Raw genomic sequence first — 46,228 nt, 5'->3', positions numbered from 1 at the left:
GCTTTTCGACGTTCGCAGCGGCGGAAAGTCGTTGCGGATATCCGGGTGACAGAGCTGCACGACGCGCTCGGGGCGCACGATGCCCCGCAACTCGTGCCGACCGAGATCGGTCAGCCACGCATCGCTTGGGAGCGCATCGATGACAAGGTCCTCGGTGGTACCCGACAGCACCGTCTGGCCGCCGTGTGCGAGATCGCGCAGCCGCGCCGTTCGGTTCACCGTCGGGCCGATGTAATTGGACTCGTCGCGCAACTGCACCTCACCGGTGTGCACGCCGATGCGAAACCGCAACGGAGCCAACGGCGCCCGCTGCAAATCCAGAGCACACGCAACCGCCTGACTCGCCCGGGCGAACGCGATCACGAAGCTGTCACCCTCGCCCTGCTCCACCGGCCGCACCCCACCGTGGGCGGCGAGCAACCCGTCGAGCGTGCGGTCCAGTAGTGCGACGGCGGCAGCCGTTTCCTCCGGCTGCGTCTCCCACAACCTCGTCGAACCCTCGACATCGGCGAGCAGCATGGTCACCGTTCCGGTCGGCAGGCCGCTCACACCCAAATCACCCCAGTTCACCGGCGGTGTGTCCACGCGTGGATGCGCTTCGGTCATGCTAACCAGCCTCGACCGGCCGGCACCAGAAAACATCAGGGAAATCCCGTATGCGGGCCTGATCTGGTGGCAATCGGCGCGTTGACTCTGCGCTCAGGGCGCGGTCTTCAGGGTCTTCATCGCCATAGCTGCAGAGTCAAACCGCCGTTCGCAATTTGCGTGTTCTCCCCGATGGTCTTCATCTCCCGTGGACAGACGCTGGGTGGCATGACAACCACCATTGACCGAAACCGCCCCAGCGTCTTCGAGGCCGACTTACCAACGATCAGCTACGAAAACGCCCAACACCCCGACGAGGCGCACGCGATCATCCGCGAGGCCCGCGCGCGGGCACCGATCGCGATGGGGCCGTATGGGCCCGAGCTGCTCACCTACGACTTGGTGCATGCCGTACTGCGCGATCCACGCTTCCGCGTGCCGCAAGGAATGTTCCTTGCCGCGCAAGGCATTACATCCGGCCCGCTGTGGGACCGCGTCGCCGTCAACATTCTCAGCATCGACGGGGACCAACACCGCCGGCTGCGTCGACTGGTGAGCAAAGCCTTCACACCCAAAGCCGCTGCGCGGTTACGCACGACGATGACCGACGTCATCACCGGGCTGGTCGATCACCAAATCACAACGGGTCGTTGCGATGTGGTCTCCGACATTGCCCGCCGGTACCCGATACCGGTCATTTGCGCGCTGCTCGGAGCACCCGCCGAGGACTGGGAGCTGTTCTCCGACTGGGCGGACGACATTTTGAAGGCCTTCAGCTGGGATGCCGCCAGCTCCGCACCGACGATTCTGACCGCCTGGGCAGCGCTCGACTCCTATATCGACGACATGGTCGCACGGCGGCGCCACAACCTGACCGACGACCTGATCTCCGAGCTGATCCAGGCCGAAGACGACGGTGATCGCCTCAGCGGCGAGGAACTCCGATCGCTTGTTGCCGCATTGCTGTTGGGCGGCACCGACACAACCCGTATGCAGTTGGGCGCGGCGGCACACATATTGTGCGATCACCCCGAGCAATGGGCCCTGCTCGGCGAGCAGCCCGAGTTGGCGGCAGGTGCCGTCGAGGAGCTGATCCGTCATTCGCCCATCACGTTCGTGACCCTGCGAACTGCTCTCGAAGATGTCGAGCTCGCCGAGGTAACGATCCCCGCCGGCACGCTGGTGGTGATCAACACCGGAGCCGCCAACCGCGATCCCGCCGTCTGCGACGATCCGGACCGCCTCGACATTCGCCGCCAGGGCGCCCCGCCGGTGCAGACATTCGGCGCCGGCATGCACTTCTGCCTGGGCGCCAATCTGGCCCGCCTCGAGCTCGCCGAGGCCCTGAGGGTGATGACCCGGCGGATGCTCAACGCCCGCCGCACCGGCCCCGCTCCATGGAAACCGGTGAACGCGCTGGGCGGACCGATCACCGTGCAGCAGGTCCACCGCCGCGGTATCGGGCAGCGCGCGCGGGAACATCGCCACGTGCCGGGTGAGGGTGGCCCGGGCCGGATGCCGCGCGGCGTCTTCGGGGGCGACTTCGCCCGAATCGATCAGGTCCTGAATCACGCTGTGGTCCCGGGTGAGTTGTTGCAGCTGCTGCTCGCGGTAACTCGCAACCGAGTCACTAGTATTGCCGCGACCCCGAGAAATACCTGGACCTACCGAAGGCGGAGCGGATGGGCGTGCAGTTCGCAGGTCTGTCCGACATCGGCCGGTTGCGTGCCACCAACCAGGACCGCTGGGGTGCCGACCCCGAGCAATCGTTGTTCATGGTCGCCGACGGTGTCGCATGCAGCACCGACGGCGCGCTGGCCGCCGCGCTGGTGATGGAGCTGCTGCCGACCTACGTGAGCCGACATCTCAAACCCGACAACGTCAACGACGAGGGCGCGGACGAGTTGCTGGGGCGCGCCGTCGTCGAATACTGCGCCGACTTCTGCACCTACGCCCGAACGGATCCACGCGCGGCGGGCGCCAACACCACGCTCGTCGCCGTCGTGATCGCCCAGGCGCGGGCACTGGTTGCCCACCTGGGTGACAGCCGCGCGTACCTGTACCGCGAGCAGCAGCTGCAACAACTCACCCGGGACCACAGCGTGATTCAGGACCTGATCGATTCGGGCGAAGTCGCCCCCGAAGACGCCGCGCGGCATCCGGCCCGGGCCACCCTCACCCGGCACGTGGCGATGTTCCCGCGCGCGCTGCCCGATACCGCGGCGGTGGACCTGCTGCCAGGTGATCGGATCCTGCTGTCGAGTGACGGACTGCACGGTGTCGTCGACGACGAGGCCCTGGCCGCCGCGCTCACCGAGCACCCTGAACCCGACGACGCATGCGCGGCGTTGATCGACGCGGCGCTGCAAGCGGGCGGGCCGGACAACATCACCGCCGTGGTTATTACCCCCTCGTATTAGCAGACGCTCCCACGCTAGGGTGCAGCGGTGAATGCTGACCTGTCGACACGTGGCACCGAATGGGTGACGGACGTTGTGGTAGTGGGATTCGGGGCAGCCGGCGCCTGCGCGGCGATCACCGCGCGCGAACACGGGGCCGATGTCATCGCGATCGATCGCGCCAACGGCGGTGGCTCAACTGCGGTCTCGGGCGGGATCATCTACGCCGGGGGCGGCACCACCGTCCAGCAGCAAGCCGGCGTTGCGGACACCGCGGAGCAGATGTTGACCTACCTCCGCCTCGAGGTCGGCGACGCCGTCAGCCCCCAGACGCTGGAATCATTCGTGGCGGGCAGCCCGGAGATGATCCGCTGGCTCAGCGACCGCGGCGTCCCGTTCGATTCCACGTTGTGCCCCTACAAGACCTCCTACCCGAACAACCACTATTACCTGTACCACTCGGGCAGTGAGAACGCCGGTGCGTTCCGCACGCACACGCCACCGGTCCAGCGCGGCCACCGCGTCAAGGGCAGAGGCGTGTCCGGCAAGATGCTCTACGCGCCGTTGGCGAAATCCGCACTTGCCCTTGGGGTTCAACTGCGTCCACAGACCCGAGCCACCCAACTGATGCAAGAGCCGTCCGGGCGGGTGTGCGGAGTGGAAGCAACGACGATGCATTACGCGCCGGCCCGGGTCCGCCGCCAGTACGCGCGGCTGGCGGGGCTCTCGACCAAGCCCGGCATCTACTATCCACCGCTGCGCTCCGTGGTAGAGCGCCGCCTGCGCAACCTCGAACGGCGCTACGCGCAGCCGGTGCGCATACTGGCCAGGCGAGCCGTAATCGTCTGCGCCGGAGGCTATATGGCCAACGTGGAATGGATCGAACGGTTCGCGCCGCAATACCGCGGCGGCTTGCAACTGGGCACCAGCGGCGACGACGGCAGCGGCATCGCCATGGCGCAAAGCGTCGGCGCCGTCACCGAACGGATGGACAACGTCTCGGCATGGCGTTTCATCACGCCCCCAAGCGCTTTCATCAGTGCAATCATCGTCGATGAACAGGGTCGACGCGTCATCGACGAGAGCCGCTACGGCGCGGCCGTCGGCCACGCCATGGTCCGCCGCCACAACGGCAAGGGATGGCTGCTCGCCGACGCCGCGCTGATGAAAGAAGCGCGATGGCAGATGATCAAGCAGCCGTTGTGGTTTCAGCGCGCTCAGTCGGCGGCCCTGATGCTCTTCGATTCCGTCAAGGGTGCATCGCTGCGCGACGCCGCCCAGCGCGCCGGCATCGACCCAGACGGTCTAATGGCCACGGTCGAAAGACACAACAGCGCCATCGATGCCGGCGCACCGGATCCCGCCGGTAAGCCCGCCGACTTCGTACGCCGAATAGGTTCGGGCCCTTACACATTGCTGAACATCTCGGTACGCCCGAGCCTGGTCAACCCCACCCCGATGTTGACCCTTGGCGGGATCCGTGTCGACGAGGGCACCGGCGCGGTGCTCGACGGATCCGGCGCGCCGATTCCCGGACTGTACAGCGCGGGACGCACCGCAACCGGAATATGCTCCAATTCCTATGTCAGCGGGCTCTCGCTGGCTGACTGTGTTTTCGCCGGCCGCCGCGCCGGGAAATCCGCAGCAACACAACCTATTGCGCGCCGGACCGCGTAATCACCAACTCGACGGCGGCCGCAACCAGGTCGGGCTGATGGATCTGAACGAAGTGGTCGCTGCCGGTCGCCTCGATGTGCGGCGTTTGCGGCCGCAGCGCGACCAGAGCCACGGTGGCGTCGCGCCACGCCTGTTCCAACTTCGCACTTTTGTCGGCGGGCAGGTCCGGCGGGATCGTGAAAGGTTCCGTGCGGGTCAGTACCGCCAACGGGATGGGCGGAAAGGCGGGAGCGCCCGCCACCTGCGCCACACTGCGATCGATCTCGACCTCCTCAAACGACGCAGAATCGCGCAACTGCGGCGGCGGTGCATCCAGTGCTCGTCGATAGTCCGGCCAGTCCGGACCCATCAGGTCCGGGATCTCGACGCCGAAGGCGTCGACGAACACCAGTCCCCGCACCTGATCCGGATGGGTTTGGGCATAGAGCCGAATGAACAGCCCGCCCAGCGAATGTCCGACAAGAACATAGGGTCCCGGGACATGCGCGGCCTCGAGCAGGGTGTGCAGGTCGGCGACGACGTCGGCCGCGGTACGCGGCATCGGCACCGCTGAGCTGCGGTCGGCGAGGGTGGGTGGGTCGGAATTGCGCACGGTCCCGGGACGGTCGTAGGCGCAAACCCGATGGCCGCGGGCGAGGGCCGGCAGCACGGCCGGCCCAACCGCCGGTGGGGCCGCGTTCGATTGATTCCACGGGTCGGCCGAGTTGTGATAGCCGGACTCCAAAATGATTGCCGGAACGCCCTTGCCGCGACATTCGAGATAAAGGTGGCGTCCGTTGCCGATCTCGACCGGTCCGCTGAAGTCGCCCCCGTCTCGTGTGGCGGGGCGGGTGCCCGGCGGTGCGGCACTACAACCCACCGAAGCGAAGAGCAGTGCCGTCATCACCAGAAACCTCACCAGGCGCATGCGGCCATTGTGGCGGCTCGGGTTCAGCCGATGGGATAGACCACCCCGGTGCAGTGCCGTCATCGGTATCGATACCGAGGCCGCGGTTCGGGGGCCGAGGCGGAGTTCCTCAGCGTGCTCGCCGAGTTGTTGCAGGCGGCGCAGCGGGCCGGGACAGCGCGGCCGGCGGTAAACCTATGCGATCGTTCGCACGGCGGCCGTGACGGCCCGGGGTGCTTCGGACTGCGGATAGTGGCCCACTCCAATAAGCCTGGTGACCTTGGCCTGTGGCAGCGCGGTGATCGCCTGCTCGAGTACGTGGGCGCCCGATACCGGGTCCTCGAGACCCCAGACGAGATGGAGCGGTCCCTGCCAGTTGGCCAGTGCGTCCTCCCACCGCCGGTGATGCTGGGCGCGTTCGGCGTTGTAGCGGATGAGCAGGTGCGCGAGTTTGTGCCCGTTGCGCAGTGAGATGCCGAACCAGAGGTTGGCGAATTCCCGGTCGCTCAGGCGTGTTCCGCGAATTTTGTCGAGCGCCCGGCGGACGCGATTCGGCCTGATCCGGCCCGAGATGAACTTGCCGATGCCGGGCCGAATCAGCAACTTCTGCAGGAACGTCGGCCGGTAAGCGCTGTAGACGATGCCGCCGTTCAGCAGGACCAGACCGGAAACGGTGAACCCCAGCGCGCCGCTGAGCGCTCGGTGGATCAACTCCTGAGCGACGATGCTGCCATAGTCGTGAGCTACCACCACCACCGAGTCCAGCTGCAGATGGGCCACCAAATCCTCGACCAGATCGGCCGATTCGGCGACCGAATAGGCGTAGGGGTTGGGTTTGTCCGAGGCGCCGTAACCAAGGAAGTCGGGTGCGATCACGTCATGGTCGGCAGCCAGATCGTCGGCGACATCGGCGTAGTCGAACGACCACGTCGGGAACCCGTGCAACAGAAGAACGGCGGGTCCCCGACCACGACGGCGGTAGGCGATGCGGTGCCCCCGTCGACTGACGAGCGTCTCACCCTGGCTGATCCATAACTGGGCCGCCGCCGCGTCGGTCATCGGTCCTCCCACTCCTCGGCGAGCAACTCATACGAGCGCAATCGATCCCCGTGTCGGTGAGTGATCGTAGTGACAACCGGCCTCCCGGCGTCGATCGGCAACCTGCACCACGCGTTCATGCGGCTATGAGGCCGCCCAGCGCGAGTCCTTCGACCGGCGGGGCGCCGGGAGCGGCGCCAGGCCCAGATGGTCGCGCAGCGTGGTTCCGGTGTAGTCGGCGCGGAACACACCGCGCTCCTGCAGCAGCGGCACCACCCGGTCGACGAACGGGTCGAGACCGCCGGGGGTGATGTGTGGGACCAGGATGAACCCGTCGCTGGCGTCGGCCTGCACCAGATCGTTGATCGCGCTCGCGATGGTGTCCGGTGCACCGATGAAGGACTGGCGTCCGGTGACCTCGACGATCAGTTCGCGGGTGGTCAGGTTCTCCGCCTCGGCTTTGGCGCGCCATTCGTTGGCGACCGCGATCGGGTCGCGGTGCATGCGCACGCTGGCGCGCCCGCGCGCAATCGTGTTTTCGCCGACGACCGGGTCCACCGCCGGCAACGGCCCGTCCGGATCGTGATCGGACAGGTCCCGGTTCCAGAGCTGTTCGAGGAATTTGATCGCCGTCTGCGGGGAGACCTGCGCAAGCCGGACCTCGTGTGCGAGGTCCTCGGCCTCGGCATCGGTGTCGCCGATCACGAACGTCGCGGCCGGCAGGATCAGCAACTCATCGCGGCGCCGCCCGTAGCGCGGGAGCCGGCCCTTGACGTCGGCGTAGAACGCCTGTCCGGCCTCCAGCGTGCTGTGCCGGGAGAAAATCGCGTCGGCGGACGACGCCGCGAAGTCGCGTCCCTGGTCGGAGTCGCCGGCCTGGAAGATCACCGGCCGGCCCTGCGGACTGCGCGGCACGTTGAATCGACCGTGGATGTCGAAGTGCGCGTCCCGATGCACGAACGCTCCGGCGTCCGGGTCGGACAGGAAGACGCCGGTCTCTTTGTCCGCCACGATTTCGTCACCGTGCCACGAATCGAACAATTCCTGGGTCACCTGAAGGAACGTCTTGGCCCGGTCGTAACGCTGGTCCTCGGCCAGGAACCCGCCGCGCCGGAAGTTCTCGCCGGTAAAGGCATCCCAGGAGGTCACCACGTTCCACGCGGCGCGCCCGCCGGACAGGTGGTCCAGCGACGCGAACTGGCGGGCGACCTCGTACGGCTCGTTGAAAGTCGAGTTGATCGTGCCGGTCAGGCCGAGCCGATCGGTGACCGCCGCCAGCGCGGCGAGGATGGTGAAGGTATCCGGACGGCCGACCACGTCCAGGTCGTAGATCTGCCCGTTCTGCTCGCGCAAGCGCAGCCCTTCGGCGAGGAACAGGAAGTCGAACTTGCCCCGTTCGGCCGTCTGGGCGAACTGGGCGAACGAGCTGAACTCGATGTGGCTGCCCGCGGCGGGATCACTCCACACCGTGGTGTTGTTGACCCCTGGGAAGTGCGCGGCCAAGTGAATCTGCTTCAGCGGCTTACTCATTGCGAATCCTCGTGTCGATCAGGCGGTGGCGTAGCGGTTGCGGGGACGGGCCAGGCCGAGCAACCCGCGCAGCGTGTCGGCCGGATAGCCGTCGCGGTACAGCCCCCGTCGGCGTAACTCCGGCACCAGGCGCTCGGTGATCTGCACCAGGTCGTGCGGGAGCGCCGCCGGCCGCAACCGGAACCCGGCTAGACCCGCGGCGTGCCAGTCCTGCAGCAGGTCGGCCAGCTGTATGGCGGTGCCGGTGAAAATTGGTGCGTCGCTGCCGAATTCGGCACCGGCCAAGTCGTCGAGACGACGTCGCCGAGCCGCCGCCGCCGGTGCCGTGTCGGCTAAGAGCACAACCAGGTCACCGAAGAGATGCAGCCGTTCGTCATCGCGGCCGACGGCTTGCCGCAGGGCGCCGATCTCGACGACGATGTCGGCCGCCTGGGCCGCGTCGCGAGGGGTGACGAACCCGACGTCGGCGCTCTCGGCGATAAGTCGGTAGGACGGTCCGCCGTGGCCCAGTGCCGCCACCAACGGCTGGCCCTGCGGCGGCCGCGGCGTGATCGAGGGACCCTTCACCGAGAACCAGCGGCCACGAAAGTCGATGTAGTGCAATTTGTTCCGGTCGATGAACCGCCCGCTGGCGACATCGCGGATCTCCGCGTCGTCCTCCCAGCTGTCCCATAACCGCCGTAACACCTCGACGTAGTCGGCGGCCTCGACGAACAGGTCGTCGAGTTCGTGGCGGCGGCCGAAGTGTGCCGCCACGTCAGCGCGGCCCGTGACCTGGACGCGGACCCCGGCCCGGCCCGAGGTGACGTAGTCGAGCGTGGCGATCGACTTGGACAGGTGGAACGGTTCGGTGTGGGTCACGACGGCCGTCGGCACCAGACCGATGCCCTTGGTGAGCGGCGCGATCCGTGCGGCGATGAGCACCGCGTCCAACCGACCGCGAACGCGATCGATCCTGTCGTCGGGTTGCCGCGGATCATCGGATTGCAGCGCCAGCGAATCCTCGAAGGTGACGAAGTCAACCGATCCGCGTTCGGCCTCGGCGACCAGATCCGCCCAGTAGCCGGGCGTGAACAGCCGCGCCGTTGCGGCCTCCGGTTCTCGCCAAGCCGCGGGATGCCAGCCGGCGCCGTCCAGCGCTACGGCCAGGTGCAAATGATCCGACGGATTAGCCACTGGCGGGCCACCTTTCGTTCTCGGTGCCGAGGCTAAGTCGCCTGCACCGACGGGTAACGGGTTTGGCTCCCGATGAGAGAAAGCATGCCCCGCAAAACCCGCTGCCAGCTGCGTTTATTCCGGCGCCGCGTGACGATGGTTACCCATGCGGCCGAACGGCTGGCCGGTGCCCGAGCTGCCCGGCGACAGCCGGTGCCGCGGCCCGTTCGTCCGGCCGGTCATCTGTAACCACCCAGAGTGCGGCGTCTGTCTCGGCCCCCGATCCCCGACGTGCGTTAGTGTCGCTGTTGTGGCTGGCGATGAAGTGAGCCCCTCACAATCTGACCGACACTGACGCCGGGAGACTACGTATGAGCGCCGAGCAGCCGGAAATCATCTACACGCTGACCGACGAGGCGCCGTTGCTGGCGACCTACGCCTTCCTTCCGATAGTGCGTGCCTTCGCCGAGCCGGCGGGTATCAAGATCAAAACCAGCGACATCTCTGTCGCTGCCCGCATCCTCGCGCAGTTCCCCGACTATCTCGACGAGGACCAGCGCGTCCCCGACAACCTGGCCGAACTGGGCAAGCTGACCCAGGACCCGGACACCAACATCATCAAGCTGCCCAACATCAGCGCCTCGGTGCCGCAGTTGGTGGCCGCCGTCAAGGAACTGCAGGGCAAGGGCTACAAGATCCCGGACTTCCCGGGCAACCCCAAGACGGACGAGGAAAAGGAGATCCGCCAGCGCTATGCCAATGTGCTGGGCAGCGCGGTGAACCCCGTCCTGCGTGAGGGCAACTCAGACCGCCGTGCCCCCAAGGCGGTCAAGGAGTACGCGCGCAAGCATCCGCACAGCATGGCTCCGTGGTCGATGGCGTCGCGCACCCACGTCGCAACCATGAAGGGCGGCGACTTCTACCACGGGGAGAAGTCGATGACGCTGGACCGGGCCCGCAACGTGAAGATGGTGCTGAAGACAAAGAGCGGCGAGACCCTGGAGCTCAAGCCGAAAGTCGAGCTCCTCGAGGGCGACATCATCGACAGCATGTTCATGAGCAAAAGGGCGCTGTGCGAGTTCTACGAGGAGCAGATGCAGGACGCCTACGAGACCGGCGTCATGTTCTCGCTGCACGTCAAGGCGACCATGATGAAGGTTTCACACCCGATCGTGTTCGGGCACGCCGTGAAGATCTTCTACAAGGACGCCTTTGCCAAGCATCAGAAGTTGTTCGACGAACTGGGTGTCAACGTCAACAACGGCCTGGTCGACCTGTACGACAAGATCGAGTCGCTGCCCGCGTCGCAGCATGACGAGATCATCCGCGACCTGCACGCTTGTCACGAGCACCGCCCCGAGTTGGCAATGGTCGATTCCGCCAAGGGCATCACGAACTTCCATTCGCCCAGCGACGTGATCGTCGACGCCTCGATGCCGGCGATGATCCGCGCCGGCGGCAAGATGTACGGCGCCGACGGGCGGCAGAAGGACACCAAGGCCGTCAACCCGGAGTCCACCTTCTCCCGGATCTACCAGGAGATCATCAACTTCTGTAAGACGAACGGACAGTTCGACCCGACCACGATGGGCACGGTTCCCAACGTGGGTCTGATGGCGCAGCAGGCCGAGGAGTACGGGTCGCACGACAAGACCTTCGAGATCCCCGAGGACGGCGTCGCCGACATCGTCGATCTGGAGACCGGCGAGGTACTGCTGACGCAGAACGTCGAGGAAGGCGACATCTGGCGGATGCCGATCGTGCGTGACGAGCCGATCCGCGACTGGGTCAAGCTCGCCGTCAACCGGGCGCGGGCCTCGGGCATGCCGGTGCTGTTCTGGCTCGACCCCTACCGGCCGCACGAGAACGAGTTGATCAAGAAGGTGCAGACCTACCTCAAGGATCACGACACCGAGGGCCTGGACATTCAGATCATGTCCCAGGTGCGGTCCATGCGCTACACGCTCGAGCGCTTGGTTCGCGGGTGTGACACCATCGCCGCGACCGGCAACATCCTTCGTGACTACCTCACCGACCTGTTCCCGATCCTCGAGCTCGGCACCAGCGCCAAGATGTTGTCCATCGTCCCGTTGATGGCCGGCGGCGGCATGTACGAAACCGGCGCAGGCGGTTCGGCACCCAAGCACGTCCACCAGTTGGTGGAGGAGAACCATCTGCGCTGGGATTCGCTGGGTGAGTTCCTGGCCCTGGGCGCCTGCTTCGAGGACATCGGGATCAAGACCGGCAATGAGCGCGCCAAGATCCTGGGCAAGACCCTGGACTCGGCGATCGGCAACCTGCTGGAGAACGACAAAGGCCCGTCGCGCAAGGTCGGCGAGCTCGACAACCGGGGGAGCCAGTTCTACCTCGCGCTGTATTGGGCCCGCGAGCTGGCCGCCCAGGACGACGACGAGGAACTGAAGAAGCACTTCGGGGCACTCGCGGACACGTTGGGCAAGAACGAGGAGAAGATCGTTGCCGAGCTCAACAAGGCGCAGGGCGAGCGGGTCGACATAGGTGGTTACTACTACCCGGATGCGGAGAAGACCGCGGCTGTGATGCGGCCGAGCAAGACACTCAACGACGCGCTGGCCGACATTCGGGAGTGACGCTGCGCGTTGTCGCCGCACCGGATCAGATTGGGCGACGCTTCTTTCGTCGTGCGATCAGCCCGTCCAACGACCAGGGTCCGGCGCCGACGATGAGCAGAAATGTCACGGTCAGCAACTGGGCGTACTCGGAGCGCACTTCGTGCAGCACGGCCCAGAATCCGGTCTGAGGTGGCGAAGCGGGTAACGGCAACGGTGAAACACCATAGAACATAGCGATTTTGGTGGACAGCATCGCCACGACCATCTCGACGATGAACGGGATCGCGACGAACCGGGTACACAGACCCAGCAGCAGCAGGGTCCCGCCGATGATCTCCAGGACACCGACGAAGTCGGCGGACAGCTCTGGAAATGGAATGCCGATCTTGGTGAACCGCCCGACGCCCTGGTTCGGGAAGACGAACTTGATGACGCCTTCCCAGAGGAAGACTCCGCCCGCCATCAGTCGGATCAAGATGGTCGCGGCGGGGGCGCTGTCCGGCGCCTCTGCCAGCCAACGCCATATTCTTCCGATCACGCCGTCCTCCATCCGGTGCCGTGCGACCCGCCACGTTGTGGGCCCTTCGGTCACACGGCCAATGCCCATATGAAGTTCATCTCCTGCGCTGTAGGTTTGCGCAATGCCGCAAGATTTCGACCCTAATTGGGAGAATGCCTTCTCGGTTGTGCAGCACGTGAAGCCGCCGGCGATTTCGCCGGACGCCGACGCCATGACGATCGTCGTGGAATACCCGCCGGGCAGCCCCGGTGCGCCGCCGCACCGGCACCCGGGCGGTCCCGCGTTCGGCTACGTGCTCGAGGGCGAGATGTTGTTCGAGCTGGAAGGTGAGGCACCACGGGTGGTGCGGGCGGGTGAGGCGTTCTGGGAACCGGGCGGTGACGTCATCCACTATCGGGACGGCAACCACCGCAACGATGTCAGGGTCCGATTCGTCGTGACGATGCTGTGCGTGCCGGGACAACCCATGCTGGTTCGGGTGGACGACCACGAGCTGGCCGCCAAGGAGCATCTGCGGCTGCCCGCGCCGGCATAGGCGAGCCCGGCAGCATCTGCCCAGCCGCCCGAGTGTAGGACAGTGGGTATGTCCCTCTTCGAGATCTCCGAGCGCGCCCAGCAGTACCAGTCAGATCTGCGCGAGTTCATGGATTCGCACGTCTACCCCGCCGAGGCGGTCTACGAGGAGCAGATGCGGGAGGCCGGTGATCCGCACTTTCATCCGCCTGTCCTCGAGGACCTCAAGGCCGAGGCGCGAAAGCGGGGCCTGTGGAACCTGTTTCACCCGCACGCCGAGTGGGGACCGGGGTTGACCAACCTGGAGTACGCGCCGCTGGCCGAGATCATGGGCCGCAGCCACCTTGCCTCCGAGGCATGTAACTGCAGCGCGCCGGACACCGGCAACATGGAGGTGTTCACCCTCTTCGGCACCGACGAGCACAAGGAGCGCTACCTCAAACCCCTGCTGGACGGCAAGATCCGCTCGGCCTTCGCCATGACCGAGCCCGCGGTCGCCAGCTCGGATGCCACCAACGTGGAGATGTCGATGGTGCGCGACGGGGACGACTATGTGCTCAACGGCCGAAAGTGGTTCGCCTCCAACGGTATGCACCGCAACTGCAAGGTGCTGATCGTGATGGGCAAGACCGATCCGAATGCGGCGCCGCACCGCCAGCAGTCGATGATGGTGGTGCCCATCGACGCGCCGGGTGTCACGGTCCGGCGCAACCTGTCGGTGTTCGGCTATCAGGATCGGGAGGGGCACGCCGAGATCGACTTCGCCGACGTGCGGGTACCGAGCAAGGACGTGCTCAAGGGCGAAGGCGAGGGCTTCGCGATCAGCCAGGCCCGACTCGGGCCGGGGCGTATCCATCACTGCATGCGGGCGATCGGCATGGCCGAGCGGGCGCTGGAGCTGATGTGCAAACGCGCCCAGTCGCGCGTCACCTTCGGCAAGCCGATCAGCGAGAACGCCAACATCCGCGACTGGATCGCCGAGGCCCGCATCGACATCGAGATGATCCGGCTGCTGACCATGAAGGCCGCGTATCTGATGGACACGGTAGGCAACAAGGAGGCCCGCACCGAGATCGCCGCGATCAAGGTCGCCGCACCCAACATCGCGCTGAAGATCATCGACCGGGCCATCCAGGTGCACGGCGGCGGTGGGGTCACCGACGACTTCCCGTTGGCCATGGCATGGGCCCACCTGCGCACCCTGCGCCTGGCCGACGGCCCGGACGAGGTACACAAGCGCGCCATCGCCAGCCAGGAGTTGCGCAAGTACCGCGCGGGCGCGCCGAAGTGACCGTCGTGGGCCTGGACCCCGACGCGGTAGCCCGCTGGCTCACCTCGCTGGGCATCGAGTTCGATGCGCCGCTGCAATTCCGGCGGATCGGCCTGGGGCAATCGAACCTCACCTATCGCGTCCAGGACGGCGCTGGGCGCGCCTGGGTGCTGCGGCGCCCGCCGCTAGGGCATCTGCTGGCGTCGGCGCACGACGTGCTGCGGGAGGCGCGGATCATCTCGGCATTGTGGGAAACCGACGTTCCGGTTCCCCAAATCCTGGGCACTACAACCGATCCGGAGTTCTCCGAGGTGCCGCTGGTGCTGATGCAGTTCGTCGACGGCTTGGTGGTGGACACGATGAGTGTCGCCGATGCACTGACGCCCCAGCAGCGGCGGCAGATCGCGGTGGATCTGCCGCGCACCCTGGCCAGGATTCACGCCGTCGATCTCACCGAGGTGGGTCTGGCGGACCTGGCCAGCCACAAGCCATATGCGCAGCGACAACTCAAACGCTGGGCGGGGCAGTGGGAACTGTCCAAGATGCGGGAACTGCCCGAGCTCGAGGACCTCACCCGGCGGCTGGTGGCCGCGGCCCCAGAGCAACGCGAGATCAGCCTGGTGCACGGGGACTTTCACCTGCGGAACCTGATCACCTCGCCGGAGACCGGCGAGATCGTGGCAACCCTGGACTGGGAGTTGTCCACGCTCGGAGATCCGCTGGCCGACATGGGGTCGCTGCTCACCTACTGGGCCGAGCCCGGCGAGACCGTGCCGGGCGACTACGCGCCGTCGACGCTGGAGGGTTTCCCCGATCGGGCCGAGATGACGCGGCTGTACTTGGACGCGACCGGACGCGATGCGACCGCGCTGCAGTACTGGCACGCCTTCGGGTTGTGGAAGTTGGCGATCATCGCCGAAGGTGTCCTGCGCCGCGCGCTGGAGAATCCGCAGAACAAGGCTTCGGCCGGCACCCCGGACACCAGCTGGATCGATGCGCGGGTGCAGCGGGCACGCGAAATCGCCGACGCCGCAGGTATTTAGCGTTACTGCTGCTCGCCGCGCCTGCCGACCAGGAACCAGGTATGCATAACGCCCTTGCCCTTGACGTCGATGTCGCCGCGCTCCTCGAAATCGAAGGAATGGTTGAGGCGCTCGTAAACCCCCTGCGGCACCTGGATTCTGCCTTCGACGCCGGTGGATTCCATCCGTGACGCGACATTGACCGCGTCGCCCCACACGTCGTAGAAGAACTTGCGGGCCCCGACGACCCCGGCGACGACCGGCCCCGCCGCCAGACCGATCCGCAGCGGAACCTTGTGGCCACGCGAATCTTTGTATTGCGCAGCCGCTTCCGCGATATCCAAGGCCAGGTGCGCCAGCGCCTCGAGATGGTCCGGGCGTGGCTCGGGTACACCGCTGACCACCATGTACGAGTCGCCGGTGGTCTTGATCTTCTCCAGGCCGTGCCGATCCACGAGGGCGTCCAGGCGGGTGCACAAGTCGTCGAGCAGTCCCACCAGTTCGGTAGGCGGTATTTCACTGGCCCGCCGCGTGAACCCGGCGATGTCAGCGAACAGCACCGACGCGTCCTCATACTTGTCGGCGATCACCGAATCCGACCGGGCCTTGAGCCGCTGGGCGATCGAGGCAGGCAGAATGTTGGTCAGCAGGGCCTCGGAGCGGTTGTATTCGGTCTCGATATCCCGTTCCGCGCGGGTGATTTCGCGCAGCGCGTACCAGATGGTGGCAACCACCATGAACCACGCCGAGACGATGGACAGCACGAACCCGAAGGTGTAAGCCCAGTCAGGCTGTACTCCGGTCTTTTCCGGGACAAGCACCTGCAGCGCGATGGTCAGTACCGCGCCCACCGCCGCCAACACCGATGCCAGCGCCAGATGGTCGATGCCCAGCACCAACACGACGATCGATGCGCCGACCAGGTAGTAGAACTGCAGCCCCGAGCCGGTTCCGACATGGATGCTGATGCCGGTGACCAACGCGTAGGCCGCGAGGGTGAAGGTCACCGGGGCAACTAGTTCACCGAAGCGGTACAGCAACGGGATCGCGAGGTAGATGACAGTGCTGACGACACCCATTGCGCCGAGCACCATGCCGCCATGCCCGATGGATATCGACGCGACGGTGAAGAACGCGCCGACCCCTGCGCCGATGCGGGTGGTCAGGGTCAGTACCCGCTCCTGCCGGGTAGCGCGCTCGGTATGTTGCGGGTCCCGCGCCGCCGCTGTACGCGCTTCGAGCGCCATCCGTGCAGCCTAATCGGCTACCGCACGACTTCACGATGACCGGCGTCCAGTCGCCGCGTCCACCCGCGGGAGTCGAGGTGCTCGAGCAGCGGAATCGCCACCCGCCGGGTGGTGTCGAGCGCCTGCCGCGCTTGGCTGGTGGTGAACGGCTGCGGCAGCCGGGCCAGTGCGCGCATCGCCAGCGCGGGTGCGTTCGGCAGCAGTACCACGCCGTCGCGCAGCCGCAGCAGCCTGCCGGCGCGTTCGGCGGCGGCCAATTCGCGGTTGCCCAGGCCTAGCGCCTGCAGTTCGTAGGCCTCCGGCGCGCGGAACGGGTTGGCGCGCAACCGAATTTCCAGTTCGCTGACCGGTGCTTCGGCGCGTCCCAGTCCGGTTGCGGCGCCGGCACTCCGGATGTGGCCGCCGCGCTGCTCCAATTCCGTGTCACGGACCACGATGTCGAGCAGCGACTCGTCGACGAGACCCAGCAGGTCGACCGCGGCGCCGCGGGATATCCCTTCGCTCAACGGGTCTCGCGACTGCAGGTCCTCGACTGCGGCACGCAGCCGGTGCTGCCACGCCTCGTGCGCCGGACGGTGCACCCACCAGCCGTCGAACACTTCGATGTCGGCGGGCAGCACGTCGGTCAACAGACCGAGCCGGCGCAGGTGGTCGGCTCGTACCGCACCGCGCCGCGCCACCTCGGCCGCGGCGTCGCCACCGGCGTTCATCGCGGCCAGCACGGCGGCCCGGCGCCCACCGTCGCCGCGTCTGCGTAGCGCGGGCGGTTCGGCGTCCAGCACCTGGGCGCCACCCAGCAGCCGGACGCTGCCCGGGTCGCGCAACACCAACCGGTCGCCGAGCACCAGCGGCAACCTACGGGCCAAGGTGAGCCGGCCGTGGTCGTCGTCGAAGGGCCGCAGGCGCGCGGGCACCGCGGCGGTGCCCACATGCACGACGAGCTGTGCGGGCAGCTGTGGCAGCGGGTCGCCGGTCGCTCGCCGCACGTCCAACAGCCGGGTGCTCGGCCACGCACCGGGGGTGAGCAGCGCGTCACCGCGCCCGACGGCTTCCCGCGGAACGCCGCGCAGGTTGAGCGCCACCCGCGTCACCGGCTCCAGCGCGGTGTGCGGCACACCGCAACTTTGCAGTCCGCGGATTGTCGCCGATCGGGTGCGCGAGGCGCCTGCCAGCTCAAGCTGGTCCCCGATCGCCAGGTTGCCGGCCGCCAGGGTGCCGGTGACGACCGTGCCGGCGCCGGTGATCGTGAAGGAACGGTCGACCCAGAGCCGGACCCGCGCGCTGGTATCGGGCGCGGGCAGTACCGCGAGCACACCGTCGAGGGTTTCGCGCAGCTCGCCCAGCCCGGCGCCGGTGACCGCGGACACAACCACCCCGGGCGCGTCGCGTAAACCCGTGTCGGCGAGTTCCTCCCGGGCTTGCGCGAGCACTTCGAGTCCCCGCTGCGGGGCCCGGTCGGCGCGGGTGACCACGATCAGGCCATGCCGAATGCCGAGCGCCGCAACGGCATCGCGGTGATCGCTGGACTGGGCCCGCCATCCTTCGTCAGCGGCGACGACGAAGCAGACCACGGGCGCCGGACCCAGTCCGGCCAGCGTGTTGGCCAGGAAACGGTGGTGGCCGGGCACATCGACGAAGGCGACCGCGCGGCCCGACTCCAGCGTGGTCCAGGCGAAGCCGAGGTCGATGGTCAGGCCGCGGCGACGCTCTTCCTCCCACCGATCCGGCTCCATCCCGGTCAGCGCGTGGATGAGGGTGCTCTTGCCGTGGTCGACGTGGCCGGCCGTGGCGACGACGTGTCTGGTCAGCTCGCCTCACCCAACGCGGTCCGGACGGCGCTCAGCAGGCGGTCGTCGTCGGCCTCCGGGATGCAGCGCAGGTCCAGCAGGCAGGCGCCGTCGTGCACGCGCGGCAAGACGGGCGGGTTCCCGGTGCGCAACGGTCCGGCCGCCGACTCCGGCAACCGCACGGCCCAGCCGGGCAGGGGCACGCCCGGCGCTCCCCCGCCGCCGACCCGGCCGTCATGAGCGACGACGGTGGCGCCCACCGCGGCGGCCAGCTTGTCGGCACGCGCACGCAACCGCCGGCCGTCGGCGTGCAGCGCCTCAGTGACCAACGAGCCGCCCGCGCTCACCGTGGCCTCCAGTGCGGCCAGCGTGAGCTTGTCGGCGCGCACCGCCCGGGCCAGCGGATGCCGCGCCATCCTGGACACCACCTCCGCGCGACCCAGGACGATCCCGGCCTGCGGGCCGCCGAGGAGTTTGTCACCGCTTGCCGTGACGATGTCGGCGCCCTCGGAGAGCGCGGTGGCGGCGTCCGGCTCGTCGGGCAGCAGCGGGTCGGGGGTCAGCAGGCCGCTGCCCAGGTCGGAGATCAGCGGAATCTGTTTGTCGGCGAGTAGGCCGCGCAACTCGGGGAGCGTTGCCGCCGCGGTGAACCCCTGCATCCGGAAATTGCTTTGGTGCACCTTGAGCACGCAGCCGGTGTTCGGGCCGAGCGCGGCCGTGTAGTCCGCGAGATGTGTGCGATTGGTGGTGCCGACCTCGCGCAACCGGGCGCCGGTCGAGGCGATCAGGTCGGGTAGCCGGAAACCCGCGCCGATCTCGATCAGTTCCCCGCGGCTCACGATGACCTCGGCTCCGGCGGCCAGGGCGGTGGTCGCGAGCACCAGTGCGGCGGCGCCGTTGTTGACGACCAACGCCTCCTCGGCCTGCGGGCAGGCGTCCAGCAGGGCGCGGCGGACGGCGACACCGCGTTTGGAGCGGGTGCCGGTGGACAGGTCGAGCTCGACGTCGACGTAGCCGCTGGCGGCAATCAGCGCCTCGACCGCGCCGGCGGCCAGCGGCGCCCGTCCCAGGTTGGTGTGCACGACGACACCGGTGGCGTTCAGCACCGGCCGCAGCGAGGTGGTGGCCCGGGCCGCCAGGGCGGCTTCCAGCGCGTCGGGCACCTGCTCGGGCGGCACTTCACCCTGTCGGGCCCGATCCTGAACCGTCTTGATCAGCTCTCTGATCACGTTGTCGCCCAGTCGTTTTCGTTCGCGCTGCACCGAGGGCAGGGCCAGCAATTGATCCGTGCGCGGAATCAATCGGCGCGGGTCGACCTGCGTCACTGATCTTCACCGCTTCCTGGTAGGCGACTGGCGGAGGCGGACGGGAATCGAACCCGCCAGACCGAGATGCTCGATCTCACCGGTTTTGAAGACCGGGGGGACCACCAGGAACCCAAACGCCTCCACGGCTAAACCTAACCCGTTGCCCCGCCCGTACGCTCGGGCCATGACCCGGCTCACCGGCTACGCCCACGGCGGCGGCTGCGCATGCAAGATCCCACCCGGTGAACTCGAGGACGCGGTGCGCGGGCTGGTCGGACAGCCCGGCGACGGCGTGCTCGTCGGGCTTGACGACGGCGACGATGCGGCCGCGGTGCTGGTCGGCGAGTTGGCGGTGTTGTCCACCGCGGATTTCTTCACCCCCGTCGTCGACGATGCCTACGACTGGGGCCGGATCGCCGCGGCCAACGCGCTGTCCGACATCTACGCAATGGGCGGGCGGCCGGTGATCGCGATCAACCTGGTCGGCTGGCCGCGCGACGCGCTGCCCCTGGAGCTGATGACCGAGGTCCTGCGCGGCGGGCTGGCGGTGGCCGCGGAGGCGGGCTGCCCGGTGATCGGCGGCCATTCCATCGACGACCCGGAGCCGAAGTACGGCATGGCGGTGACCGGCGTCGCGGACCCGGCGAAGCTGCTGCGCAATGACGCCGCCGAGCCGGGCCTGCCGCTCACGCTGACCAAGCCGCTGGGCACCGGACTGCTGAACAACCGGCACAAGCAGACGGGCGAGATCTTTGACGAGGCGGTCGCGACGATGACCCGCTTGAACCGGGACGCCGCCGCGGCGGCCACCGACGCCGGGCTGCGCGCGGCCACCGACGTGACGGGCTTCGGGCTGCTGGGGCACCTGCACAAGATGTGCCGGGCGTCCGGCGTCGGCGCCGTCATCGACCGATCCGCGGTCCCGGTGCTCGAGGCCGCGCGCCGGGCGTTGAAAGACGGCTTTGTCTCCGGCGGGACCCGCCGCAATCTGGACTGGGTGCGGCCGCATCTCACCCAATCGCCAGACGTCACCGAGGACGACCTGCTCCTACTCGCCGACGCACAGACGTCCGGCGGTCTGCTGGTGGTCGGCGAACTGCCGGGTCATCCGGTGATCGGCCACACCGTCGCCCGCGGCGGCATCCAGATCCGCTGAACGGGCGCGCCGAGCGTGGGGGCTATGGCCCAAAAGTTGCGATTTCAGGTGCGTAAGGAGCACGCTCGACGCGCAGCGTCAACGCCGCGTGGCTGACGCGCAGCGTCAACCCGCGGTGGTGATCGAGTCGTCGGTGACACCGGCCGCGCGGCGGGCCGCCAGCCGGCGCTTCTGTGGCTCGATCGTGTAGCGCGGATCGCGCGCCGAGTCCTTGCCCGCCTCGAAGAAGCCGAACCGCAACAGCGCCGACGCCGTCAGCAGCGTCAGACCGGACAGGGCCGCGGTAACGCGGTGTCCCCCGCCCAGCAGCGCTCCCAATCCGCCCGCGGCGGCCAGGCGTTCGCTCCATTCCAGCATCCGGCCAGGCGTCCCGTGGTGCAGTGGCTCGGCGGTCACCGGGTCCATCCGGTGCTCGGTGACCCGCGCCGACACGAGGTCACACACCGCGCCGATGACCGCGAGCTTGCGGGCCGGACCGGCCTCGGCGACCGGGGTGGTGATCATGGCCAGCCCCGAGGCGGCCAGGCTCGCCGAGCTGACGAAGACGAACGGCAGGTCCCGGTACGCGGCGTTCCAGGTCGGCGTCGCGGTGTCGGAGAGCAGCACGGCGGTGTATACCGCCAGCGGCGCCGCGAACAGCGCGGCTTCCAGGCCGGCGGGACCCTCGACCGCACGCAGCACGGGCCGCAACGGCCCAAGCGGCACCCGTTCCCCGGTGAGCCGGTCCAGCTCGGACACCGCGGCCACTCCGGCGCCCGCGCTGAAGGCGCTGAGAATCCACGAGCCCAGGCTCATCGGCGAGGTCAGCTTGACGGTGCGCAACATATTGACGAACCGCTCCGGCCGACCGAGGTCCTTGACCAGCGCCGCCGCGCCCAGCGCCACCGCGCCCAGCGCGGACAGCCGCGCGTTGCGCCGCAGCGTCGGCCGGCCGGTCAGCTGGGCACCGGCGGCCAGCAGGCCGGACCCGCCGGCCACCCCGCCCAGGAACAGGTACGCGCCCACCTCGTGTCCCCACGGCGCCGGCTTGACCACCGGGCGCCCGTAATACGAGGTGAACTCCGCCTCCGGCACCATCAGCGACTCGTCGCGCCGACGGCGCCCCTTGCCCCGGCGCCGCTTACCGCCGGCGGGTTCGGGTGGTCGCAGGCTGTCGTATTCGGATGTGCTCACCGGCTGCTCCAGAACGCCAGCACGGCGGCGCCCACCATGCCGGCGGCGGCGACACCGGCCCGCTTGAACATGGTCGTCAGGTCGGCCGTGCAAACCCGGGGGTCGGGCGGCAGGCCGTACACCTCGGGCTCGTCGAGCAGCAGGAAGACCGAGCCGATTCCGCCGACACCGTCGTTCTCGTTGGCGCCGTAGAGGCGGGCCTCGGTGAGCCCCTGCGCATGCAACTGGGCGACCCGCTCGCGGGCCTGTGCGACGAGGTCGTCATGGTCGCCGAACTTGATCGACGTGGTCGGGCAGGTCTTGGCGCAGGCCGGTGTCTCGTCTTCGACGAGCCGGTCGTAGCAGAGCGTGCATTTCTGGGCCACTCCGGTGACGAACTCGTGCCCCGGCCGCTCGGAACGTTTCGCGGGTGTCGTATAGGTGCCGTCGCTGCGGCGTTCGACCACCCCGAACGGGCACCCGGCGACGCAGGTGCCGCAACCGTTGCAGACGTCGTCCTGCACGACGACGGTGCCGAACTCGGTGCGGAACAGCGCGCCGGTCGGGCATACGTCGAGGCAGCCCGCGTGCGTGCAGTGCTTGCACACGTCCGAGGCCATCAGCCAGCGGAACTCCGGGGTCTCGGGCGGGTTCGTAGGCGGCTTCGAGGGTGGCGCTGTATCGGCTGCGCTGGGGATCGACGGCATGCCGAGACTGACCAGCGCGCGCCCGGACTCGCGGGCTTGCTCGATTCTGTCCCGCCCCTGCTCGATGAACGCGACGTGCCGCCACGTGCTGGCCCCGAGGTGGCCGGTGTTGTCGTAGGAGGAGCCCAGGATCTCCAGGTCACCGTCCAACGGGTTGCGGTTCCACTCCTTGCACGCCACCTCGCAGGCCTTGCAGCCGATGCAGATCGAGGTGTCGGTGAAGAATCCTTTGCGCGGCTGTGGCTCGGGCCAGTGCGCATCGGAAGTCGGGTCGGTAGGTCCGGCCAGCTGACCCATCAGCCCTCCCGTTCCGGATCGGTGACGCGGACATTGTCCGTCTCGACGGTCACACCCGCCCGCGACTGATACTCGTCGATCAGGCGCAGCAACGCGTCGCCCTGCGGCCGTCGGCCCGGGCGGATGTCACACGATCCGGCCTTGGACTCCTGGATCTGCACGTTGGGATCCAGCACCACGCCCAGCAGGTCATTGGCCGCGTCCCCGCTGACCACCGCGTCGCTGCCCACCCCCCAGTGGTAGGGCAAGCCGATCTGGTGAATGGTGCGCCCGCCCACCGTCAGCGGCGTCATCCGTTCGGTGACAAGCACTTTGGTCTCGATCGCGGCTCGTGGCGAGATGATGGTGGCCCAGCCGTACGGCTCTAGGCCGCGCTCGGCGGCCAGCTCCGGCGACACTTCACAGAACATCTCGGGCTGCAGTTCGGACAGATAGGGCAGCCACCGGCTCATTCCGCCCGCGGTGTGGTGCTCGGTGAGCCGGTAGGTGGTGAAGACGTACGGATACACCTCGACGCCCGGTTCGCCGGCGCTCGGCGCCCACAGATTGTCCTTGCGCGGGAACATGATTCGCGACGGGCTCTGCTGTTGCGGATACAGCGCGTTCGCGACCGGTGACTCCTGCGGCTCGTAGTGCGTCGGCAGCGGACCGTCGACCAGGCCCTTGGGCGCGAACAGCCAGCCCTTGCCGTCGGCCTGCATGATGAACGCGTCGTCGCCGGCCAGGGCCGCGGGCCCGCCGATGTCCGGGTCGGGCCGGTCGCCGGGGGCGCGGTCGGCCGGGAAGTCCGGCACGTCGTGACCGACCCAGCGGCGCTGCTGCTCGTCCCACCAGACGTAGCGCTTGCGCTCGCTCCACGGCTTTCCGTCGGGATCGGCGGAGGCCCGGTTGTACAGGATGCGCCGATCGGCGGGCCACGCCCAGCCCCACTCGGACTGATTCGGCCGCGGACCGCCCTGCGGTGCCCGGCGCGCGGCCTGGTTGACGCCGTCGGCCCGCACTCCGGAATAGATCCAGCAGCCGCAGGACGTCGACCCGTCGGCGCGCAGTTCGTGATAGCCGGACAGCGGACGACCAGGCTCGGGCCCGGTCAGCTGAAAACCGTTGATCTCGGCCAGCACCGCCTCGGAGTCCGGCTCGCCGTGCTCGTTGGTCGGGTAGTTCCAAGTGAGATCCAGCAGCGGGCGGTCCCGCTCGTCCGTCGAGCCGGCCAGGCGCTGCCGGATCCGGTTGCCCAGTTCGACGAAGAACTGCAGTTCGCTCTGGCAGTCGCCCGGCGGGTCGACCGCCTGGTGTCGCCACTGCACCATCCGTTGGGTCTGGGTGAACGAGCCTGCCTTCTCGACATGGGTGGCCGCCGGGAAGAAGAACACCTCGGTGGCGATGTCCTCGGTCTTCAACTCTCCCGACGCGATTTCGGGACCGTCCTTCCAGAACGTGGCCGACTCGATGAGGTTGAGGTCGCGTACGACCAGCCACTTCAGGTGTGACATGCCCAGCCGCTGCATGCGACCGTGCGCCGACCCGACGGCCGGGTTCTGTCCCAGCAGGAAGTACCCGTCGACCTCGTCCTCAAGCATGGCCATCACGGTCTGATAGGTGCCGTGCGGACCCGACAGCCGCGGGAGGTAGTCATACGCCCAGTCGTTGTCCGCGCGGGCCGCATCCCCCCACCACGCCTTGAGCAGGCTGACCAGGTAGGCGTCGGCATCGGCCCAGTAACCCTTCTGGTTCTTCGGGCCGACCGCGTCGATGTAGTCCCGGAAGGTGTCGTGCAACCCGGCTTTGGGCATCGGCAGATAGCCGGGCAACAGGTTGAACAGCGTCGGGATGTCGGTCGAGCCCTGGATGGTGGCGTGCCCGCGCAGCGCCATTATTCCGCCGCCCGGTCGCCCGATGTTGCCGAGCAGCAACTGCAGAATCGTTGAGGTCCGGATGAATTGGGCACCGAGCGTGTGCTGGGTCCAGCCGACGGCGTAGGCGAAGCAGGTAGTGCGCTCGCGGCCGGAGTTTTCGGTCACCGCCCGCGCGAGGTAGTCGAAGTCTTCGAGAGGGATACCGCACACATCGCGCACCATCTCCGGGGTGTAGCGGGAGTAGTGCCGCTTGACGATCTGGAAAACCGTCCGCGGATCCTGCAGCGTCTCGTCCCGCAGCACCCGGGCATGCGGCAACACCGGGCCGCCGCTGCCGTGCGAGTGCCCGGCGGCGCGCGCCGACGCGCTGGCGCCGTGCTCGCCGTTCTCCTGTTCGGCGTAGCTCCAGGTCGACGGGTCGTATTGGCCCGTCTCGGGATCGAACCCCGAGAACAGCCCACCGAGGTCCTCGGTGTCCTGGAAGTCGTCGTTGATCAGGGTCGCCGCGTTGGTGTAGGCGACCACATACTCGGAGAACCACAGCTCGTTGCTGATCACGTAGTTGATCAGCGCACCGAGCAGCACCACGTCGGAACCGGCCCGGATCGCGATGTGCTTATCCGACACCGCCGACGTGCGGGTGAACCGCGGGTCGACGTGAATGACCTTGGCGCCCTTGGCCCGAGCCTCTTCGACCCATTGATAGCCGACGGGGTGGCACTCGGCCATGTTGGAGCCCTGGATGACGACGCAGTCCGCGTTGGCCATGTCCTGCAGTGATTGGGTGGCGCCACCGCGCCCGAAGGAAGTTCCCAGACCGGGAACTGTGGAGGAGTGTCAAATACGAGCTTGGTTCTCGATCTGGATGGCGCCGGCGGCCGTGAAGAGCTTCTTGATGACGTAGTTCTCTTCGTTGTCCAGCGTCGCGCCGCCCAGCGCCGCGATCTTGAGGGTGCGGCGCAGCGGATGGCCCTTCTTGTCGATGTCCTGCCACGCGTGCCGGCGCGCTTCCACGAAGCGGTCAGCCACCATGTCGATGGCGGTGTCCAGGTCCAGCGGCTGCCATTCGGTCGCGTGCGGTGCCCGGTAGAGCATCTTGGTCTGCCGGCCCGGCGAATTCACCAACTGCTCACTGGCCGAACCCTTCGGACACAGCCGCCCGCGCGACACCGGCGAATCGGGGTCACCCTCGATCTGTATGACTCGCTCGTCCTTGACGTACACCCGCTGCCCGCAGCCGACCGCGCAGTACGGGCAGATGCTCTGCACCACCCGGTCGGCCGTTGACGTGCGCGGCGTCAGCGCACGCGTCTGCTTGGACGTGACGGCCGGTCCGCGGCCGAGCACGTCCCCGGACCGGAGCTGCCGGATAACGGGCCATTCCAGAAAGAGCTTGGGCAGCGAGTTCTTGGCCATGACGCGAGCTTAGCGGCGCGACGACGCGGCCGCCCCCGACGATCACGGCGCCGGGCCGGCCCTACTCTGACACGATGACCACGAGCGGTTGGCAAGCTTTGATCGCCGGGCTGTCCAGTGCGGGCGAGGAGATCGTCAAGTCCACCGAATACCTCGACAGCCTCGACCGCGCCGACGCCCAACGGGCGTTGCTGCGAGCGTTGAACAATCTGCTCGGCCGCTTCGAGATCGACAGGGAGCTTCCCGAGCTCGTGCCGTTCAACGGGTGGCGGGAGAAGTTCTTCATGGACAACCCGGACTACCGCTACTGGATCACCGACCTCAGGGACGACGGCGAGTACCGGATCACCGGCAACGTCGGCGACTCGGTGTATCAGTCGATCACCGTCTACGCAGGCACCGACATCGCCAGCACAACAGCGGTCGCCCGCGTCGACAGTGACTCGCTGACGGTGGACTCCGACGGCGATTTCGAGATCGTGTTGTCCACCAACGCTATTGATGACGGCACGCGGTTGCGGTTGCCGACAGGGTCGACGTCGGTGTGGGTACGGTATGTGCACGACCAAGTCCACCCGGCGCGCCCCGGCTCGTGCCGGATCGAGACACTCGGCGGCCCGGCGGATCGCCCGCCGGCCGACAGCGGACGCCTCGACCGTGACCTGTCGCGCCTCGGCGCGTTGCTGACCCAGCTGCCCAAGCTGCTCGAGTTCTCCGTCGCCGCAGACGTCAAGGCACCCAACAGCATCCGGCACTGGACCGCGATGGCCGGCGGGGCGGCGTTCACCGAGCCCGGAATCCACTATCTGCGCGGATCCTGGCGGCTGAACCCCGACGAGGCGCTGTTCATCGAGGGGCCGCTGGTGTCGTGCCGGCATTGGAACATCGTCCTGTACAACCGTTTTCTGAACTCCCTGGATTATCGCCACCACGTCATCTCTCGCACCGCGGCCACCAGCAGGATCCGGGACGGGCGCTTCCGCTTCGTGCTCGCAGTACGAGACCCGCAGCTTGCCAGCCACGACTGGCTCGACACCCAGGGCCGCGGTTTCGGCCTGTTCGTGCTGCGATTCCTGCAACCGGCCGCCGACCCCGAGCTGCCGACCGTTCGGTGCGTGCCGCTCGCCGACCTGATCGGCCCGCAATGACCTGGCGCCCCACACCCCGGACACCCACCGCCGTCGCGATCTATGCGGCTGCCGAGCAGGATCGCGACGAAAGACCCGTGCGATATCGTCTCGATCCGGCGGCCGTGCTGGAGAAGGCCGTAACGCGCTGCGGCGAACCGGTCTTCGCCGACGGGTGGCAGGACGGACTCGACGTGCTGCTGGGCTCGGCCAGGGAGGAAGGGCGGCTGAACGCGGTCGGTACCCGGATGGTGGCACAGATGGCGATCGGCCGGCTGAGCGCGGGAGCCGCGATCGCGAAGTACCGCGCCGAGCATCCCGAAGTGGTTGATGTGCAACTTGATCCGCCGATCGTGATCATCGGCGGCTGGCGAACCGGCACCACATTTCTGTTCCGGTTGCTGGGCAGCGACCCGCGGCTGCGCGCCCCCCTGCCGGCCGAGCTCGTCGCGCCGTGGTCATTCGCCGGCCCGGAACCTACCGGCAATACAGAGGTGTCCGCTGCGGCGACCCAGCTGCTGCACACGCTCAATCCCGACATGGCCTTCGTGCATCCGTCCGGCCCCACCCTGCCCGAGGAATGCGTGCTGGGGATGGGCACCGACCTGCGCAACTGGGGATTCACCTCGATGTTGCGGTTGCCGTCATATGCGGCCTGGCTCGCCGGCCAGAATCTGGCCGCCACCTACGAGCGGTACCGAGAAGTGTTGCAGCTGCTGGCATCCGGTGCCACCCACCGGGGTCGCCGCTTCGTCCTCAAAGCACCCGCGCACACGGCCGAACTGCGCCATCTCGTCGCAACATTTCCCGGTGCCACCGTGGTGCAAATCCATCGCGACATCGTCGAAACGCTGACCTCCGGATCCAGCCTGTTCGCCGTGTACCGGTCGACCTACAGCGACGATGTCGATCCCGTCGAGGTCGGCCGGCAGCAGATCGACCAGAGCGAGTTGTGGTTTCGCCGGGCCGCGGACTTCCGGGCCTCGGCCGACGCCGGCCGTGCGACCTTCGTCGACCTGGACTACCGCGCATTCGTCGAGAATCCCGTTGCGGCGCTGGATGTCATCTATCGCACCGCAGAGATGGACCCGCCGCGGGATCCCAATGCGTTCGTTGCCGCCTACCACGCCGCGCACCCGGCTGACGGAAACCGCCACCGCTACACGCCCGCCGAGTTCGCCATCGACGAGACCGAACTACGGCGGCGGTTCCAGTCGATAGTTAGTCCGTCAGCTCGCGCAACGTCTCGATGAGTTTGACCCGCTCGCCGGGCGTCCCCGCGATGGGCGCCACATTCAGCGTCGTCACGCCCGCCTCACGGAAGGCCGCCACCCGCTCTTTGACGAACTCCCGGCTGCCGATCAGGTTCACGTCGCGCACCAGTTCGTCGGGAACGACTTTGGCGGCGCCTTCCTTGTCGCCGGCCAGGTACAGCTCCTGAATCCGGTCGGCCTGCGGCCCGTACCCGTACTTGGTGGCCAGCGTGTGATAGAAGTTCTTGCCCTTGGCGCCCATGCCGCCGATGTACAGCGCCAGGTGCGGCTTGACGAATTCGCGCAGCGGCTCGACGTTTTCACCAATGGCCAGCGTAGGGCCCGCATAAACCTCGAGCTCCCCTAGCGCCGGGTCGCGTTTTGACCGTCCGGTGGTGAGCGCCTGACCCCACACGTCCTGCGCCTTCTCCGGCAGGAAGAAGATCGGTTGCCACCCTTCGGCCAGCTCCGCAGCCAACTCCACGTTCTTCGGCCCAAGTGCGGCCACCAGGATCGGAATCCGTTCCCGCACCGGATGGTTGATCAGCTTCAGCGGTTTGCCAAGACCGGTGCCCTGCTCTGGCGGCAACGGGATCGTGTAGTGCCGGCCTTGGTAGCGGACGGTCTCGCGGCGCCACACCTGACGGCAGATCTCGATGACCTCCCGCGTCCTTGCGATCGGGGCGTCGTAGGGGACGCCGTGGAAACCCTCGATCACCTGCGGCCCGGAAGCGCCCAGCCCGAGGGTGAATCGGCCGTCGGAGACGTAGTCGAGCCCGGCTGCCGTCATTGCGGTCAGAGTCGGAGTGCGCGTGTAAAGCTGCAGGATCCCCGAGGCCAGCTCGACCCGCTCGGTGCTGGCCGCCAGATAGCCAAGCGCGCTGACCGCGTCGTACGAATACGCCTCTGGGACAAAGACAATGTCCAGCCCGGCGCGTTCGAGGTCCGCCACTTCGGCGGCGACTTCCTTGAAGCCGCCGGCATAGTTGATCGCCAGTCCGATGCGCATGATCAGCCCTGCACCCGGCTCAGCTCGGGAGCCAATTCTGCGGCCTCCCGCTGAATGCGTTCGAACTGGGCGCCCATCGCCTCCGACAGTGCCGTCGCTCCTGAGAGCGGACGCACCATCACCATGAAGTCGTCGATCAGGCCGTCCTCATTGAAGTGCAGGAAGTCGCAACCGGTGATCTTCTTGCCGGCCACCACGGTCTCGAACACGAACGCGTGGTCACGGCCGTTCTCGTCGTGAATCTCGCGGATGTACCGGAAGTCTTCGAACACGCGCAACACACCGCGCAGAATGGCCGCCGTGATCGGCTTGCCGACGTACGGCTTGAACGCAACCGGGCTGGTGAACACGACATCGTCGGCCAGCATCGCCTGGATGGCCGCCTCGTCCTGCTCCTCCACCGCTTTCCGGAAGGGGTGCTGGGAACTCACAAGAAACCTCGCATAGTCAACACGTTGATTAGACGTGACCGACGCTAGAACGTGGCCGCCAATATGTCTATAGGGAAATAATCACTTTGTTGAATAGGTGCGTCATTGTACGATCGGCCGATGTCGCTGCGTGACGCCGTGCTCGCCGCACTCCTCGAGGGTGAATCCTCCGGCTATGACCTGGCCAAAGAGTTTGACGCCTCGGTGGCCAACTTCTGGATGGCCACCCCCCAACAGCTCTATCGCGAGCTGGAACGGCTCGCCGAGCAGGGCCTGATCCAGGCCCGCGTGGTGCACCAGGAACGCAGACCCAACAAGCGGATGTACTCGCTGACCGACGCGGGGCGCGAAGCGATCCACCACTTCACCGCACGGGCGCCCCGACCGTCGGCGATCCGGGACGAATTGATGATCAAGGTCGCGGCCGCCGATGCGGGTGACCTTCGAGCCGTACGCGATTCCGTCGCCGAACGCCTGCAGTGGGCCGTCGCCAAGCTCGAGCGTTATGAGCGGTTGCGGGCCCGGCTCCTGGCCGGACGCACCGAGGACGAGTACGTCGCACAGACCGACCGGATCGGCCCCTACCTGACGTTGTTGCGCGGCATAGCGTTTGAGCAGGAAAACGTCCGCTGGGCCGAGCGGACATTGGCAATCATGGAGCGTCGCGGTTGCCCGGCGCGCCGCGGGGTCGATGCATGAGCCGTGAGCCACGCGTGGTGATCATCGGCGCGGGCATGGCCGGGATCACCGCCCTGCACGTCTTCACCCGACGTGGATTCGCCGCAGTCACCGTGTTGGAGAAGGCCTCCGACGTGGGCGGGGTGTGGCATTGGAATCGCTATCCGGGACTCACCTGCGACGTGCCGTCTCAGCTTTATCAGTTCGGGTTCGCGCCCAAACCTGACTGGTCGCACCTGTTCGCCGACGGTCCTGACATTCAGCGCTACCACCGCGAGGTGGTGGAGTCACTGGGGCTCGCGGAGCACATCCAACTGAACACCGAAGTCGTTGCGGCGCAATGGGACGACGACGCCGCGAACTGGACGCTGACCACCGCGAGCGGGGACCGGATCGGGGCGGACGTCGTCGTCTGCGCGACCGGCGTGTTGCATCATCCTGCGGTACCCGAGCTACCCGGCCTCGACGAGTTCGCCGGCGCCACAGTGCACACCGCACGCTGGGATGACAGCGTCGCCACCGACCACAAGCACATCGCGGTGATCGGCACCGGCTCCACCGGTGTGCAGATCGTCTCCGCCCTGCAGCCGGCGGCCGCGTCCATCACCCACTATGTTCGATCGCCGCAGTGGATCCTCTGGGCACCGATGTCCTTGCGGCAGAGCGAGCTTGTCAGCACAGCGCTGAGACGGTTCCCGGCCGCCCATGACCGGCTGTATCGAACGCTGTTGTGGGCGTCGGGGATTCTGGCCGACGTCACCACCCGCCCCTCCTGGCGACGGCGCGCGGTGCAGGGCTATGCCCGCCTGTGCCTGCGCCTGCAGGTCCGCGACCCGGTTCTGCGAAGCAAGCTGACCCCGGACTACCAGCCACTGTGCAAGCGCCAGGTGGTATCGGAAACGTATTACCGGGCAATACAATCCGCAAATGCCGAGCTGGTGACCGAGCGGATCGACGAGGTGACCCCGCACGGGATCCGAACCGCCGACGGCCGCCACCGGCCCGCCGATGTGATCGTGCTGGCCACCGGTTTTGCGCCGCACAATTACATGCGGCCGATGCAGGTCACCGGTCGCGACGGCCTCACCATCGAAAAGGCGTGGGCGAACGGTCCGCGGGCCTACCGGATGACGGCGATTCCCGGCTTTCCGAACCTGTTCACCATGCTCGGACCGAACTCGCCCACCGGGTCGATCTCGTTGCAGTACTCGGCCGAACGGACCGCCGAGTACATCGCGCGCTTCCTTGCCATGCTGCGGGACGGCATTGCCACGTCGATCGAAGTGACCGAGGAAGCCACCGACGAGTTCAACGACGCGGTGGCCGCGGCGATGCCGCCCACCGTGTGGAACACCGGCTGCAACTCGTGGTACCTCACCGACAACAAGACCATCGACTTGTGGCCGTACAACCGCGCCACGTTGACGTCCATGCTGGCCGTCCCCGAGCCGGCGCATTTCGACATCCGTTGACGCTCAACACCACCGGAAGGGTCGGGGCAGGGTGATCGTACGCTCCGCGGGCTGGTACCAACCCTGCGGGGCGTGCTGATCGGTGTGCAGGTAGCACTGCACGCGAACGTTTGGGCTGCCGGGTGTGAAGGTGAGCAACCTGCTGATCGGCAGGGTGGTGATCGGCATGTGATGGCGACTCAGCGAGGCGACATTGAGAAACCAGGTGCCCCAGCGCTGCTCGATGTGCGTCTTGTTCCCGTGGTTGTCATCGGGGTGGGTGTGCGTATGCCCGGCGAGCCACATCGCCACCCGGCCCGGGTGTTCGGCAAGGAAGGATTCGAATTGACCGGAGTCGGGCTTGCTGTCGACCCAGTAGAGGTACGACGCCCCGTTCGGGGTGCCCTGGGTGAAGGGGCGGTGGTAATGCTCGTGCCACTGCCCGTCGGGTCCCTTGCGCACGCCCTCCCATTCGCCCGAGGCGACGGTGGTGTCCTTCAACACATAGTGATGCCCCGTGATCACGTTGAGGTGGGGGTGGCGTGACACCATGTCCTTCCACCACCGGAACGTCTCGCCGCTGACCACCCCACCCGGATTGCCGCCCAGGGTTCCCCGGCCGACCGCCTGCGTCGGCTCGTTGCGGTCGCTCATCATCAGAAAAAGCAGGTTCCCAACCCGAAATGAGTACCGCTCCCAGGTTCCGGTAACCGGATAGCGGCGAGCCCGCGGGTCCACCCCGGAACTCTCGGTGTGCTCGCCCAACGGATCGATCCACTTCTGCCACCACCACGCGTCCGGCTCGTCGAGGCCGTTGCGGTCGTGATTGCCCGACACGCTGTAGACGTCCTCGCGGCGGTGCCGGCGCAGCGCGCCGAACTGGCGCCGCACCTCGCGTCCCTCGGCGTCGTCGGGCAGGCTGTGATGTGCGCCCGACATATCCCCGACGTCGATTGCCAGATCCCATTCGAATCCGTCGCTCTCGGAGTGAGCGATGGCCTCGGCCAGGCTTTCTCGCCCATGCTTCTTGTCCGTGCCGACATGCGCGTCGCCGAATGCCCACAGCCGGAGCGGACGTGCGGCCCGTCGGTCACGCATCGTGGTCGTCCAACAGGCCCCACCGCCGCCGGATGCGCACATCCAGCCAGCTGAACAACGCGTCGACGAGAATCCCGATCGTCAGAATGACGATCATGATGGCCATCGCCGAGGGCATGTCGGTGAGGTTCTGCGCGTTTTCCAGCAGCACCCCGATCGACGAAGTGTTGGCGACCAGTACCACCAACTCACCGGCCATCAGGCTGCGCCAGGCGAAGGCCCATCCCTGTTTGAGCCCGGCGACGAACATCGGCAGGGCGGCGGGCAGTATCACATGCCGATAGAGGGCGAAGGGCTTGAGCTGCAGTGCCTTTGCCGCGCGGAGCAGTACCGGCGGAATGTGGTCGACCCCGGAGATTACCCCGAGCGCCACCGAAGGCACTGCTCCGATGACGATCACGAACAGGATCGCCGAGGTGTTGAGCCCGAAGAAGATGATGGCGAACGGAAACCACGCGATCGCCGGCATCGTTTGCAGACCGGTGATCAGCGGGCCGAAGGCGGTGCGTAACGGCCTGTTTCGCGCGATGAGCGCGCCGATCACCGAGCCGATCAGCGCGGCCAGCGCAAATCCGGTCACGGCGCGCTCCATCGTGGTCCCGATGGCGTCCCAGAGCAGTGGTCCCTGCAGCTGGCGCCAGAGGTTCTCGGCCACGGTGGCGGGACCTGGCAGCACGAACGACGGTTTCCACCCGCTCAGGACGATCAGTTGCCAGACGGCGATCGCCACCGTGAGCGCAACGAGTTTCGGCCAGACGGCCGACGCGATGCGGGTGATGATGCCGCTGCCGGCGCCGCGTGCGGCCAAGGGGAGCCGGACGGGCTGGTCGAGTTCAGGTGTCACTGGCGTTCCCGCTGCGGTTGAGTTGCTCGGTGATGTGTGCGGCCAACTCCGCGACCTCTGCGGTGTTGATGTCCCGGGGACGTGACAACGGAACCGCGAACTGTTGGACGACGCTTGCGGGCCGTTGACTCAGCAGCACCACGCGGTCGGCAAGGCGCACCGCCTCCCGCACGTTGTGCGTGACGAAGACCACGGTGAGATTGCGGGACAATACAATCCGCTCCAGCTCGGCCTGCAGGCGGTCCCGGGTCAATGCGTCCAGCGCAGCGAACGGCTCGTCCATCAACAGCACATCGGCATCCTGGGCCAGCGCTCGGGCCAGCGCGACCCGCTGCTGCATGCCGCCGGACAATTGATGAGGTCGCCGGTCCGCGGACTCGGACAGTCCGACGGTGTGCAGGAGTTCGCGGGCCGTCGCGCGCCGCTGCCGGCGGGGGATGGCACGCGCCCGCAAGGCCATTTCCACGTTGTCCGCCGCGGTCAGCCAGGGGAACAGGGCCGGCTCCTGGAACATCATCGCGATGCGGCGATCGCCGGTCTCGACCGAGCCGGATGTCGCCTTGTCGAGCTTGGCGATCAGGGACAGCAGCGTGCTCTTCCCGCACCCCGAAACGCCGACCACACAGACGAATTCACCCGCGGTGACCGTCAGTGACAGCGGGCCCAGGGCCGCCACGGACGACGCTCCCTTACCGAAGCGCTTGGTGACCTCGGCCAGCCGCACGGCCGCCGGGGGCGGCGAGGCGTCTGTGACGGCGGGATCCGGCACGGCGGCACCGCGTAGTGCGGCGGTCGTCACGCCGCCACCGGCGGCGCACCCTTCGCCGCGAGCTCGCGATTGAGGGGGCCGAGGTCGAAGATGCCGTCGAGGTTCAACGGCTGCAACAGCCCGACCGAAACCGCCTTACGAACTTGATCATTCAGTGATTGCACGCCGGGATCGTTGGTGAACGTCGTCTCCTGGAACGACGCCGTCAGGACGTCTTGCGGCAGCCCGCTGCCCAGTGCCTTGGTCAACGTGGCGTTGGCGGAGCGGGCCGCGGCGTCGGGATTGTTGTGGATCGTCTCGTTGGCTTCGATCTGCCCGCGGATCAGACCGGCCACGACATCGGGGTGAGCGGACAAGAACTCCTGCCGGACCACCAGAATGGTGATCGTGTTGGGGTCCGACCAAAGTCGCACGCCGCCGGCGTTGACCAGCTGCACATCGTAGGGCGCGGATTCGATGGCGCCGTCGATCTGATTGTTGATGAACTGCTGCACGATCGCCGACTCGGGGTTGGTCGGTTTGATCGAGACATCGCCGCCGCCTTGCGGATTGGTCTTCAATCCGTTCTTGAGCAGCCAGTCCCGCAGGCTGACGTCTTGGGCGCCGCCCAGCGCCGGATCGGCGAACGTCTTCCCGCGGAAATCCTGCGCCGAGTTGATGCCCGGTTTGACGACGAGCGAGGTCCCCCCGGAAGCGGAGCCGGAGATGATCTTGATGGCAGTGCCGTTTGAGCGCTGCCACGCGTTGAACGCCGGGTTGGGGCCGATGAAGGCGGCGTCGAGATTGTTGGACAGCAATGCGGTGGTTTCGGCCGTGCCCTGGCCGAAGGGCTGTGGCTCGAACTTGACTCCCGGCCCCAGGTTCTTCGCGAACGCACCGGTGTCAATGCCGACCAGGGCGGAGGCGTGGGTGATCCGGGTCAGGTAGCCGAGCCGCAGGGTGACACCGGACGAGTTCGACGATGGGGTGTGACCGCCGCAGCCGGCCAGCACCGCCACACCGATGAGGGCGAAGGCGATTGCCGCAGAGAGATATTTACGAGGAAACACGGGTGCTCCGGGGTGGGAAGGGGTGGGAAGGGGCGGGACTTGGCGGAACCGGCGTGCTCAGCCGGCGTGCTGCGAACCCGGACAAGACGCGCAGGTGATGCGGCCGAAGTCCACGTGCCGGCGCCGCGTCAGCGCGCTGTGGCCCGTCATCATGGCTGTGCCTGCGCTCGCGTGACGAACAGCGGGCTGGTCCAGATCTGGTGTCCGTCACTCTGCGCCGCCCGCAGATAGACCGCGCTGCGCTCCCGCGGCAGCGTCAGTGTCAGCGCACCGGTGACGGTGACGGGTAATGCCGACGGGTCGGCGACGCGCTCGACCTGGATGTGCAAATTCAAACCACCTGTGGTCTCGGTGATTTCGGTCTGATCGAGCAACTGCGCACCGGTCACGGTGAGGCTCGCACGATGTTCTTCTTCGAGCACCGTCGTCTCGATGTGCAGCCGCGCCTGGGCAAGGTCACCGAGCCGCACGATCAATCCGATGTCCGCACCATAGGTCGCGGTGTGCCAGTTGACGACTTGGCCGTCGGTGTCGATGCGCTGTTCGGGATGGCTGATGGCCCACGGTGCTACGGAGTCGAGACTGCTGCCGTCGACCTGTAACCGGCCCGTCCACGTCGCCCAACGGTAACGGTCGCGGTGCCGGGCACCACCCCAACGGATCCGGACCAGCGAATCCGACAGCCCGGTTTCGGCGTTGAGGTCGCGCCGCCACAGCGGGCCGTGTGTGTCGTAGATCAGCAGATCTTCGATGCCCGTGCTGCCGTAGACAGCGTAATCCGCGGTGAGTTCCGCGGCGGCCGTGAGGATTTCATCACCCATCCAGTCCTCGCCGCTGCGCAGCAATGCCACCGCCCGTGCGCCCGTGGTCGCCCAGGTGCGGCGTGAGCGCAGCGCGCGTCCGACGTGCTTGGCGGTGAGTTGTTCGGCGAGCACACCGGTCAGGCCACCGTGCCCGCCGAAGATGTTGGCCCCCGGTGCACCACCACCGGGACGGCCGCGGTGTTCGTCGCTGGCGGCGCTGGCACCGACCTTGAGGCCGCGGGCCAGCGCATCCTCGAGGAACCACGGACTGCTGCCCCAGCTGGAGTGCACCTCGATCAGTCGCTCCAGCTCGGGATGGTGCCAATCCAGGACGGCTCGCCGGCCCCCGACGTGCGGAATCAGCAGATAGGCTTCCGGCTCTTTCTCGTAGGCCGCGTACAGCTCGGTGATCGGCCACGTCTGCGGGGTCGGGGCGGCCGCGGCCATGCCCTGGCGCCATTCCAGCGATCGCGCGATGGTGGTGTCCTCATCGAGGAAGACGACGTTGTGATCGCCGCCCACACCGGCGGTCCCGCACCACTCCACGCCGGGGAAACAGACGAAAGTGCCGTCCTCGGCGGCGGTTCGGCACGCCGCGACCACCTCGGACCAGGCGCCGTCGGTGATCTGGAAATCGTTGGCGGTGTAGCCGAGGACGTCCAGGCCGCCGATGTCACGCCCGTAGCGCAGGTTCCAGTCCGTGTCCTGCGTTCCGACGGTGTCGTTGGAATGCACGTGCAGATCGCAGAACAATCCCCGCGGCGCGGGCAGGTCCTCGACGACGTCGATGGCGACGGTGCAAGGGCCGAAGGAGGCGCCGTTGGCCGCGGCGGTCAGCTTGATGGAAGTCTTTTCCGCCGGAACGTCTAAGACGGCATACGCCCAACCCGATGCCGGAGTGGTTGCGGCCGCGATCTTCTCGCCGTCGGCCTCGGCGCGCACCGTCGCCGCGACGTCCTGGCAGGCGTTGCCCCACCGGTCCTGCAGATGGGTGCGCAACCGCGCCATCGTGGTGCCGGCGCCGACCACCCGCGGCCCATGCACCACCAGGCGGTCGGGCGGGCCGGGAGTGACGGCGAGTTTGGCGACCGCGGCATGCGCCATCCGGGAGGTGCCGAGCGGGTCGACGTAGAGGTGCACCTCGAAGTCGTCCTCGACGAAGGTCTGCACCCGGGTTCCCGGTCCGCCGAATCGGCGGTCCCCGAGCCTGATTTCGATCACGTCGCCGGGACGCAGATAGCCGTCCACCACGTGAACCAGCAGCGATTTCTGGAAGGGCCGCTCCCCGCCCTTGACGTCGTAGCGGGTGGCCAGTCGCTGCACGGTGGCCCGGCCGTCGGGCGATGCGCCGCCCAGCACCGAGCGACTGACGAGCGACGCGGTGGCGAAGTCGCGCCCGGCGGGGTCGGTGGTCTGCAGGTCCCAGTCGGAGTAATAGCGGAAGCACAGCTTGAGCCAGCCGCTGTCGGCGATGCCGGATTGTCCGACGGTGTAGGTGAATACGATTTCTTCGATCGCACCTGCGACGACCCGCTCCGTCTGGCAGGTCAAAGTACCCAGAAACGGCAGCGTCGCGAACTCGGCCGTGATCCGGTCCCGCACCTCGACCGACGAGCAGTCGTTGGTCCGGAGACCGCCAACGGGCCGCACGACGACAGACATGCCGCTTATTGTGTGCGTCCGGCACTTAGGCGTCCAGCGCATAGATATGATCCGATCAATCATCGAAAGTGATCGATCGTGAACCTTCAGCAACTTCGCTACGTCCTCGCGGTGGCCGAGACGCGCAGCTTCACCCGCGCCGCGGAGACCCTGTTCGTGGTGCAGTCGGCGCTGAGCCAGCAGGTCCGCAAACTCGAGGATGAGCTGGGCGTTTCCGTTTTCAATCGCACCACCCGCTCAGTCTCGCTGACGCCGGCCGGCGAGGCCCTGCTGCCGCTGGTCCGACAGGTCATCGCCGGGGTGGATCAGATCGCGATCGATGCCCAAGCGCTGCGGGGAATGGTGACCGGCCGACTTAGCGTCGGGATGATGGAAATTCCCTCCGAGAGTCTGGACGTCGCCGCGCTCATGGCGACCTTCCACGCCCGCTACCCCGACGTCACGGTGACGCTGCGCAGCGGCGGCAGCGACCTGCTCGTCCAGGCCACCCGGGACCGAAACCTGGACGCGGCGATCGTCGGCTCCAACGACGCCCGGTCCGGCGACCAGCTCATCTTCGAGCACCTGTTCACCGAGTCGCTGGTGGCCGTGCTGCCGCAGGAACATCGGCTGGCCGCCCGCCCGTCGGTGTCGCTGCGGGAGTTGGCCGAACTCCCGTTCATCGACTTCCCGCCGGGCTACGGCCTGCGTCGCGAGACCGACCGCGGGTTCGCCGACGTCCGGCGCCGGGTCGCCTTCGAGGTGACCCGCGTCGACGAGGTGATCCACTTCGTCTGCCAGCAGCTCGGTGTCGCGTTGCTGCCCGAGTCGGTGGCCCGCAGCCGGGCCGAGGTCAACGCGACGCTGGTGCTGCTGCCCGTGCGAGGCGCGGACCTACGGCGCGAGGTTCACCTGGTGGCGCCGCCGAGCCGCCTGCGGTCCGCGGCCACCCATGCCTTCATCCAGTGCGTGCACGAGCACATAGGCATCACATAGGCGTCACGAATTGACCGGACCGGTCAGGTAGCGCGCGAACACCGGACGCAGCCATTCGGCGAGGGTCGCGTCGTCCATCTCGGTCAGCGCCGGGATCCGCAGGATGTAGCGGGCCGTTGCCAGCCCGAGCACCTGGGATCCCACCAGCGCGGCACGCTCGGCGGGTTGGTCCGGTACCGCGGCAGCCAAAGCCGGCGCCACCCGGTCGACGAACACCTCGAGCATGGCGTCCGCGGCGGCGCGATTGGTCGCGGCCGCGCGCAACAGCGGCAGAAACGGTCCGTCGGATCCCCAGACCGAGACGAACATCGGCAGCAACACCTCGACGAGCCGATCGGGCGGAACCGCACTGAGGTCCGGGAAGGTGATTTCGAATCGTGAAGCGGCCGCGAATAATTCGGCCTTGCTCCCGAAGTAGTGCATGACCAGTGCCGGGTCCACACCGGCCGCGGCCGCGATCGAACGAATGGTGGTGCGTTCGAAGCCATGGTTTGCGAATTGCGAGCGCGCCGTCGCCAGGATGGCCGCTCGCGTTGTTTGTCCATCGCGCTTTTCGCGGGGCTTCAAAGGCATGCCCAGCAGTGTATTCAACAACTGTTGACACGACCAGACCCGAGGTTTACCGTTGACTTCAACAGTTGTTGAATTTGGAGGTTCTCATGGCCGTAACCGCCATTCAGATAGGTCTCGACCCCGACGTGATCGACTGCTCAGCGCCGGAGTTCGCCCAGTTCCCAGCCCTTACCCGGGAGAAGCTGCGCGCCGCCAATGACGACAACGTCGCGGCGTTGCGCGCGGCGGGCTACCAGGTCGACAACTGCCTGATCGACTTCGGTGAGGCGGGCGCCGCCAAGGCCCGCCACTGGCTGCGAGCCAAGTCCTACGACGCGGTGCTGATCGGGGCCGGCGTGCGGCTGGTCGCAAGCAACACCCTGCTCTTCGAGGCGATCGTCAATGCCGCGCACATTGCACAACCCCACTGCCGCTTCGTGTTCAATTACGCCGCCCAGTCCACGCCCGACGACATCCGCCGTTGGTACCCGCACCCCGAGGCGGTGGCGAAATGAGCGGCTATGACGTCGATGTCCTCGTCGTGGGCGCCGGGCCCACCGGCCTCACCGCGGCCGGCGACCTGGCGCGGGCCGGCCGGTCGGTCACCGTGCTGGAGCGCTGGCCCACCGTCAACCCGGCCAGCCGGGCGTTTGCCACCATGGCCCGCACTCTGGAGGTGCTCGACGCCCGCGGGCTGGCCGAGGACGTGCTGACCCGGGCACATCGGGCGCCCGGCGTCACGATCTTCGGCGGCGCCCGCATCGATCTCACCCGACTCGACTCGCCCTACCGGTTCGTGGCGGTCACCCCACAGACCAACGTCGACGCGGCACTGCGCGAGTACGCCGTCGCGCAGGGCGCCAGAATCCGCCGCGGCATCGAGGTCACCGGACTGGAACAGGATTCCACCGGGGTCACTGTCCGCACGGCTGGCGGGAGACGTTGGCGCGCAAAGTATCTGATCGGGGCCGACGGCGCGCACAGCACGGTCCGCTCCTTGCTGGGCGCGGATTTTCCCGGCAAGACGGTGCTGTCCTCGATCGTGCTGGCTGATGTCAAGCTGGCGCACCCGCCCGCCGGCGACGGACTGAAGGTCGGCAGCACCCGAGACTCGTTCGCGTTCCTGGCGCCGTATCAGCGGCGTGACGCGCAGGGCTCGTGGTACCGGGCCATGACCTGGGACCGCGGCTATCAGGTGCCCGATGACCAGCCTGTCTCCGACGAGGAGATCATCACCATCCTCGACCGGGCCATGGGTGCCGAACTGACCGTGCGGGACATCCAGTGGAAATCCCGATTCCATTGTGAGGAAAGGCAAGTCACGCGCTATCGGCACGGTCGTGTTTTCCTGGCCGGTGACGCCGCCCACGTGCACTCGCCGATGGGCGGGCAGGGCATGAACACCGGCATCCAGGATGCGGCGAACCTGGCGTGGAAGATCGACGCCGTACTCGGCGGTGCGGATACCGGAGTGCTCGACACCTATCACGACGAGCGGTACCCGATCGCCAAACGGGTGCTGTTCCAGTCCGGCATGCTGGCCCGCGGCGTGACACTGCATCCCCGCGTGGGGCGAGCGCTGCGAAACCTGCTGGCACCGAGGCTGCTTCGCGTCGCCCGGGTGCGCGACACGGTCGCAGGCAGCTTTGCCGGAACAACATTGCGGTACGGCCGCCGCCGCGACGACCACCCGCTGGTGGGTACCCGCGCCACCCAGATCGCGCTCACCCAGGGACGGCTCACCGAGTTGCAGCGGATCCTGCCCGGTTTCGTGTTGGTCCGCGAACAGGGCGCCGCCGCTGCCGATGCCGTCGACCTGCACCAGGCCGAACGCTGTGATGACGGTCCGGCCGTGCTGGTGCGACCGGACGGCTACATCGCCTGGGCCGGGAAGTCGGCCGATCGGACCGGGTGGTCCGCGGCGCTGACCCGGTGGACGGGAGCCGGGCGCGTTCATGGCGCCGGCCTGCAAGCCGTGCCCTGACCGCTAATCCGCTGGACTGGGCGGGAATTCCGCTTGAGTCCGGACGATATCCCGATAGGCGTCCACGCGCCCCGGTACCGTGCCCAGCACCGCCGTTGTATGACCGTCGCGGCCATAGGCAGCGACGAATTCCCATGTCGCGGGATCCCCCTCGAGGATTTTCGTCGCGTCGTAATCGGTTGGGACGCCCAGCATCTGGACCTTGACGTCATACTGGTCCGACCAGAAATAGGGTACTTCGCGATACTCCGACGCGCGATCGTGACCCGCCAACAGCGTCCGGGCTGCGGCCGCGCCCTGACGGCCGGCATGATCCCAGTGCTCGATACGTAGCTGGCGCCCGTACAGCGGGTGCCACCAGGACGCCACGTCACCGGCGGCCACGACGTCGGTACCTCCTTCGACCGTGCCCGTCGCATCGCAGACCACTCCGTCGTCCACCCGCAGTCCGGAACCCTCGAGCCAGTCCGTCGCCGGCGTGACACCCAAGCCGATGACGACGAGATCGGCAGGCACCTGCGAGCCGTCGGTGAGGCGGACGGCCTCCACATGGCCGTTGCCGACGAACTCGTCGACGCCGACATCGACCCGCAGATCGACGCCATGCTGGCGGTGCAGGTCGGCCCAGTGCGGCGCCAACTCCCCGCCCAGCGCGGCGAGCAACGGATTGGCGGATCGCTCGATCAGCACCACCTCGAGCCCGATCTCCCGGCAGGTTGCGGCGACCTCGGCACCGATGAATCCCCCTCCGACCACGACGACCCGGGGCCGCGAGCTCAGTCGCTCGCGAATTGCCAGGCAGTCGTCGACCGTGCGAAGCAACATCACGCCGTCCGGCACTGGCCCGTTCGGCCACTCACGCGGAACCGCGCCGCTGGCGATCACCAAACCGTCAAATTGCAAAGGGAATTCGTCGTCGCCGTCGCGGACCCGCAGGGTTCGGGCCGACATGTCCAACCCGAGTGCCGACGCGCCGCGTAGGACCCGTGCTTCCATCTCGAACTGCGGCGCCAGGTCGATGCCGGCGCGGTGCACCTTCCCACTGAGCAACTTTTTCGATAGCGGCGGACGATGATAGGGCGCGCAGCGTTCCGCACCCACGATCGTGAGCTCGCCGTCGTAGCCGTCCTGCCGCAGCGTCTCGGCGGCGCGCGTCCCGGCAATCCCCGCACCGACGACAACCACTTGTTTGAGGGACGTCGGCATCGTTCAGTCCCTTACCGTGATCGCCTGGGTCGGGCAGGACACTTCGGCGCCCTTCAACTGCTGACGGAATTCTTCGCCCGGTTCCTCCTGCAGGACATGGAGGCCGTCCTCGGCCACCTCGAACACCTCGTGGCAGATGCTCATGCACACGCCGTTGCCGTCACACGTGTCCAGATCCACTGAAACCTTCATCGCAGCGCCGCCTTTTGTGCGCGCTCGCGAGCGGCCTTGGCCACCGGCGAATAGTTCAGGTAGTCGATCGCCATCTGCGTGTCCGCCTCGCCGCTGGGGTGATGGCTGGGCCGCATGTACCGCACCGGCGATGTCACCAACAGCTTCCACGGGCTCGGAAGCCGGTATTGCCGGGCCGCCCGCATCCAGTCGCGCCATCGCCATTTCTGATCGATGGTCGGGTCGTGGTTCATCAGGTACTTGGCTCCGGCGATCCACCAGCCGATGAACAGCGGTGCGGTCATGAACATGGAGAAAGCGCGGATGACGTAGCTCCCACAGACGTGCTGGTACACGTCGAACACCAGGGAGCGATGCTCGACTTCCTCCGCGCCGTGCCAGCGCAGCAGATCCAGCATCATCGGGTCGGCGCGGGCGTAGTCCAGTCCCCGGTTGGTCAGCACCCACTCGCCCAACATCGCGGTGAAGTGTTCGAGTGCGGCCACATCCGCCAGACGCCGGTACAGCCACCAGCGGCGCAGCGGCGGTGGGAAGTACTTGGGCGGATCACCGAGGCTCAACGACAACGTCTTACCCAGTCGCTCGGTGTACGGCTTGGTGTCAATACCCTGTTCGGCCAGATGGTCAAGCACCACTTGGTGCGCCCACGCATGCCAGGATTCCTGCTGGATGAACGGTTTGATGGCCGCCTCCAACTCCGGATCGTCGACCAGCGACGAGGCCTCGAGTACCGCCTTGATGAAGTGGCGCTCACCCTCGGGCAACAACAGATGCAGGACGTTGATCATGTGTGTGGAAAACGGGTCATCGGGGACCCAATGCAGAGGCGTCCCCGACCAGTCGAAGCGAACCATCCGTCGGAATTTCGGGTGTCCGTCGTGATGAAGTGCCACTTCTGGCATACGTGATTCCTCCCGCCCGCTGAGCACTCTTGGCGCGTTCGTACAGTGACAGAGCGGCTGCCCGCAGGGACTACCGGGCTGCGCGGATGATCTGCGAACAACCGTTCACTCAACGTGTACCCACCGGCTCGGCGGTCTAACGTGCCGGCGGCGACTGATCCGCGCCATGGCGTAAGAAGAGTGGGGTGACCACCGACATCCGCGTGCTCGACGGCGAAGCAGATCTGCTGGCCGCGTCGAACGTGTTCCGCACCGCCATGGTCGGATTCCCGCCGCTGGACCTGGCGCCCGGTCAGATCGCCACCATGCTCGAGCCCGGCCGGACCATCGGCGCGTTCGTCGATGACCGCCTGGTCGGCACCGCCGACGCGGTGACCAGCACACTGACCCTGCCCGGCGGTGAGGTCGTGGGCCATGCCGCCGTGACGCACATCGGGGTCCTGCCGTCCTACACCCGGCGAGGCATTGCCAGCGGTCTGGTCGGACATCAATTGCGCGACTTCGCCGCCCGCGGTGAGGTGGTCGCGACATTGCGGGCCTCGGAGGCGACGATCTACGGGCGTTACGGCTACGGGGTGGCCAGTTCCACGCAGAGCGTGGAGGTGCAGACGGCGCGGGCGGCGTTCCGGCCAGGCGTTGGGCCGGGTGGGCCGGTGCGGTTGCTCGACGTGACGCAGGCATGGGACGTGTTGCCACGCATCTATTCCGCGCACCGCCCGGCCCGGCCGGGCACCATCGACCGCCCCCCGGTGTGGTGGCAAAGCCTCCGATTGCGCAGTGAATCCGGGCCTGGCCCTTTGTATATCGCGGTGCACGGCGAACCCGGATCGGAGTCGGGCTTCGCCCGCTACCGTCCCATCGACACCGAACGGTGGTTCGTCAGCGACCAGCGCACCATCGTGGTGGAGGACTTCTTCGCCCCCACCACCGACGCGTACCTCGGTTTGCTCCGTTTCCTGCTGGGTTTGGATCTGGTCGACCGCGTGGTGTTCTGGATGCTGCCCGTCGACGACCCGCTGCCGTCGCTGCTGGCGGATCGGCGCGCCGCCAAGGTTACCGCGGTCCACGACGAGACGTGGTTGCGCATCATCGATGTACCGAACGCGCTCGCCGCGCGCCGCTACTCCGGTGCCGGTTCATTCACCCTGGCGGTCAATGATGCGCTGTTGCAGGGTAACTCGGGAGTCTTCGCGATCAGCGGCGACGGCGCTTCGCTTACCGATCGCTCGCCGGACGTGCAGGTTGACGTCGACGGTCTGGGCGCGGTCCTGCTCGGCGGTGCGACGTGGCGCGGTCTCGCTCTGGCCGGGCTGGCGCGGGCCGACGATCCCGCAGCGCTGACGATCGCCGACGAGTTGTTCGCGGTGCCCGTCGCTCCCTACGCCGGCTTCTACTTCTGAGTGCTGCTGAGCATGATCGTCATCGTCGGCGCCGGCATCTCGGGGCTGGCGGCCGCCTACGCACTGTCCCGGCGCGGCGAGCGCGCGCTGGTGATCGAGCGTGGCGAGCCGTTCGCCGAACAGTCGGTCGGGCTGGCGCGGATCTTCCGCATTGCACACCAACGCCCGGAGTTGTGTCGGCTTGCGCTGCACGCCCGTATTGGTTGGCAGGGCTGGGAGTCGATTTTCGGCGCCGGACGGCTACTGGGCTCCGAGGGTTTCATTTCCGCTGGTGCTGTCGACGCTGTCGCCGCCGCCATGCGCGACGCCGGCGCCGAGTTCCGGCGGCTCGACCGTGGAGGAATCGCGGCACGCCTACCCTTTGTCGACGTGCCCTGGGAGACCGGCATTTTCGACCCGCTCGGCGGCAGCCTGCGCATCCGTCGCGCGTTGACCGCGCTGGCCCAGCGCGCGGACATCCGGCGCGCCGACGTCCGGTCGGTCGCCGACGACGGCGCGGTCGCACTCGGGGATGGAACGCAGCTGCGGGCCGAGAGGGTGCTGATCTGCGCGGGGGTGCAGACCCCCGCCCTGTTCGGTCCACTCGACATCGAGTTCGGCCCGCACACCCGGTTTACCTACCAGGGCGCCGATGCGACCGGCGCCGCCTGCCTGTCCGCGCCGGAGGGCTACGGCCTGCCGATCGGCAGCACCGGCCGCTGGGCCTTCGGTCAGGACCTCGCGGACCCGGCG

The 46,228-nt window shown here is 67.5% G+C and carries 39 protein-coding genes, 1 tRNA gene and 1 pseudogene; 17 read left to right on the top strand and 24 right to left on the bottom strand.

Going from position 1 to position 46,228, the window contains the following annotated elements:
• Window positions 1-606 (bottom strand): adenylate/guanylate cyclase domain-containing protein (locus A9X01_RS23435; RefSeq protein ID WP_436405296.1); only part of this gene is annotated, 606 nt, incomplete at its 3' end.
• A gap of 207 nt (window positions 607-813) precedes the next feature.
• Here A9X01_RS23435 and A9X01_RS23430 point away from each other — a divergent pair.
• The 3 genes and pseudogenes from A9X01_RS23430 to A9X01_RS23420 form a co-directional block, all read left to right on the top strand.
• A pseudogene (locus A9X01_RS23430) lies at window positions 814-2,022 on the top strand (cytochrome P450); the annotation flags it as partial.
• A gap of 338 nt (window positions 2,023-2,360) precedes the next feature.
• Window positions 2,361-3,005, top strand: coding sequence for a PP2C family protein-serine/threonine phosphatase (locus tag A9X01_RS23425; protein ID WP_172832590.1), 645 nt, complete (start codon window positions 2,361-2,363; stop codon window positions 3,003-3,005).
• Between the two features lie 27 nt (window positions 3,006-3,032).
• Window positions 3,033-4,661 (top strand): FAD-binding protein, encoded by a 1,629-nt coding sequence (locus A9X01_RS23420; RefSeq protein WP_253849342.1) that lies wholly within the window; start codon window positions 3,033-3,035, stop codon window positions 4,659-4,661.
• Here the strand turns inward: A9X01_RS23420 and A9X01_RS23415 are convergent.
• From A9X01_RS23415 to A9X01_RS23400, 4 genes are all read right to left on the bottom strand, one after another.
• Entirely contained in the window at window positions 4,639-5,568 is a 930-nt protein-coding gene (locus tag A9X01_RS23415; RefSeq protein ID WP_065123011.1) for an alpha/beta fold hydrolase, read from the bottom strand. The two genes, A9X01_RS23420 and A9X01_RS23415, sit on opposite strands and share 23 nt — an antisense overlap.
• Window positions 5,569-5,742: 174 nt before the next feature.
• Window positions 5,743-6,606 (bottom strand): alpha/beta fold hydrolase, encoded by an 864-nt coding sequence (locus A9X01_RS23410; RefSeq protein WP_065123010.1) that lies wholly within the window; start codon window positions 6,604-6,606, stop codon window positions 5,743-5,745.
• A 123-nt stretch (window positions 6,607-6,729) separates the two neighbouring features.
• Window positions 6,730-8,115, bottom strand: coding sequence for an NtaA/DmoA family FMN-dependent monooxygenase (locus A9X01_RS23405; RefSeq protein WP_065123009.1), 1,386 nt, complete (start codon window positions 8,113-8,115; stop codon window positions 6,730-6,732).
• An 18-nt stretch (window positions 8,116-8,133) separates the two neighbouring features.
• Window positions 8,134-9,291 (bottom strand): LLM class flavin-dependent oxidoreductase, encoded by a 1,158-nt coding sequence (locus A9X01_RS23400; RefSeq protein WP_065123008.1) that lies wholly within the window; start codon window positions 9,289-9,291, stop codon window positions 8,134-8,136.
• A gap of 350 nt (window positions 9,292-9,641) precedes the next feature.
• Here A9X01_RS23400 and A9X01_RS23395 point away from each other — a divergent pair, with 350 nt between their 5' ends.
• Window positions 9,642-11,879: an NADP-dependent isocitrate dehydrogenase gene (locus tag A9X01_RS23395; protein WP_065123007.1), complete on the top strand. Its 2,238-nt coding sequence runs from the start codon at window positions 9,642-9,644 to the stop codon at window positions 11,877-11,879.
• 25 nt (window positions 11,880-11,904) lie between these two features.
• On the opposite strand, the gene A9X01_RS23390 is transcribed toward A9X01_RS23395, so the two are convergent.
• Complete coding sequence (locus A9X01_RS23390) at window positions 11,905-12,399, bottom strand: DoxX family protein (protein ID WP_253849340.1); 495 nt, start codon at window positions 12,397-12,399, stop codon at window positions 11,905-11,907.
• 103 nt (window positions 12,400-12,502) lie between these two features.
• On the opposite strand from A9X01_RS23390, the gene A9X01_RS23385 reads away from it, so the two are divergent.
• The 3 genes from A9X01_RS23385 to A9X01_RS23375 are packed head-to-tail and all read left to right on the top strand — an operon-like array spanning window position 12,503 to window position 15,207.
• On the top strand, window positions 12,503-12,916 hold the full coding sequence (locus A9X01_RS23385) for a cupin domain-containing protein (protein ID WP_065123005.1): 414 nt from the start codon (window positions 12,503-12,505) through the stop codon (window positions 12,914-12,916).
• A gap of 48 nt (window positions 12,917-12,964) precedes the next feature.
• A complete protein-coding gene (locus A9X01_RS23380) occupies window positions 12,965-14,185 on the top strand; it encodes an acyl-CoA dehydrogenase family protein (RefSeq protein ID WP_065123004.1) in 1,221 nt (406 codons plus the stop codon).
• Window positions 14,186-14,190: 5 nt separating this feature from the next.
• Window positions 14,191-15,207: a phosphotransferase family protein gene (locus A9X01_RS23375; RefSeq protein WP_436405297.1), complete on the top strand. Its 1,017-nt coding sequence runs from the start codon at window positions 14,191-14,193 to the stop codon at window positions 15,205-15,207.
• Between the two features lie 2 nt (window positions 15,208-15,209).
• Here A9X01_RS23375 and A9X01_RS23370 read toward each other — a convergent pair whose 3' ends face one another.
• From A9X01_RS23370 to A9X01_RS23355, 4 genes are all read right to left on the bottom strand, one after another.
• Window positions 15,210-16,433: an adenylate/guanylate cyclase domain-containing protein gene (locus A9X01_RS23370; RefSeq protein ID WP_065123002.1), complete on the bottom strand. Its 1,224-nt coding sequence runs from the start codon at window positions 16,431-16,433 to the stop codon at window positions 15,210-15,212.
• A 17-nt stretch (window positions 16,434-16,450) separates the two neighbouring features.
• Complete coding sequence (gene selB / locus A9X01_RS23365; protein ID WP_065123001.1) at window positions 16,451-18,241, bottom strand: selenocysteine-specific translation elongation factor; 1,791 nt, start codon at window positions 18,239-18,241, stop codon at window positions 16,451-16,453.
• The gene (selA, locus tag A9X01_RS23360; RefSeq protein WP_065123000.1) at window positions 18,238-19,545 is read right to left on the bottom strand and encodes an L-seryl-tRNA(Sec) selenium transferase; all 1,308 of its coding nucleotides are present in this window, start codon (window positions 19,543-19,545) and stop codon (window positions 18,238-18,240) included. Before selA ends, selB begins: the two co-directional genes overlap by 4 nt.
• Window positions 19,546-19,573: 28 nt before the next feature.
• A tRNA-Sec gene (locus A9X01_RS23355) sits at window positions 19,574-19,669 on the bottom strand.
• Between the two features lie 42 nt (window positions 19,670-19,711).
• Here A9X01_RS23355 and selD point away from each other — a divergent pair.
• Window positions 19,712-20,683 carry a selenide, water dikinase SelD gene (gene selD, locus A9X01_RS23350; RefSeq protein WP_065122999.1) on the top strand — a complete coding sequence of 324 codons (972 nt, stop codon included), beginning with the start codon at window positions 19,712-19,714 and terminating at the stop codon, window positions 20,681-20,683.
• A gap of 105 nt (window positions 20,684-20,788) precedes the next feature.
• Here selD and nrfD read toward each other — a convergent pair whose 3' ends face one another.
• The 3 genes from nrfD to fdh are packed head-to-tail and all read right to left on the bottom strand — an operon-like array spanning window position 20,789 to window position 26,111.
• Complete coding sequence (gene nrfD, locus A9X01_RS23345) at window positions 20,789-21,856, bottom strand: NrfD/PsrC family molybdoenzyme membrane anchor subunit (RefSeq protein ID WP_065122998.1); 1,068 nt, start codon at window positions 21,854-21,856, stop codon at window positions 20,789-20,791.
• Window positions 21,853-22,839, bottom strand: coding sequence for a 4Fe-4S dicluster domain-containing protein (locus A9X01_RS23340; RefSeq protein ID WP_065122997.1), 987 nt, complete (start codon window positions 22,837-22,839; stop codon window positions 21,853-21,855). The genes nrfD and A9X01_RS23340 overlap by 4 nt, the downstream gene beginning before the upstream one ends.
• Window positions 22,839-26,111, bottom strand: coding sequence for a formate dehydrogenase (fdh, locus tag A9X01_RS23335; protein ID WP_253849338.1), 3,273 nt, complete (start codon window positions 26,109-26,111; stop codon window positions 22,839-22,841). The genes A9X01_RS23340 and fdh overlap by 1 nt, the downstream gene beginning before the upstream one ends.
• A gap of 74 nt (window positions 26,112-26,185) precedes the next feature.
• Here fdh and A9X01_RS23325 point away from each other — a divergent pair, with 74 nt between their 5' ends.
• Window positions 26,186-27,259: a DUF1214 domain-containing protein gene (locus tag A9X01_RS23325; RefSeq protein ID WP_065122994.1), complete on the top strand. Its 1,074-nt coding sequence runs from the start codon at window positions 26,186-26,188 to the stop codon at window positions 27,257-27,259.
• A 77-nt stretch (window positions 27,260-27,336) separates the two neighbouring features.
• Window positions 27,337-28,491, top strand: a complete 1,155-nt coding sequence (locus tag A9X01_RS23320) for a sulfotransferase family protein (RefSeq protein ID WP_253849336.1) — start codon at window positions 27,337-27,339, stop codon at window positions 28,489-28,491.
• On the opposite strand, the gene A9X01_RS23315 is transcribed toward A9X01_RS23320, so the two are convergent.
• Together A9X01_RS23315 and A9X01_RS23310 are read right to left on the bottom strand one after the other, a co-directional pair.
• Entirely contained in the window at window positions 28,460-29,500 is a 1,041-nt protein-coding gene (locus tag A9X01_RS23315; RefSeq protein ID WP_065122992.1) for an LLM class F420-dependent oxidoreductase, read from the bottom strand. The genes A9X01_RS23320 and A9X01_RS23315 overlap by 32 nt on opposite strands.
• A gap of 2 nt (window positions 29,501-29,502) precedes the next feature.
• Complete coding sequence (locus A9X01_RS23310) at window positions 29,503-29,931, bottom strand: nuclear transport factor 2 family protein (protein WP_301336955.1); 429 nt, start codon at window positions 29,929-29,931, stop codon at window positions 29,503-29,505.
• Window positions 29,932-30,051: 120 nt separating this feature from the next.
• On the opposite strand from A9X01_RS23310, the gene A9X01_RS23305 reads away from it, so the two are divergent.
• Window positions 30,052-30,630 carry a PadR family transcriptional regulator gene (locus A9X01_RS23305; protein WP_065122991.1) on the top strand — a complete coding sequence of 193 codons (579 nt, stop codon included), beginning with the start codon at window positions 30,052-30,054 and terminating at the stop codon, window positions 30,628-30,630.
• Complete coding sequence (locus A9X01_RS23300) at window positions 30,627-32,081, top strand: flavin-containing monooxygenase (RefSeq protein ID WP_065122990.1); 1,455 nt, start codon at window positions 30,627-30,629, stop codon at window positions 32,079-32,081. Before A9X01_RS23305 ends, A9X01_RS23300 begins: the two co-directional genes overlap by 4 nt.
• A gap of 3 nt (window positions 32,082-32,084) precedes the next feature.
• Here the strand turns inward: A9X01_RS23300 and A9X01_RS23295 are convergent, their stop codons facing one another.
• The 5 genes from A9X01_RS23295 to A9X01_RS23275 form a co-directional block, all read right to left on the bottom strand.
• Window positions 32,085-33,158 carry a metallophosphoesterase family protein gene (locus tag A9X01_RS23295; RefSeq protein ID WP_065122989.1) on the bottom strand — a complete coding sequence of 358 codons (1,074 nt, stop codon included), beginning with the start codon at window positions 33,156-33,158 and terminating at the stop codon, window positions 32,085-32,087.
• The gene (locus A9X01_RS23290; protein WP_253849335.1) at window positions 33,151-34,002 is read right to left on the bottom strand and encodes an ABC transporter permease; all 852 of its coding nucleotides are present in this window, start codon (window positions 34,000-34,002) and stop codon (window positions 33,151-33,153) included. The genes A9X01_RS23295 and A9X01_RS23290 overlap by 8 nt, the downstream gene beginning before the upstream one ends.
• Window positions 33,992-34,801, bottom strand: a complete 810-nt coding sequence (locus A9X01_RS23285; RefSeq protein ID WP_253849333.1) for an ABC transporter ATP-binding protein — start codon at window positions 34,799-34,801, stop codon at window positions 33,992-33,994. The genes A9X01_RS23290 and A9X01_RS23285 overlap by 11 nt, the downstream gene beginning before the upstream one ends.
• A complete protein-coding gene (locus A9X01_RS23280; RefSeq protein WP_065122988.1) occupies window positions 34,798-35,820 on the bottom strand; it encodes an ABC transporter substrate-binding protein in 1,023 nt (340 codons plus the stop codon). The genes A9X01_RS23285 and A9X01_RS23280 overlap by 4 nt, the downstream gene beginning before the upstream one ends.
• A gap of 149 nt (window positions 35,821-35,969) precedes the next feature.
• Window positions 35,970-38,285, bottom strand: coding sequence for a CehA/McbA family metallohydrolase domain-containing protein (locus tag A9X01_RS23275; protein ID WP_065122987.1), 2,316 nt, complete (start codon window positions 38,283-38,285; stop codon window positions 35,970-35,972).
• A 78-nt stretch (window positions 38,286-38,363) separates the two neighbouring features.
• Between A9X01_RS23275 and A9X01_RS23270 the strand changes: the two genes are divergently transcribed.
• Entirely contained in the window at window positions 38,364-39,260 is an 897-nt protein-coding gene (locus tag A9X01_RS23270; protein ID WP_065122986.1) for a LysR family transcriptional regulator, read from the top strand.
• Between the two features lie 3 nt (window positions 39,261-39,263).
• On the opposite strand, the gene A9X01_RS23265 is transcribed toward A9X01_RS23270, so the two are convergent.
• Complete coding sequence (locus A9X01_RS23265; RefSeq protein WP_065122985.1) at window positions 39,264-39,833, bottom strand: TetR/AcrR family transcriptional regulator; 570 nt, start codon at window positions 39,831-39,833, stop codon at window positions 39,264-39,266.
• A gap of 86 nt (window positions 39,834-39,919) precedes the next feature.
• Here A9X01_RS23265 and A9X01_RS23260 point away from each other — a divergent pair, with 86 nt between their 5' ends.
• Together A9X01_RS23260 and A9X01_RS23255 are read left to right on the top strand one after the other, a co-directional pair.
• Window positions 39,920-40,327, top strand: coding sequence for a hypothetical protein (locus A9X01_RS23260; RefSeq protein ID WP_065122984.1), 408 nt, complete (start codon window positions 39,920-39,922; stop codon window positions 40,325-40,327).
• Entirely contained in the window at window positions 40,324-41,796 is a 1,473-nt protein-coding gene (locus A9X01_RS23255; protein WP_065122983.1) for an FAD-dependent oxidoreductase, read from the top strand. Before A9X01_RS23260 ends, A9X01_RS23255 begins: the two co-directional genes overlap by 4 nt.
• Before the next feature lie 3 nt (window positions 41,797-41,799).
• Here the strand turns inward: A9X01_RS23255 and A9X01_RS23250 are convergent, their stop codons facing one another.
• Genes A9X01_RS23250 through A9X01_RS23240 form a run of 3 tightly spaced genes read right to left on the bottom strand, consistent with a single transcriptional unit; the run spans window position 41,800 to window position 44,096 of the window.
• Window positions 41,800-43,002, bottom strand: coding sequence for an NAD(P)/FAD-dependent oxidoreductase (locus A9X01_RS23250; RefSeq protein WP_065122982.1), 1,203 nt, complete (start codon window positions 43,000-43,002; stop codon window positions 41,800-41,802).
• A 3-nt stretch (window positions 43,003-43,005) separates the two neighbouring features.
• Window positions 43,006-43,194: a ferredoxin gene (locus tag A9X01_RS23245; RefSeq protein ID WP_065122981.1), complete on the bottom strand. Its 189-nt coding sequence runs from the start codon at window positions 43,192-43,194 to the stop codon at window positions 43,006-43,008.
• Window positions 43,191-44,096, bottom strand: a complete 906-nt coding sequence (locus A9X01_RS23240; RefSeq protein ID WP_065122980.1) for a metal-dependent hydrolase — start codon at window positions 44,094-44,096, stop codon at window positions 43,191-43,193. The genes A9X01_RS23245 and A9X01_RS23240 overlap by 4 nt, the downstream gene beginning before the upstream one ends.
• Before the next feature lie 185 nt (window positions 44,097-44,281).
• Between A9X01_RS23240 and A9X01_RS23235 the strand changes: the two genes are divergently transcribed.
• Both A9X01_RS23235 and A9X01_RS23230 read left to right on the top strand, forming a co-directional pair.
• Window positions 44,282-45,496 carry a GNAT family N-acetyltransferase gene (locus tag A9X01_RS23235; RefSeq protein WP_065122979.1) on the top strand — a complete coding sequence of 405 codons (1,215 nt, stop codon included), beginning with the start codon at window positions 44,282-44,284 and terminating at the stop codon, window positions 45,494-45,496.
• 12 nt (window positions 45,497-45,508) lie between these two features.
• A partial coding sequence (locus tag A9X01_RS23230) for an NAD(P)/FAD-dependent oxidoreductase (protein WP_065123013.1) occupies window positions 45,509-46,228 on the top strand: 720 nt, incomplete at its 3' end.

The sequence above is a fragment of the Mycobacterium asiaticum genome, from assembly GCF_001668675.1.
GTDB classification, from domain to species: Bacteria; Actinomycetota; Actinomycetes; order Mycobacteriales; family Mycobacteriaceae; genus Mycobacterium; species Mycobacterium asiaticum_D.
The sequence above is the reverse complement of the archived record's forward strand: the minus strand, read 5'-3'. Positions and strand labels throughout refer to the sequence as shown.

Coding starts and splice junctions, on each gene's coding strand:
- A9X01_RS23425 (WP_172832590.1), top strand. CDS start 2,361: ATGGTCGCCGACGGTGTCGCATGCAGCACCGACGGCGCGCTGGCCGCC.
- A9X01_RS23415 (WP_065123011.1), bottom strand. CDS start 5,568: ATGCGCCTGGTGAGGTTTCTGGTGATGACGGCACTGCTCTTCGCTTCG.
- A9X01_RS23410 (WP_065123010.1), bottom strand. CDS start 6,606: ATGACCGACGCGGCGGCGGCCCAGTTATGGATCAGCCAGGGTGAGACG.
- A9X01_RS23405 (WP_065123009.1), bottom strand. CDS start 8,115: ATGAGTAAGCCGCTGAAGCAGATTCACTTGGCCGCGCACTTCCCAGGG.
- A9X01_RS23395 (WP_065123007.1), top strand. CDS start 9,642: ATGAGCGCCGAGCAGCCGGAAATCATCTACACGCTGACCGACGAGGCG.
- A9X01_RS23385 (WP_065123005.1), top strand. CDS start 12,503: ATGCCGCAAGATTTCGACCCTAATTGGGAGAATGCCTTCTCGGTTGTG.
- A9X01_RS23380 (WP_065123004.1), top strand. CDS start 12,965: ATGTCCCTCTTCGAGATCTCCGAGCGCGCCCAGCAGTACCAGTCAGAT.
- A9X01_RS23370 (WP_065123002.1), bottom strand. CDS start 16,433: ATGGCGCTCGAAGCGCGTACAGCGGCGGCGCGGGACCCGCAACATACC.
- selD (WP_065122999.1), top strand. CDS start 19,712: ATGACCCGGCTCACCGGCTACGCCCACGGCGGCGGCTGCGCATGCAAG.
- A9X01_RS23340 (WP_065122997.1), bottom strand. CDS start 22,839: ATGGGTCAGCTGGCCGGACCTACCGACCCGACTTCCGATGCGCACTGG.
- A9X01_RS23325 (WP_065122994.1), top strand. CDS start 26,186: ATGACCACGAGCGGTTGGCAAGCTTTGATCGCCGGGCTGTCCAGTGCG.
- A9X01_RS23315 (WP_065122992.1), bottom strand. CDS start 29,500: ATGCGCATCGGACTGGCGATCAACTATGCCGGCGGCTTCAAGGAAGTC.
- A9X01_RS23305 (WP_065122991.1), top strand. CDS start 30,052: ATGTCGCTGCGTGACGCCGTGCTCGCCGCACTCCTCGAGGGTGAATCC.
- A9X01_RS23300 (WP_065122990.1), top strand. CDS start 30,627: ATGAGCCGTGAGCCACGCGTGGTGATCATCGGCGCGGGCATGGCCGGG.
- A9X01_RS23295 (WP_065122989.1), bottom strand. CDS start 33,158: ATGCGTGACCGACGGGCCGCACGTCCGCTCCGGCTGTGGGCATTCGGC.
- A9X01_RS23275 (WP_065122987.1), bottom strand. CDS start 38,285: ATGTCTGTCGTCGTGCGGCCCGTTGGCGGTCTCCGGACCAACGACTGC.
- A9X01_RS23265 (WP_065122985.1), bottom strand. CDS start 39,833: ATGCCTTTGAAGCCCCGCGAAAAGCGCGATGGACAAACAACGCGAGCG.
- A9X01_RS23260 (WP_065122984.1), top strand. CDS start 39,920: ATGGCCGTAACCGCCATTCAGATAGGTCTCGACCCCGACGTGATCGAC.
- A9X01_RS23255 (WP_065122983.1), top strand. CDS start 40,324: ATGAGCGGCTATGACGTCGATGTCCTCGTCGTGGGCGCCGGGCCCACC.
- A9X01_RS23250 (WP_065122982.1), bottom strand. CDS start 43,002: ATGCCGACGTCCCTCAAACAAGTGGTTGTCGTCGGTGCGGGGATTGCC.
- A9X01_RS23245 (WP_065122981.1), bottom strand. CDS start 43,194: ATGAAGGTTTCAGTGGATCTGGACACGTGTGACGGCAACGGCGTGTGC.
- A9X01_RS23240 (WP_065122980.1), bottom strand. CDS start 44,096: ATGCCAGAAGTGGCACTTCATCACGACGGACACCCGAAATTCCGACGG.